Source organism: Rhodococcus coprophilus NBRC 100603 (assembly GCF_001895045.1).
Lineage (GTDB): Bacteria > Actinomycetota > Actinomycetes > Mycobacteriales > Mycobacteriaceae > Rhodococcus > Rhodococcus coprophilus.
The window spans coordinates 114,934-171,213 of record NZ_BDAM01000009.1 but is presented as its reverse complement, the minus strand read 5'-3'; the positions used below and the strand labels follow the sequence as shown (position 1 = coordinate 171,213).

The following is a 56,280-nucleotide window of genomic DNA, read 5'->3' as shown; positions in this document are numbered from 1 at the left end:
CCCTGGTCGGCGTTCCACAGCTTCGTCGTCAGAAAGATGTCCTCACGAGGAACGGACGCCGCGGCGATACCCCGGCCCACGCCCTCCTCGTTTCCGTACGCTGCCGCGGTGTCGATATGCCGGTATCCGGCCTCGTCGAGCGCGAACCGCACCGCATGCTCGGTTTCCTCGTCGGTGGCCTGCCACACTCCCAGGCCGAGCTGCGGGATGGTCGTTCCGGAATTCAGCGTGATGTCGGGAGTCGTCATCCATACAGGCTAACCACTGCCGCGAGACATGCAGCCCGACCGCAGCGCAGGGCCGGGCGCGGACATCCGCGCCCGGCCCCGCGGTGCGGCGAGACGCGACACCTGTAGCCGGTTCCGGTCAGCCGGCGATCGCCTGCAGGTAGGTGCGGGGCGGCCCGAACAACTGAGCGGTGCCGTGGGCACGCTTGAAGTACAGCTGTGCGTCGTGCTCCCACGTGATGGCGATACCGCCGTGCAGCTGGATCGTTTCCGCAGCGACCTGCTCGAAGGCTTCCGAGCAGTACACCTTCGCGGCGTACGCATCCTGCGGGTCCTGCGACAACGCAGCCGCCTGCGACATCGAGCGCGCGGTCTCGACCAGGGCGTACATGTCGGCCATCCGGTGCTTGAGAGCCTGGAACGACCCGATGACCCGCCCGAACTGCTTGCGGTTCTTCGCGTATTCGACGGTCAGATCGAGTGCGGCCTGCGCGGCGCCGACCTGCTCTGCGGACACCGCGATCACGGCGACGGTCCGCAGCCGGTCGACGAGATCGGCCGGAGACGACAACCGTGTTCCGCGCACTCCCTCGAACGACACTTCGGCGAGGGTGCGGGTGGGATCCATGGTCGGGACCCGTCGCCGCGACACACCCTCCGCCGCCGGATCCACCTCGAACAGCGACACGGAATCGCCGTCGGAGGCGAGTACGAGCAGGGCCTGCGCGACATCGCCGCCGAGCACGTAGTGGGCGGTGCCTGTCAGGATGTCACCGTCCGCGGCGACACCGGGCACGTCCCAGCCGGACTTCGATGCCCAGCACACGGCCACGATCTCGCCTGCCGCGATCCCCGGCAGCAACCTGCCGGCGGCGTCGGTGTCACCGGACAGCAACAGCGCCTGCGCGGCGAGGACCGCGGACCCGAGGAACGGCGACGGTGCGAGAGTGCGTCCCAGCTCCTCGAGTACGACGTGGGTTTCGGCGAGGGTGGCGCCGACACCGTCGTACTCTTCGGGAACCGCGAGTGCCGCGACGCCGATCTGCTCGACCAGCCGGTTCCACAGTTCGGCGTCGTACCCGTCGGGCGACGCCATCGCCTTACGCACCGCTGCGGAGTCGGAGTGCTTCGCGAGGAGAGTGCGGACGGACTCCCGGAGCGCGGCGCGGTCTTCGTTTTCGAACGTCACGATGCCACTCCTGCGATCTCTGCCTTCTCGAGCGCGTCGACGACGCGGGCACGGTGCACGTCCGGTGTGCCCCACGCGGTGACGAGAGCACGGACCTTGGTGATCCACAGTGACAGGTCGTATTCCTGGGTGTATCCGATGGCGCCGTGAACCTGGAGCGCGGTGCGAGCCGCACGGTATGCGGCGTCCCCGCAGGCCACCTTGGCGGCCGAGACGTCACGCGAGGCGGTCGGCAGTCCGTCGCGCACGGCGATGGCAGCCCCGTGCAGGAGGGGACGAGCCATCTCGAGACCCACGGCCACCTCTGCGCAATGGTGCTTGATGGCCTGGAAGGAACCGATCGCCTTGCCGAACTGCTTGCGCTGCTGGGCGTACTCGACAGTGGTGTCGAGCAGGGTCCGGCCGAGCCCCTGGAGCTGGGCGGCGGACGCGAGCACACCCACGTCGAACGCAGCGGCCGTGTCGGTCGTTCCGAGTGTCTCGGACGGGCTCACCTCGGACAGGCGGCGCGACCGGTCGACCGATTCGCGTACCCGGCCCACGGTGCCCACCGACACGGTGCCGTCGGCGACGTGGAGTACGAGATCGGCGACCCCGGTGTCCACCGCGTACGGGGCGTGCGGTGCGAAAGCGACGGTGGCGAGCGATCCGCCGGCCAGCGCGCCCAGTCGGTCCGGGGCGACCGCAGCGAGCAGCAGCGGCGCCACCGCGACTGTTTCGACGACAGGACCGGGAACGGCGTGACGTCCGAGTTGCTCGAGGGCGACCACGAGGTCGACCGCGTCGGCACCGAGACCGTCGTGTTCCTCGGGAACGAGCAATCCGTTGACGCCGGTGTCGGCCAGTCGCTGCCAGACAGCGGTACCGGCAGCGGTGTCACCGGTGTTCCATGCGCGGATCACCGCAGGCATGTCCGACTTGGTGAGCAGCGCGTCGATGCTGGACGCGAAGTCTTCGTGCGACTCGTCGAGTGCGAATCTCATCGGTCACCCCTCGGGAGGCCGAGCAGCCGCTCGGCAATGACGTTCTTCTGGATTTCGTTGGTGCCCGCGTAGATCGGACCCGACAGCGAGAACAGGTAACCGTCGGTCCACCCGTCGACGACCTCGGCGTCCGCGCCCTTCAGCTCGAGGGCGGTTTCGTGCGTCGCGATATCCCAGTCGGACCAGAACACCTTGTTGATCGACGATTCCGCGCCCAGTTGGCCACCGTTCTGCAACCGGGTGACCGTCGCCCACGTCGACAGTTCGTATGCGCGCGCACCGATCCACGCGTCGGCGACACGGTTGCGCGTCGCGGTGTCGCCGTGGAGGCCGGAGTCGCGGTAGCTGCGCAGCAACCGGTCGGTCGCCGCGAGGAACCGGCCGGGGGAGCGCAGCGACAGCCCACGCTCGTTGGAGGCGGTGCTCATCGCGACCCGCCAGCCTTCGTTCACGGCACCGATCACACCGGATTCTCCGGGGTTCGCGGGGTCGTCGGGAACGAAGACGTCCTCGAGGAAGATCTCGGCGAAGCCGGGCTCACCGTCGAGCTGCGGAATGGGACGGACGGTGACGCCCTCGGCCCGCAGGTCGAACATGTAGTACGTGATGCCCTTGTGGCGCTGCGCGTCGGGGTCGGACCGGAAGAGCCCGAAGCCCATGTCGGCGTACGACGCCCGCGAACTCCACGTCTTCTGTCCGTTGAGCAGCCAGCCGCCGTCCACCCGGGTCGCGGTGGACCGCAGAGACGCGAGGTCGCTGCCCGATTCCGGCTCGGACCAGGCCTGCGCCCAGATGTCGTCGGCCCGTGCCATGCGCGGCATGATCCGTGCGAGTTGCTCGGGGTGGGCGTGTTCGAAGAGCGTGGGCGCCAGCAGGAAGATGCCGTTCTGGCTGACGCGTCCGGGTGCGCCGGCGCGGTAGTACTCCTCTTCGAAGACGACCCACTGCTGGAGGTTCACGTCGCGGCCACCGAGTTCGGTCGGCCACGACACGACGGACATCCGCGCATCGGCGAGCGTGCGTTCCCACTGACGGTGTTCTTCGAAACCTTCCGCCGTGTCCATGGACTTCAGCGGAGTCGCGGGCACGTTCTCTTTCAGGAACGCGCGCACCTCGTCGCGGAACGCGACTGTGGCGTCGTCGAGTTCGAGGTCCACTACTTCGACCCTTCCTGGGCGGGCCGCGCGCTCGCGGCCATCGACTTGGCATTCATGCCGCCGAGGGAATCGGTTCCCACCTCGGCGTTGTGCGCGTGCGCGAAGTGATGCAGTCCGAATACGGAATCCATCCCGTTGCGCATGCCCATCTGGTCCTCGCACTGGTTCACCGCACGCTTGGTCAGAGCCAGGCCGAACCGCGGCATCTCGGCGATACGTGCTGCGAGAGCGAGGGTTTCGGACTCGAGGTTCTCGCGCGTGACCACGCGGCTGACCATGCCCACCTCGTATGCGCGCTGTGCGCTGAAACGGTCGCCGGTGTACAGGATCTCCTTGGCGAACCGCGTTCCCAGAATCCACGGGTGCGCGAAGTACTCGACGCCGGGAATGCCCATGCGCACGACCGGATCGGAGAAGAAGGCGTCTTCGGACGCGACGATCAGGTCGCACACCCATGCCAGCATGAGGCCACCGGCGATGCATGCGCCCTGGACGGAGGCGATGGTCGGCTTGGGGATCTCACGCCAGCGACGGCACATCCCCAGGTAGACCTCCATCTCGCGTGCGTAACGCTGGTCGCCGCCGACCTTGTCCACGTGGTCCCACCACATGACGGCCTTGTTGTCGTAGTGCACGTGGTGGTCGCGGCCGGGCGTGCCGAGATCGTGACCCGCGGAGAAGTGCTTGCCGTTGCCGGCGAGCACGATCACCTTCACCTCGTCGTCCTCGACCGCCTTCTCGAATGCGGCGTCGAGTGCGTACGTCATGACCGAGTTCTGCGCATTGCGGTAGTCGGGACGGTTGAGAGTGACGATCGCGACGCCGTCGCGCACCTCGTAGGTGACGACGTCGGGCTCGAACGGGACGGTCATGACTTCTCCTCACGCAAAACGTTTTTCAGTACTTTGCCGGACGGGTTTCGGGGCAGCGTGTCCACGAACCGGACCGACCGCGGAACCTTGAAATTGGCGAGCTTCTCTTTGGCATACGCGATGATGTCGCCCTCCGTGGGGCGATGACCGTCCAGTGGGACGACGAAGGCCCTTCCGACCTCGCCCATGCGCGTGTCGGGCACACCGATCACCGCGACCTCGTGCACACCCGGGACGCGCAGCAGAGCCGATTCGACCTCCGCGGGGTACACGTTGAATCCGCCGCTGATGTACATGTCCTTGAGCCGGTCGGTGATGGCGAGATAACCCCGGTCGTCCAGGGTTCCCACGTCACCGGTGTGGAGCCATCCGTCGGCGTCGATGGTGGCGGCGGTGGCCTCGGGGTCGTCGAGGTAGCCGAGCATCACGTTGGGTCCGCGGAGCAGGATCTCGTCCTTGTCGCCGATGCGCACCTCGAACCCGGCGGTGGCGCGGCCCGAGGAGTTGGAGACCGTGACGGGGTCGTCGTCGGTCCGGCACATCGTGGCGACCACGGCTTCGGTCTGCCCGTACGCGGTGAGCACGGCATCGAAGCTGAGTTCGCGCTGCATGCGCTCGACCAGTGCGACGGGCACCGGCGCCGCCCCGGTGATCGCGATGCGAAGCGTGGACATGTCGTACTCGTCGCGGCGGGGGTGATCGAGGATCGACTGGTAGATCGTCGGTGCGCCCGGGAGCACGCTGATGCTCTCCCGCGACACGATCTCCATGACCTTCTCGGTGTCGAACACCGCCATCGGCACCACCGTGGAGCCCTTGAGAAGGGCCGCGGCGAAACCGGCCTTGTATCCGAAGCTGTGGAAGAACGGATTGATGATCAGGTAGTTGTCGGCGGGCGACAACTCCGCACAGTCGCCCCAGGCGTCGGCGACCCCGATGGTCTGACGGTGGGCACTGAGCACGCCCTTGCTGCGGCCGGTGGTGCCGGAGGTGAAGAGGATGTCGGCCACGTCGTCGGGCTGCACCGCTGCTGCGCGTGCATCGGCCTCGGCGCGCAGGTCGTCCGTCGCCAGGGCGAGGAAATCCTCCCAGTCGAAGACGTCCGAGGACGGAGTGTCGTTCCCGCCCAGCGGGACCCGCACGACCGTGGGTACGGCGAGATCGGGTGCTGCCTGCTGCAACTGGGTGTACCGGTCGCTGCCGAGGAATTCCCCTGCGACGACGAGGGCCGCCGCATTCACGCGTTCGACGATGTCGGCGGCTTCGCTGCCCGTGTAGCGGGTGTTGACGGGAACGACGACGCCGCCCGCCCAGTGCACCCCCAGAGCAGCAATCTCCCAGTGGAATGTATTGGGGGACCAGATGGCGGCGCGGTCGCCCGGCCGGAATCCGCGGGCCACGAGTGCGGCAGCGAAGTCCCGGACGTACTCGTGTAGACGGGTGAAGGTCAGACGGGTATCGCCGTCGACGACGGCGAGTCCGTTCGCGTGCTCGCCGACGGCACGGATGAGGGCGGCCGGCGTGGTTCCGGGTGTTGTGTTCACGTAGCTCCCTACCTAGCAATTGCTTGGTAGGTTATCGTACAGACGTGCACGAGAGCGAGAGCCTGGACAATGCGGAATTCGCGGCCACCGTACGGCAGTGGCTCGAGGAGAATCTGACCGGCGAATTCGCCGAGCTCAGGGGCAAGGGCGGACCCGGTAGCGAACACGAATTCTTCGAACAACGACTTGCGTGGGACCGTCACCTCGCCGCGTCGGGATGGACCTGCATCGGCTGGCCCACCGAGTACGGCGGACGAGGCGCGACGATCGAACAGCGCGTCATCTTCCACGAGGAGTACGCGAAGGCGAATGCGCCCGCGCGGGTCAACCACCTCGGTGAAGAGCTGCTCGGCCCCACCCTCATCGCGTTCGGAACCGAGGAACAGAAGCAGCGATTCCTTCCCGGTATCCGCAACGTCACCGAACTGTGGGCGCAGGGCTACTCCGAGCCGGGTGCCGGCTCGGATCTGGCCAACGTCACCACCACCGCTCGCCTCGAGGGCGACAAGTGGGTGATCAACGGCCAGAAGGTGTGGACGTCGCTGGCGCACGTCGCGCAGTGGGCGTTCGTCGTCGCCCGCACCGAACCCGGTTCGTCGCGCCACCACGGCCTGAGCTTCCTGCTCGTGCCGCTGGACCAGCCCGGTGTGACGGTACGGCCCATCCAGCAGCTCACCGGCACGTCCGAATTCAACGAAGTCTTCTTCGACGATGCCGTGACCGACGCCGACCTCGTGGTCGGGAATCCCGGTGACGGGTGGAAGGTCGCCATGGGTCTGCTGACCTTCGAGCGCGGCGTCTCCACCCTGGGCCAGCAGATCGGCTTCGACCGCGAACTCCGGACGATCACCGACGTCGCCGCAGCGAACGGCGCGCTCGACGACCCCGCCGTTCGCGAGAAGATCGCCCGCGCCCGCATCGGACTGCGCGTCATGCGTGCGCACGCCGTGCGTACCCTGGACGACGCAGATCCGGGACAGGCGTCCGTCGCGAAACTGTTGTGGGCCAACTGGCATCGCGACCTCGGTGCCCTGGCCATGGACGTGGAGGGCGCGAGCTCGCTCGTGGGCCCCGACCACGACCATGCCGGCACGCCGTCCGTCATCACCGACCCCGAACACCTCGAACTCGCGGAGTGGCAGCGACTGTTCCTGTTCACCCGCGCCGACACCATCTACGGCGGATCCAACGAGATCCAGCGCAACATCATCGCCGAGCGCGTGCTCGGCCTTCCCCGGGAGGCACGTCCGTGACCACTTCGCCCAGCGCCATTTCACCGCTCGCCACCGCGCCCGTCGAAACCCCGGGCCACGGACTGCTCGCGGGAAAGAAGGTCGTCGTCACGGCCGCAGCCGGCACCGGGATCGGTTTCTCGTCCGCGCGGCGCGCCCTGCTCGAAGGCGCCGACGTGCTGGTCTCCGACTTCCACGAGCGCCGTCTCGGGGAAGCCGCCGACAAGCTCGCCGCTGAGTTCCCCGAGCAGCAGGTCGCGTCGATCGTCTGCGACGTCTCGTCCACCGAACAGGTCGACGCGCTCATCGCCGGTGCCGCCGATCGCCTCGGCCGCATCGACGTCCTGATCAACAACGCCGGTCTCGGCGGCGAGACCCCCGTCGTGGACATGACCGACGAACAGTGGGATCGCGTCCTCGACATCACGCTCACCAGCACCTTCCGCGCCACCCGTGCTGCGCTGCGCTACTTCCGCTCGGTCGATCACGGCGGCGTGCTCGTCAACAACGCGTCGGTGCTCGGCTGGCGTGCCCAGCATTCGCAGGCGCACTACGCCGCGGCGAAAGCCGGCGTCATGGCCCTGACCCGGTGCTCGGCGATCGAAGCCGCCGAATACGGCGTGCGGATCAACGCCGTCGCCCCGTCCATCGCGCGGCACGCGTTCCTCGCGAAGGTCACCAGCGAGGAACTGCTCGACCAGCTCGCCGCAGGCGAAGCGTTCGGTCGCGCCGCGGAGGTGTGGGAGGTCGCGGCAACCATCGCGATGCTCGCGAGCGACTACACCACGTACCTGACCGGCGAGGTCGTCTCCGTCTCCTCGCAGCGCGCCTGACTCGCCCGTGCGCGGCTCCCGTGACCGGGACCGCGCACGGCGGCTTGAAAGGATGTCTCCATGACTCCATCTCGCGACGACAGCAACGGCAAGTCCGGACGCCGCGCCGAACTGCTCGCCATTGCCGCCGATCTCTTCGCTTCGAGGGGCGTCCGCGCGACGACCGTGCGCGACATCGCCGACGCGGCAGGGATTCTCTCGGGAAGCCTCTACCACCACTTCGACTCCAAGGAATCGATGGTCGACGAGATCCTGCGTGGGTTCCTCGACTACCTGTTCGACCGCTATCGCAAGATCGTCGCGTCGGGACTCGATTCCCGCGCGACTCTCGAAGCGCTGGTGACCACGTCGTACGACTCGATCGACAGGTCGCATTCGGCGGTCGCCATCTACCAGGACGAGGCCAAGCACCTCGAGGGCGAGCGCTTCGCGTACATCGGCGAACGCAACACCGAATTCCGGGAACTGTGGGTCGGTGTACTCGAGCGCGGCGTCGCCGACGGTACGTTCCGTCCCGATATCGACGTCGAACTCGTCTTCCGGTTCGTCCGCGACACCGTGTGGGTCGCGGTGCGCTGGTATCGCCCGGGCGGCGCCCTCACCGCAGAACAAGTTGCACAGCAATACCTTTCCATCGTGCTCGACGGACTGTCGAACCCGGATCTGCATAAGGAGCAATCATGACCGAGGCCTACATCGTCGACGCGGTACGCACCCCGATCGGCAAGAAGAAGGGCGGCCTGTCCGGCGTGCATCCGGCCGATCTCGGCGCGCACGTCATCAAGGCCGTCGTCGAGCGCACCGGCATCGACCCCGGTGACGTCGACGACGTCGTGTTCGGCTGCGTCGACGCCATCGGTGGTCAGGCCGGCAACATCGCCCGCACCGCGTGGCTGGCCGCGGGCTACCCGCAGCACGTGCCCGGCGTGACCGTCGACCGCCAGTGCGGGTCGAGCCAGCAGGCCCTGCACTTCGGTGCTCAGGCGATCCTGAGCAACACCGCCGACCTCATCATCGCGGGCGGCGTCCAGAACATGTCGCAGATCCCGATCTCGTCGGCGATGACCGCGGGTCAGCAGTACGGGTTCGACACCCCGTTCGGTGGTTCGAAGGGCTGGACCGAGCGCTACGGCAGCGACGAGGTCTCCCAGTTCAAGGGCGCCGAGATGATCGCCGAGAAGTGGGACATCAGCCGTGAGGAACTCGAGCAGTGGGCGCTGCAGAGCCACGAGCGCGCCAAGGCCGCGATCGCTGCCGGTCGCTTCGACAACGAGACCGTGCCGCTCGGCGACGCCACCGTCGACGAGGGCCCGCGTGAGACGAGCCTCGAGAAGATGGCGTCGCTGCAGCCGCTCGTCGAGGGTGGGCGGATCACCGCGGCTGTCGCGAGCCAGATCTCCGACGGTGCGTCCGCCGTCCTCCTCGCGTCCGACGAGGCCGTGAAGAAGTACAACCTGAAGCCCCGTGCCCGGATCCACCACCTCAGTGCCCGCGGTGACGATCCGATCTACATGCTGACCGCGCCGATCCCGGCCACGCAGCACGCGCTCGAGAAGGCCGGTCTGACGATCGACGACATCGATCTGATCGAGATCAACGAGGCGTTCGCACCGGTCGTGCTGGCGTGGATCAAGGAGATCGGCGCCGATCCCGCCAAGGTCAACGTCAACGGTGGCGCCATCGCGCTCGGCCACCCCCTCGGCGCGACCGGCACCAAGCTGATGTCGACGCTGCTCAACGAACTCGAGCGTATCGGCGGCCGTTACGGCCTGCTCACCATCTGTGAAGGGGGCGGCACCGCCAACGTCACGATCATCGAGCGGCTCTGACGCTCGGTACCACCACGCAAGACCACCGTGCCCGCGGTGCGTTCCGTTCCGGTTACTGCCCGGACGATCGCGCCGCGGGCACGGTGGTGTCCGGGGCACTGCGGTGGTCGGGTAAGTCGCGTCCGGTGCGATGTCCGGCCCGCGGGTCTACCCTCGAATCATGTGCCGGAACATCACCGAGCTGCGCGGACTCGAACCGGCAGCGACCGCTGAGGAAATCGAGGCGGCCGCCCGGCAGTACGTCCGCAAGGTCACCGGAATCCAGTCTCTGTCCGACGCCACCCGGGAGCCGTTCGAGCAGGCCGTCGCCGAGGTCGCCGCGACGACCACCAGGTTGCTCGCGTCGCTGCCGGAGCGGAGACAACCACCCCGCACGGTCCCGCCGCTACGGCGCCCCGAGGTGCGTGCACGGATAGCCGCCCGCGGCTGACGCTCTTCGCGGCCACGACGACGCTCGGGCCGACCGCAAAACGGAACCTCTCATTCGGTCCATTTCCGAGGTCCCCACCGGGGTCGCGCGGGTACCGTGACCCAGGCCAGCACCGTGCGCGACGACGCGGACCACCGCAGCGGCGCGCGACGGTCCCGCGCCGATCCGGTGAGGAGCCGAAATGGCCGTCGAGCAGTCGTCGCCGCCCAATCGTGAGTACGTCGAGTACCTCCGTACGGATCCGGATCTGCCACCCGTAGGCGTCATCGACCGGACCCCGATGTCGCTCACCACCCGCATCGTGTTCGTGCTCCTGGCGGTCGTGGGTGCAGTCGCCTGGTCGATGATCGCGTTCGTGCGCGGGGAGAACATCAACGCGGTCTGGTTCGTCATCGCGGCGGTGTGCACCTATCTGATCGCATACCGGTTCTACGCCAAGTTCATCGAGCGAAAGATCGTGCAACCGCGCGACGATCGTGCCACCCCGGCGGAGATCCTCGAGAACGGCAAGGACTACATGCCGACGGACCGACGGGTCCTGTTCGGTCACCACTTCGCCGCGATAGCCGGCGCCGGGCCGCTCGTCGGGCCGGTCCTCGCCGCGCAGATGGGCTACCTGCCGGGCACGATCTGGATCATCGTGGGCGTGGTCTTCGCGGGCGCCGTCCAGGACTTCCTCGTGCTGTCGATCTCGACGCGTCGCCGCGGCCGCAGCCTGGGGCAGATGGCGCGGGAGGAACTGGGTGTGGTGGGCGGAACCGCCGCTCTCATCGCGGTTTTCGTCATCATGATCATCCTCATCGCGGTGCTGGCGCTGGTGGTGGTCAATGCTCTGGCCCAGAGCCCGTGGGGCTTGTTCTCCATCGCGATGACGATCCCGATCGCCCTGTTCATGGGTGTGTACCTGCGCTTCCTCAGGCCCGGCAAGGTCGCCGAGGTGTCGTTGATCGGTGTGGCGCTGTTGCTGCTGGCGATCATCGCCGGAGGATGGGTTGCCGAGACAAGTTGGGGCACAGAGTGGTTCACGCTCTCACCGGTGACGATCGCATGGCTGATGATCGCCTACGGGTTCGCTGCTTCGGTGCTCCCGGTGTGGTTGCTGCTGGCGCCCCGCGACTACCTCTCGACCTTCATGAAGGTCGGAACCATCGCGTTGCTCGCGATCGGCATCCTCGTCGCCCGCCCCGATATCCGGATGCCGGCCGTGTCCTCCTTCGCGATCGCCGGGAACGGCCCCGCCTTCGCCGGATCGCTGTTCCCGTTTCTGTTCATCACCATCGCGTGTGGCGCGCTGTCAGGCTTCCACGCCCTCATCTCGTCGGGAACGACGCCGAAGATGCTCGAGAAGGAGAAGCAGACCCGGCTGATCGGGTACGGCGGGATGCTCACCGAATCGTTCGTCGCGATCATGGCTCTGGTCACCGCGTGCATCATCGACCAGCACCTCTATTTCGCGCTCAACGCGCCGGCTGTTCTCACCGGGGGAACTCCGGAGACCGCCGCCGCGTACGTGAACGGACTCGGTCTGCCGGCACCGGACATCACCCCCGAACAGATATCCGGGGCTGCCGCCGCCGTGGGCGAGGACAGCATCATTTCGCGTACCGGTGGTGCCCCCACCCTCGCGTTCGGGATGTCCCAGGTACTCAGCGACCTGTTCGGTGGCGACGCCCTCAAGTCGTTCTGGTACCACTTCGCGATCATGTTCGAGGCGCTGTTCATCCTCACGACGGTCGACGCGGGTACGCGTGTCGCGCGCTTCATGCTCTCGGACTCGCTCGGCAACTTCGGCGGTCCGGCCCACCGGTTCAAGGATCCGTCGTGGCGGCCCGGTGCGTGGTTCTGCTCTCTCGTGGTTGTCGCTGCGTGGGGCGCGATCCTGCTCATGGGCGTCACCGACCCGCTCGGCGGCATCAATACCCTCTTCCCGCTCTTCGGCATCGCCAACCAGTTGCTGGCGGCGATCGCTCTTACGGTCGTCCTCGCCATCGTCGTGAAGAAGGGAATGTTCAAGTGGGCGTGGATTCCCGGCGTTCCGCTGCTATGGGACCTCATCGTGACGATGACCGCATCGTGGCAGAAGATCTTCTCCTCCGACCGCGCGGTGGGGTACTGGGCGCAGCACAGGGCCTTCGTCGATGCGAAGAACTCGGGTGCCACCGCGTTCGGATCGGCGGACGGCATCGACGAGATCGACGCCGTCATCCGAAACACGTTCATCCAGGGCACGTTGTCGATCGTGTTCGCGGGATTGGTGCTCGTGGTGGTCGCGGCCGGCCTCGTCGTCTGTGTTCGGGCGGTGCGCGCGGGTGGTCTTCCGACGACGGAATCTCCGGAGGTCCCGTCCCGGATCTTCGCTCCTGCAGGCTTCGTCCCGACTCCCGCCGAGCGTGAATTGCAGAAGGAATGGGACGAATTGATCGCGTCCGGCAAGGTCCGGGCTCCGGGTGCGGCGACCAGCAGGGACGACGCCGCCCGTCGGCAAACCCAAGAGAAGAGCGATGCGCCGTGACCGCCGCGCTGCGACGAGTGTGGTGGTGGGTCGGCGCCCTGATGGGAGACCACGACTACGCCCGATACGCCGAGTGGCACCGCAGAAACCACCCGGGTTGCCGCGTCCCGAGCGAACGCGAGTATTGGCGTGCTCGTCACGCCGACGCCGACGCGAACCCCGGTGCTCGGTGCTGCTGACGCCCGCTCACCCGGGAGAATCGTTGTCCGGGTTCGGAGTGCCGCCGGCCCGATCCGGCTGCGCGGCCGGGCCTTGCGGGGACCCCGGTTTGCCCTGGCGGAGCTGCTCGTTGATGCGTAACGCTTCGGTGAGTTGGTCTTCCAGAATGATGATCCGGCAGGCGGCGTCGAGCGCGGTCCCCTGATCGACGAGTTCCCTGGCCCGCGCTGCCATGCGGAGCTGGTAGCGGGAGTACCGCCGGTGGCCACCCTCCGATCGCATCGGGTTGACCAGGTTCGCGGTGTCGAGGCTTCGGAGGAAAGCTTGGGTGACACCGAGGATTTCGGCGGCGCGTCCCATGCTGTACGCAGGGAAGTTCTCGTCGTCGAACTTGTCCTCGGCGTCTTTGTTCCGTTTCACGGGGTGTGCGCGTCGCCCTTCGTATACATGGACGGGGACCCCGGCGCCTACGGCGCCGGGGTCCAGGGGCTTACGTTCTACTAACACGGGCCAACGCTTCGGTCGGCCTTTCTACCTTCGTCCCGCCTCGGTGGACGGAACTTGATCTCGACAACTGACCGCGCACCACCTCCCAGCCGGGTAACTACTGTGTCCGGGGGCCGCACCGTCTCCGGCCCCGATGGAGTCGAACACCTCGAGCATTTTCCGAATACTCAACTCACTCGCTCGACGGTGCCCTACTCCAAGCTTCTTCGATTCCTTCGTGGGCAGTTCGTCCCTGCCCGTTTCTTCGGTCTCGCTCTCACTTACAAGACATAATGTACAACCAAGAAAAACGATTGTCTACAGTCACCGCTAGAGATTTAAGTGTGATCACCGTCGCTTCACACGGTGCGGGGCGCACCGCTGCGGGGGTGCTTGACGAGAGTGAACTGCTGGAGATCGATCAACCCGCGGCGGAAGTTCTCGGCACAGCCGGTGAGGTACCGCATGTACCGCTGGAAGACTTCTTCCGACGCAAGTGCCACCGCCTCGTCGTGACGTGATTCCAAGGCGCGGGCCCACAGATCCAAGGTGTGGGCGTAATGCGGTTGCAGTGATTCGATGTTCTGGACCCAGAAGCCGTGACGCTGCGCGCCGGTGATGATCATGTCGCGCTCCGGCAACTGGCCGCCCGGGAAGATCTCCCGGAGGATGAACCGGAGGAACAGGGCGTCGTCGCGATTTACCTCGACCTGCATGTCCTCGAGCAGTTGCCGTGAATGGCCGACGATGGTGTGGAGCAACATCCGGCCGTCGGGCGGCAGCATCTGCGATGTCCGCTCGAAGAACGTGTCGTAGCGACGCCGGCGGAAATGCTCGAAGGCCCCGATGCTCACGATCCGGTCCACCGGTTGGTCGAAGTCCTCCCAGCCCTGCAAGCGAACCTCGGCGGACCGGCGTCCGAGAGCCAGCCCCGAGATCATCTCGGAGACGTGGTCGTACTGGTTGCGGCTCAGCGTCAGGCCGATGACGTTGACGTCGTACCGCTCGATCGCCCGCCGCATGGTGGACCCCCACCCGCACCCGATGTCGAGCAGGGTCATTCCGGGCCGGAGGTCGCATTTGCGGAGGGACAGGTCGATCTTTGCTTTCTGCGCCTCTTCGAGGGACATGTCGTCGCGCTCGAAATAGGCGCAACTGTAGGTCCGGGTCGAATCGAGGAACAGATCGAAGAACTCGTCGGACAGGTCGTAATGCGATTGGACGTTCTCATAGAACGGCGTCAATTTCGTCATCGAGGCACCCTTCGCAGTGGCGGCTGCACCTTTCCCAACGCGTCGGGGCGGTCCCACCAACGGGGTGGTGCTGACGATCAATTCTCCCAGGTGCGCCCGCGCACTGTCGGCAGAGTGACGAAACTCGGCGCAGACCTGTCCAATTCGAGGTGCTGCGGACGGAGACCGCTTTCGTTCAGCATCGGGCCCAGCGGGAGCGACCGCGGGACGTTGGCGGCGTACACGTCGATACGCAACCGGTGACCCGGAGCGAGTACCGCCTCCGTCGGCAGCGTGCTGATGTCCAGCAGTGTCGATTCCCCCGGCACGACCGGCTTCCTCGTCGCAAGGGTGAGAGTCGGGTGTGCACTGGCGTAATCGCCCTCGGCAGTGAACGAACTCAGAGAATCGTCGATAGTCCGGAGGGAGGACACCAGCGAGCCGGTCGACAGGACCGTGGAGCGTCCGTCGGGGCCGACGTCGTTGACCGTCACCGACCAGAATCCGTCCGTGGCGTCGAGGACGGTATTCAGGTGAACGTTGAAGGGCCCCGAGAACAGGGTCGGCTCGGAGAACGCCTCGCTCGTGAATGTCAGAGCCTCGGCCTCGTGAAATCGGGAGTCCTTGGTGCACGTCGAGCCGAGCAACACGGTGATGCCTGCCGTGCCTTGTGCGCCTTCCCTCGAACAGAACCCGCGCAACCCGGGGGAGACGGTGAGGCGACGCGCCTCGTCAGGGAGCGTGGGCACGAGTGTCCCGTCGTGTGCTGCGTGCGCGGCTGTCCCACTCGGCGCCGCCGCCAGGAAAAGCTTCTCGTGCCGAACTCCTTCGCGGGGAAACTGCCGGGTGGTGGTCCATCCACCGCCCTGCTGCAGCAACGTCACGGGTCCGTACTTCTCGATCCCGTTGTCGATGCCTCGCAGCCACCGGTCGAACCACGCGCGCTGCAGCGCCGCGATGTCGGGCGGAAATCCGGGCGTGCCGAAACCGGTTCCCGTCACTGCGTGGTATCCGTCGCCCATGACGAGTTGCTTGCGGCCCGGCTCCACCGGAATCCGGTTGTAGATGTCCGGCTCGCTGTTCGCGAAGATGTCGTGCCAATTCCCGAAAACGAAGGTCGGAACCTCGACAGACTCGAGGCGTGCCTGGCGGTCCTGATAGAAGGCGCCGTCCTGGGCAACCTCGAGAGCGCCCGGAGACACGGAGTCGACACTCGGTGCCGTGATGACTTCCAGCAACTCGGGGATCTTCGTGGAGGGATCGGCGAGTCGATCTCGCAACCATCGGGCGTCGAAGCGCCCCTCGAGCAAGGCTTGCACGTCGGGCAACCACTTGAGTCCGTTGACGAGACCGAGCCAGGCGGGCATGAAACCGATGCCCAGCGCGCCACCGGTCCCGACGATGTCGCGGAGGAGGTCGTTGCCGGGTTCGACTGCGAACACTGCTTCGAGAGCCTGGGGCCGTAGTCCCGCGGCCTGGATCTGGTTGATCGCCGAGTACGACACACCTGTCGTCCCCACACGGCCGTTCGACCACGGCTGGGATGCTGCCCAGTCGATCACCTCCACAGTGTCCTGTTGCTCGCGGGGGCCGAGCACCTGCCACTGTCCGTGTGAGAATCCGGTGCCGCGAACATCGACGACGACCTGGGTGTAACCGTTCTGCACCAGGTCGCGGTTGAGTCCGAACGCCTTACCGAGTTGTGATGCGGGGGAGGCGAGCTCGGTGATGCCGTCGAACGGGACCCCCAGGTTCAAGGTGGTGCCCAGATTCTCCACGACCGGCCCGAGTGACGGATCCTCCATCAGCAGCGATGCCAGCGTGGACAGCAGTTTGGTGTAGGGCGTGAGGTTGAGTATCACCGGTGTCGGCTCGGCGATGGGCGAGCCGTCGGCGTTCGCCGGCCGGAACACGTTCGCCCTCAGCAACGTACCGTCGCTGAGGGTGATCGGGACGTCCCACTCGACTGCTGTTCCGGGATAGGCGTCGGGAGCGTCCACGCTGGCTTGCCACGCCACCGCGTCGGAACCACCCGACGGGTCGGCCCCCGCCGGGACGGCGGACACCACAGCGATCGCCATGATTGCCACTGCGACCATTACCCGTGACATTGCTTTTCGCACGCGAGACCCCCCGACCTGCGTTGACAGCTTTCGGGCACGCTAACGCGCGGGGGAACCTCGGTCAATGAACTCGTTACCGGGTGAGCCAGATCTGATCGGGAATCAGCGAACCGAGGGCATACATGCGGATGCCGTGGATATCCGAGTTTCGTACAACCGACGGTGCGGCCCGGATGTACCAGACTCCGGGGTTCAGTTCGGCGAGTCGCTCCTGTACCACCGTGTACGAGGTGGAGCGTTCTTGCGTTGTCCCGCCCGCCCGGCCTTCGTCCAACGCACGGTCGAGTTCGGGATCGGCGACGCCGGTGACATTGCCCGAGGACCGGGAATGGAAGGCGTTCCACAAGGCCGAGTCGGGTTCCTGACTGTCCGCCGCCCAGACCGTCATGCCGAAGTCGCGGGCAGCAATTCGCGGCATGTATGCCGCGAAATCTAGGATTTCGACCTTCACGTCCACGTTGTCGAACGAACTCAGCTGGGCTTGAACGGTTTCGGCGACGGACTTGATCTCCACCAAAGAAGTGGCCGTGAACGTGAACTCGACCGGCTTGCCCTCATCGGCAAGTTCGTCGAAGAGTCGCTGCGCCTCGGCCGGATCATGTTGGGTCAGAGGAATGTCCGCATAGAACGGTGATGACTCGGGGAACAGAGTCGCCGGTACCTCACCCTGTCCTTCGAACACGGCTGTGTTGATTCCGTCGAGTTGAAGGGCGGAGGCAACGGCCTTCCGCGCTCGTGGATCATCGAAGGGCGCCGTGCGATGGTTCATGGCGAGATATTGCCCGCCACCGATGCGCACCACGTCCGCAACGAGTCCGGCCTGCTCGGCTCGGCTGAGTGCCGACCAGCTCGACTCCGAGCCGAGGTCGGCTCCACCCGTGGTGAGAAGGTTGATGCGCTGCTGGGCGTCGCTCACCGTGCGGAGAGTGATTCCGTCGAGATACGGCCGGGGCGCATCCCAATAGCCCGGGTTGCGCTCGAGTTCGATCGTGTCCTGACGTGCCCACTGGGTCAGCACGAAGGGGCCGGCGCCTACCGGATCGGAGTTGAAAGCATCCCGGCCCTTCTCCAGGGCAGCGGGCGAGGCGATCCAGTTGAGCGCACTCGACGTCACCGAGAACGGGAACATCGGGTTCGGGACCGCCATCGTGGCCTTCAGCGTGGTTTCGTCGACCACCTCGGTGGCGGCGACCTGAGATGCCTGGGGGAGTGAACTCGATCCCGTCGCCGTGTCACGCAGCCGATCCCAGTTGAATTTCACCGCCTCTGCATTCAACGGCGTGCCGTCGGTGAACGTCAGGTCCGGACGGAGCGTGAGAACAAAGGTGCTACCGCCGTCCGGAGTGGTGAAGTCCGTAGCGAGCGCGTAATCGATCTCGAAAGTATCGGGATTGTCGATCATCAACGTGCCGTACAGAGCGTTGCCGAGCAACCCTTGACCCACCCAGTTGTTGGCGAGTTGAGCCGGATCCAGCCCGACCGGTTCGCGGATCTGGATCGCTCGCGCGATACCTCCGCTCACCGGATCGCCGACAGGTCCGGACGACTTGGGGTCGGAATTCGCACTCGAGGCGCATGCGCTCACCACGAGCAGCGTCGAACACGCCACAACGAGTCCGGTCAGCGATCTTCTCCACCGCGTCATCTGGGTCCCTTCGAGCGCTCGAAAGAGAATGACATTCTCCCTTACAGAGAAGGTAGCAAGATCGACAGAATTGAAGAAGAGGCTCTGCCGAAGCAATCCTGTGGGCCGAATGCAAGCAGCACCCGGCCGTAGTGGCCGGGTGCTGCTGAGTTCGAACTTAGGGGTGCGGGTCAGGCGGCAGGCCGCCCGGCGTCGCGCAGTGCACCGAGCGCATCGATCCGCTCGACCGCCTCGGCGATGATGCGGTCGATGAGTTCTGCGCAGCTCGGCAGGTCGTCGACCATGCCCACGACCTGACCGGAGGCCAGAACGCCGGCGTCGGTATTACCCTCCACCAGACCTGCTTTGAGCAGCATCGGGGTATTGGCGGCCATGATGATCTGCTGCCACGTGCGGTCGCTCGCCTTCTTCATGGCGAGACCGTCGCGGACGAGAGTCGACCACTTCATCCCCGTCATGGATTTGAACTTCGTGGCGTTGCGGGCCGCGGCGATCAAACCCTTCGCGTAGCTGGACCGTTCGAGGCTGTTCACGAGTTCGGTGTTGAGCACGCGGTGCGGCATGCCGTCCACCTTGAGCGAGACCGTCGTGTCCTGAAGGCCGCGTGCAAGGTACTGCTGCTTGACCGAATCCGGCACGGCGCTGTCGCTGGTGAGAAGGAACCGCGTTCCCATCGCGACACCGGCCGCACCGTAGGAGAGTGCGGCGGCGAGTCCTCGTCCGTCGAAGAATCCGCCCGCGGCGATCACCGGGATATCGACTGCGTCGAGAACACTCGGCAGCAGAAGCGTCGTAGCGACCGGACCCGTGTGCCCGCCGCCTTCACCGCCCTGAACGATCACGGCGTCGGCGCCCCACGAGGCGACCTTGACCGCGTGCTTGGCGGCGCCGATCGACGGGATCACGACGATGCCGTGATCCTTGAGCTTCGCGATGAGCTCCTTCTTGGGAGCCAACGCGAACGACGCAACTTTGACGTTCTCGCGGATCAGCAGGTCGATGCGCTGCTCCGCGTCCGAGGCGTCGGCTCGCATGTTGACGCCGAACGGCTTGTCGGTGAGCGACTTGGTCTTGACGACCGCGGCCTCGAGTTCGGGGTACGTCATCGTGGCCGACGCGAGGATGCCGAGGCCGCCCGCGTTGGAGGTCGCGGCGGTCAGCCGGGGACCCGAGACCCAGCCCATGCCCGTCTGGACGATGGGATGTTCGATGCCCACCAGTTCCGTGAGGGGCGTGCGCAGGGTCGTCACAGCGAGACCTCGCGGTCGCGCAGGCTCTTCGGATCGAGTACCTCGCGGATGAGGCGCAGTTCTTCGGCGGTCGGTTCACGGGTGACGCCGGCCTCGTCGAGTCCGGCAACCTCGAACGAGGTGTTCTCCGCGACCGTCGAGGCTTCGACACCCGGGTGCAGCGACACCGCGCGGAACGTGTGGTCCGGTCCGCCGAAGTCGAAGACGCCGAGGTTCGTGACGACGCGAGGGATGTTCAGGAACCGGTAGGCCGGATTCTCGGGATCGACCTTGTCGTATCCGACACCCGAGACGATGTCGACCTTGTCGGTGAACACGCGGGTGGTGTGGCGCCCGACCCAGTAGCTGGTGGCGTGGTTGATGGTGTTGCCCGGGGCACCGCGCACGCCGAACATCTGGCGGGTGGGGTGCTGGAGCGGACCGAACGCCGAGAGGTTCTGGTTCCCGTGGCGATCGATCTGGTTGGCACCCATGACCACGTGGCGACGACCGGACGCGACCACGTCGAACACCTTCCGGAACGGCATCCATCCCTCGATCGGCGCCTTGCCGCCGAGCGGCGGAACCTCCGCGAGGATGAGCGCCTCACCGTCGGTGATCAGCAGGTCGGGTTCCGTTGTGAGCTTGGCGAGGCGCGCACCGATCTGCGGGAGGGTCGCCATCGGGCTGGCCATGATCTCGCCTGCGCCGGAGAAGATTTCCGCACATGCGATCGCGCAGTACTCGGCGCGGGTCACGGTTTCGGTGGTGGTCATGCCTTCTCCCCACTCTTGGATTCGGCTGCGAACTTCTGGACGGCGGCCTGGTAGTCGTCTTCGCTGCCCGACAGGAAGCGGTCGACGAACTTCTGCCAGGACTCGGGGTCCTTGGCCGACTCGGCATAGTGACGCTGGAACTTCTCGTCGCGTCCGTAACTGTCACCCGCCAGGGTGAAGTGTGCGCCGCCGGGAGCCTCGACGACTCCGTCGACCATCATCCGGTTGAGGATGATCGACTGCAACGGAACGGATTTGACGAGTTCTTCGGTCTCGACGATCCGCTCGACCGACGCGTAACGCTTTTCGGCGGCCATGCAGTAGAGGTCGTCGAAGTAGGGATCGACACCGGTGTATGCCGCGTTGCCGTGGGCGTCACCGATGTTGAGGTGCACGAGCGACGCGTCGAGTTCGAGCGCGGGCATCGCGATGAGGGTCTCGGTGCCGTCCGGTCCGGCGTACGGGGAGGTGACGGTCTTCAGTTCACCCTCCCAGAATTCGACGACGTCGGATCCCAGGCCGGCGCGGATGGGAAGGAACGGCAGACGCGCGGCGGCCGCTTCGAGGCCGCACTTGACCATGCCTTCGTCCATTTCGCGGGCGATGATCTCTCCGTTGGTGCGCGCTTTGGCGAACCACGGATCGTAGAACGGTGCCGAATCGAGGGAGACGAATCCGTAGTAGGCCTTCTTGACCTTTCCGGCCGAGCACAGCAGGCCGAGATCCGGACCGCCGTAGGTGACGACCGTCAGGTCGGTGATGTCCGATCGCAGGATCGCGCGGACCAGCGCCATCGGCTTGCGGCGCGAACCCCAGCCGCCGAGGCCGATGGTCATTCCGCTGCGCAGCTCGCCGACCACATCGTCGAGCGACATTCTCTTGTCACGCATGGGTTTCGAACTCCTGTGAGAGTGGGGACTTCAGCTGTTGGTCCGGGCTTTTCCGGTGGCGACGAACTCGTCGCGGTGTTCGTCGGCGACCCCGGCGAGGTTGAGCTCGAAGGTGAAGCCCTGCTCGATGCGGTAGCTGGTCTTGACGTCGACGGGGTCGATGCGGTTGATCGCTTCCTTTGCGCGGCGGATCACGCGGGTGTCTTTCACGGCGATCATCTCGGCGACCTCACGCGCGGCGGCGTCCAGTTCGTCACGCGGAACCACCTTGTAGACGGATCCGAAGTGCTCGAGTTGCTGCGCGGTCACGTTCTGCGCCGTGTAGTACAGCGTGCGCATGAGGTGCTGCGGGACGAGACGTGCAAGGTGGGTTGCGGCACCGAGCGCTCCGCGGTCGACCTCGGGGAGGCCGAAGATCGCGTCGTCGGAAGCGAGGATGACATCGGCGTTGCCGACGAGGCCGATGCCGCCGCCGACGCAGAAGCCGTTCACGGCGACGATCACCGGGACCTCGCAGTCGTACACCGCCGCGAAGGCTGCGGCACACCCGTGGTTGGCGGCGATGAGGGCCTCGTAACCCTCGGTGGCCTGCATTTCCTTGATGTCGACGCCCGCGTTGAAGCCGCGGCCTTCTGCTCGAAGGATGACGACGTGGGTTTTCGGGTCTTTTCCGGCGGTGAGGACCGCGTCGGCCAAGTCGAACCACGCCTGCGAGGGAAGGGCGTTCACGGGAGGGAAGTCGACGGTGACCGTGGTGATACCGGCGCTGTCGGAGGTCGAGGTGATGCCCATGGCATGTTCCTAACGTCTGTACCAAACCAAGCGATTGCTTGGTAAGTTAGCACACGAACCCTGCGAGGCACAGAAGCCCGAAGCGCTCGCCGAGCGGTCCGCTCTCGCGCAGAAACGCGATTTCTCCGAGAACTGGGGACGTACTACGTTCGGCCCCAACCTGTTACAAAACGAATACGAGGAGAGAAGATGACCGAAGCAGTGATCGTGTCGGCCGTGAGATCGCCCATCGGGCGTGCACGCAAGGGATCGCTCGCGTCGATCCGCCCCGACGACCTGGCAACCCAGATGGTCGCAGCGGCACTCGCGAAGATCCCCGAACTCGATCCCACCGAGATCGACGACATGATGGTCGGCTGCGGCCAGCCCGCGGGCCAGTCCGGCTTCAACATCGCCCGGGTGATCGCGGTGCAGCTGGGCTACGACTTCCTGTCCGGCGTGACCGTCAACCGCTACTGCTCGTCGTCGTTGCAGACCACGCGCATGGCGCTGCACGCGATCAAGGCCGGCGAGGGTGACGTGTTCATCTCCGCAGGTGTGGAGTCGGTGTCGAGCTTCGTGACCGGCAACGCAGACGGCCTGCCGAACACCAAGAACCCACTGTTCGACGACGCGCAGGCACGCAGTGCGACGCTCGCCGAGGGTGGCGTCGCATGGACCGACCCGCGCAAGGACGGGCTGCTCCCGGACGTGTACCTGGGAATGGGCCAGACTGCCGAGAACGTCGCCTCCTTCACCGGGATCTCCCGCGAAGACCAGGACCGGTGGGGCGTGCGGTCGCACAACCGGGCCGAGGAAGCGATCAAGTCGGGGTTCTTCGAGAAGGAGATCACCCCGGTCACGCTCGCCGACGGCACTGTCGTCTCCACCGATGACGGCCCGCGTCCCGGCACCACCTACGAGGCGGTCAGCCAGCTCAAGCCGGTGTTCCGTCCCGACGGTACGGTGACCGCGGGTAACGCGTGCCCGCTCAACGACGGTGCGGCGGCGCTGGTGATCATGTCCGACACCAAGGCGAAGGCTCTCGGGTTGACGCCGTTGGCGCGGATCGTCTCGACCGGGGTGTCGGGGCTGTCGCCGGAGATCATGGGTCTCGGTCCGATCGATGCCACCCGTAAGGCGCTGGCCAATGCCGGCATGGGAATTTCGGATATCGATCTGTTCGAGATCAACGAGGCGTTCGCGGTGCAGGTGCTCGGTTCGGCGCGTGAGCTGGGGATCGACGAGGACAAGCTCAATGTCTCCGGTGGTGCGATCGCGCTGGGTCATCCGTTCGGTATGACGGGTGCGCGGATCACGAACACGCTGCTGAACAATCTGCGTGAGCAGGACAAGCAGTTCGGTGTGGAGACGATGTGTGTCGGTGGTGGTCAGGGTATGGCGATGGTGCTCGAGCGCCTGAGCTGACCTCGTCCCGGAAGAGCGTCCGGGTGGTTCGCGCCGCGCGCAGCGCAGCAGGAACCACCCGGACGGTCACAGGTCCGGACGGTGCGTACCGCGCCAGCCCTTACGCACGATCTTGCCGGTGGAGTTGCGCGGCAGCAGATTATGGGTCAGGCGCCACTGGGTGGGCACCTTGAAGTAGGCGAGATGCTCCGCGGCGAACTTCGTCAGATCCTCTTCGGAGACCGTCGACCCTGGGACGAGCACGACCACGGCGACGACTTCTTGTCCCCAATCGGCGTGCGGAGTGCCCGTGACCAGGCACTCACGCACGGCAGGATGTTGCGAAAGAACCCGCTCGACTTCCGACGGGTAGATGTTCTCACCGTTCTGATGTATGAGATCCGCGCGTCGGCCGACCAGTCGCAGCCTCCCGTTTTCGACCACCCCGAAATCGCCGGTCCGAAGCCAGCGGTCGGGTGTGATCGCCTCGGCCGTGGCCTTCTCGTCGTCCCAGTACCCGAGCATGACGAAAGGACTTCGGACGCACACCTCGCCGATGTGGCCGTCGGGCAGCCATCCGCCGTACTGATCGCGGATCTCGAGGCTGACGGTGATGATCGGGACGCCGACGGTGCCCGGATGCTTCTCGAGTTCCTGTGCGCTGGCCACCGCGATCGACGTGCTGCATTCGGTGATGGAGTAACTGTCGACCATCGCGTGTAGTCCGAATGGGAGTTGCTTGCGCAGACGCTGTTTGAACTCCGGGGTGGACGGCTCCGAGGACAGGGTGAACCGGGTCAGCGATGTCAGATCGTACCGGTCCAGGTCTTCGTCTTCGAGCATGCGGGCTGCCATCGACGGCACGGCCATCCAATGCGTCACCTGTTCGCGTTCGATGAACTCCAGAACGCGGTGGACGTCGAACCATCCCTGGTTCATGACCACGGTGCTTCCCATCGCCAGCCTCGGCACGATCGTGTTGTGCAGGCTCGTGATGTGGAACATCGACGACGTCAGCAGGTAGCGGGCATCGGAGGGGGCATCGCGGTCGTACGTCTCGCCGGTCCAGATCGTCTGGATCGCTTCCGTATAACGCTGGTAGTCGACGACGGCCAGAAGGTTGCGCTGGGAGTGCAAGGCTCCCTTGGGATCACCGCTCGTGCCGGAGGTGTACAGCAGGACTGCCGGGTCGTCCTCGTCGATCCGCGGAGGCGGAGGCTGGCGCCGGTCGAACTCTGTGATCAGTTCGGGCAGATCCCTTTCGATCGACAGCACCACCGTGTCGCCCGAGACGATGCCGGCGACCGCCTCGGCACGCGGACTGTCGACGAAGACGATTCGCGGACGCGAGTTGCGGATACCGAACTCGAGTTCCGGTTGCACCCACCACGCGTTGAGCCCCACCGTGATGGCGCCGAGAGCCTGGGTCGCCCAGAACACCGTGACCCACTCGGGTCTGTTCGCGGACAGGATCGCAACCCGGTCGCCCGCCCGCACGCCGTACCGCTCGTGCAGCGCGGCGGCGAGGGCATAGGACTCCCGCGCGTTCTCCTCGAATGTGATGCGGCGGTCGGCCGTGACCAGATATTCGCGGTCACCCCACGCGAGCGACTGCGACAGCAGATCCGCCACCGCGCGGTTCCGTTTACGCATGACCGGCATCGAGGTACCGAGGACCTCGTCCATCACGATCTCGAATTCGCCACCTGGCCCCGTGAGCCGCGAGATGAGCTGGTCCAGGAACGGGAAGGGATCGGGCGGGATACTCATCGCGCACCGTCGGCCAGGGGTCGCCACCCACGACCCGGCCGGGTGGTCACCGACCGGCGAGCCCCCGGTGTTCCTGCACGCTGCACGATTTCCCCTCCTCCTGCCTGCGGATCGCAAGAATCTCTCACGCCCGTACACCCGACCCTCGAATGTACCGGTCAGTGGGATGCCTGGTGACCTCTGCCGACGCGGTGCCTAGCGTGCGAACAGCACGCCCGGGAAAGGACACGAAACGATGCCCACAGACGCCGTAACCACGACCGATACGACGACGCCGGCGACCTGGCGAGGTGCCGACCTCGGTACCCGTACGGTCGCCTACGACGAGCGCGACGCGATCCTGTACGCGCTGGCGGTCGGCGCCCGCGCCACAGACCTCGACCTCGTGTTCGAGGAGCGTCTGCGCGTCCTGCCGACGTTCGCTCTGACCCTGGCCCAGTGGGCGCCCGACGCCCTCGGTGCCCTCGGCGCGTTCGACACGAAGACCGCGCTCCACGGTTCCCAGAGCCTCGAGGTCCGGGCACCGCTGCCGCGTTCGGGCAGCATCACGATGAACGCCCGCGTCGGAGAAGTCTGGGACAAGGGCCGCGCCGCAGTGTTCGAGGTCGTCGTCGAGAGTGAGTTCTTCGTCGCCACCTGGTCGCTGTTCGCGCCCGGAGCGGGGGGATTCGGTGGGGAGCGAGGGCCTTCGGCGCCCGGCCACCCGGACGGTGAACCCGACTCGGCCGGCACTCTGGCCACCCACGCCGAGCAGGCCGTTCTCTACCGGCTCACCGGCGACCGGCACCACATCCACATCGACCCGGAGGCCGCCGCCCGCATCGGGCAGCCGCGGCCGATCCTGCACGGGCTCTGCACGCTCGCGGCGACCACCCTGCCGCTCGCGCGGATGCTCGGCGCACACCCGGCCGATCTGACCGCGTTGTCCGGCCGGTTCGCCGCTCCCGTCTTTCCCGGGGACGTTGCGGAAATCCGTGCGTGGGGCGGTGCCGGCGACGTCCGGTTCGACGTGGCCACCGACGCCGGTGCAGTTCTCTCGGGCGGCCACGCCGTGTTCGCCGAGCGATAGCAGGTCTCTTCGCTCCCGCTGGTCGGGAATGTGACTCGGCCGACCACAGTCGTCTGTTGTGATCGAACCGTCTGTGACGTCCTCATCTGGTCACTAACCGGCTGGTCACTATCTGGAGGTATGAGTTGGACACGTTCGCCGAAGTAGTGCGGGCTCGCCGCGGCGACGCCAAGGTTGGCCTGCGCTTCGAGAACCAGCAGTGGACCTGGGGCGAGGTCGTGCAGGAGAGCGCCGACCGTGCGGCAGCGCTCGTCTCGGCCGTGCCCCAGCCCGCCGACCGGCAACGCCACATCGGCGTTCTTCTCGAGAACGTTCCCGACTTCGTGTTCTGGATCGGCGCCGGTGCCCTCGCGGGCGCCGTCGTCGTGGGAATCAACGCCAGCCGCAGCGGACCGGAGATCGCACGGGACGTGCGGCACGCCGACGTGGACCTGATCATCACCGAGTCCCGTCTCGCGCACCTGGTGCAGGGCACCGACCACGGACTGGCCGCCGACAAGATTCTCGACATCGATGCCCCCGGTTACAGCGAGTTCCTGGAACCCTTCCGAGGGTCCGCGCTGCCCGACACGTCACCCTCCGCAGAGGACATCGCGCTCCTGCTCTTCAGTTCGGGATCCACCGGCGCACCCAAGGCCGTCATCGTCAGTCAGGGACGTCTGGCACGACTGTTCGGTCCGCTCGCGGAGCGGACGCGAATGCGCCGCGACTCGGTCGCCTACCTGTGCATGCCGCTGTTCCACGGCAACGCCCTCATGCTCAACCTCGGCACCGCGATGAGCGTCGGCGCGACCGTGAGCATGATCCGGAAGTTCTCCGCGAGCCGGTTCGCCGACGACATCCATCGGTACGGCGCGACCTTCGTCAACTACGTGGGACGGGCGCTCGCCTACGTCCTCAGTCGCCCCGAGGACCCACGTGACCGGACCGGGACGCTCGAGGTGGCGTTCGGCACCGAAGCGTCCGAGGTCGACGTCGCACGCTTCTCCGAGCGGTTCGGCTGCACGGTCATCGAGGGCTACGGCTCGAGCGAGGGAGTCTTCCGGATCAACCGCACGCCGGACACTCCGACCGGTTCACTCGGCGTCGCGGTGGGCGGTGTCGATGTGCGGATCCTCGACGAGACCACCGGCGAGGAATGCCCGCCGGCGCGGTTCGACGAGACCGGGCGCCTCGTCAACGGGGAGGCCGTCGGTGAGATCGTCGCGCGGAACACCGCCCACACCTTCGAGGGTTACTACAAGAACCCCGGGGCGATGGCGGACCGGATCAGAGGAAACGACTTCTGGTCGGGCGATCTCGGTTACCGCGACGCCGACGGGTTCTTCTACTTCGCCGGCCGGTCCTCCGACTGGCTGCGGGTCGACAGCGAGAACTTCTCGGCTGCCCCGGTCGAACGGGTGCTGCACCGCTGCCCCGGAATCCTTTCTGCACCGGTCTTCGCCGTGCCGGACCCCGCGACCGGGGACCAGGTGATGTGCACCGTGGAACTCGAGCCGGGTGCGACCTTCGATCCTGTTGCCTTCGGCGCATTTCTCGCCGAACAGCCGGACATGGGCGACAAGTGGTGGCCGCGCTTCGTCCGGCTGACCGAACGGATACCGCTGACCGGCAGCAACAAGGTCGACAAGGCCCCGTTGCGCGCCGCGGCCTGGAACACCGACGACACCGTGTACGTGCGTGTCGGGCGTACGCCCGAATACGTCCTGCTCGACGACGAAGCGCGTGCGCGCCTCGAGGCCGAGTTCGCAGCCCACGGCAGGGCCGCACTGCTTCCCGCTCCCGCTCCCGCAAAGATCGGCTGAACCCCACGATGAGCACTCCCACGCCCGACCGTATTCGCACGACCGTCACGGAATACCTGCGGCGGATCGAGGCGTCGTCGGCGGCCGGTATAGCGGACCTGTACACCGACACCGCAACCGTGGAGGATCCGGTCGGCAGCGACGTACGCAAAGGCCGCGAGGAGATCCTCCCGCTGTACGCAGCGCTCGAGAGCTCCCGCAACAAGACGGAACTGTTGACCCTGAAGATCGCGGGCAACGAGGCAGCCTTCCATTTCCGGGTCACCTCCGAGGTTGCCGGGACCGAGTACGTCTTCGAACCGATCGACGTCATGACCTTCGACGACGACGGCCGGATCACGTCGATGCGCGCGTTCTGGTCGGCACCCGACGCCTCTGATTCGTGAGTCTCGCCTAGTGAGACGACCGGGTTCGGCGTGACGGTGATCACCTAGCGTCAGGATCAACAGCGTGGCGAGATCCCGACCGGCACAAAGCCTGCCGATATTCCGCCGGTGAATCCTCCACTTCTCAATCCTCCCGAAAGGACGGACGACCGTGAGCCTGGGCACTTCCGACAACTCCGAGGTCCGCGAGATCGTCGCGGGTACCGCACCCACCCGTTTCGCGCGTGGCTGGCACTGCCTCGGCCTCGCAGAGTCCTTCAAGGACGGAAAACCGCACTCGGTCGAGGCCTTCGGCACCAAGCTCGTCGTCTGGGCGGACACGGCAGGCGACCTCAAGATCCTTGACGGCTACTGCCGCCACATGGGTGGCGATCTGAGCCAGGGCACCGTCAAGGGCGACGAGGTCGCGTGCCCGTTCCACGACTGGCGCTGGGGTGGCAACGGCCGCTGCACCAACATCCCGTACGCCCGCCGTGTGCCGCCCATCGCCAAGACTCGCGCATGGCACACGCTCCAGCAGGACGGTCTGCTGTTCGTGTGGAACGATCCGCAGGGCAACCCGCCGCCGGCGGACATCACGATCCCCCGGATCGAAGGTGCGCTGAGCGACGAGTGGACCGACTGGGTCTGGTATCGGACCGAAGTCGACACCAACTGCCGTGAACTCATCGACAACATCGTCGACATGGCGCACTTCTTCTACGTGCACTACTCCTTCCCGACGTACTTCAAGAACGTCTTCGAAGGACATGTGGCCAGCCAGTTCATGCGCGGCAGGGCCCGCGAGGACGCCCGTCCCCATGCGGAGGGCCAGCCGCGGATGCTCGGCAGCCGCTCGGATGCGAGCTACTTCGGCCCGTCGTTCATGATCGACGACCTGGTCTACGAGTACGAGGGCTACGACATCGAGTCGACGCTCATCAACTGCCACTACCCGGTCTCTCAGAACAAGTTCGTGCTGATGTACGGGATGATCGTCAAGAAGTCCGATCGTTTCGAGGGCGAGCAGGCGCTGCAGGTCGCGCAGCAGTTCGGCAACTTCATCGCCAAGGGCTTCGAGCAGGACATCGAGATCTGGCGCAACAAGACCCGCATCGACAATCCTCTGCTCTGCGAGGAGGACGGCCCGGTGTACCAGCTTCGCCGCTGGTACGAGCAGTTCTACGTCGACGTGGACGAGGTGAAGCCGGAGATGACCGACCGGTTCGAGTTCGAGATGGACACCGCCCGCCCGGTCGCAGCGTGGATGAAGGAAGTCGAAGCCAACATCGCGCGCAAGGCCCTCGAGGAACAACCCACCAGCGCGGGGTAGGAGTAGCGACGATGGAGAACCGGATGGAACCGCTGCGATGCGTCGAATGTTCGGCGCAGGTGCTGGTTCAGAAGAACAGCTGGGAGCACACCTCCATCCAGTGGAATGCCGACGCGCGCAGGCGCTGTCCTCAGGTGCAGGACGGCGCCGGCCGCGACGGGCGTCCGGGCGCGCCGCTCATGGCGTGCTCCCGGCTCGCGGAGACCATCACTCGTGCGGCGGCGTCGGGTGTGCTCGACGTGTACGACGACGCACCCGTCCCAGCACCGATTGTCCAATGAAGCTTCGAACCGACCCTCCGGAGGATCCGCGATGACCGAACCCCTCAACCTCGATCGTGCACAGTACGGCCCGTGGGCCGTGATCGCCGGAGGATCGGAGGGCGTCGGCGCAGCGTTTGCGGACGAATTGAGCCGTGCCGGATTCGATCTCGTGCTCATCGCCCGTAAGCCTGCTCCTTTGGAGGAGACTGCGGACCGTGCCAGGAGCAACGGCGTCGAGGTGCGCACCCTCGCGCTCGATCTGCTCGCGCCCGACGCGGTCGACGAGATCCGCGCCGCAACAGCAGATCTCGAGGTCGGGCTGTTCATCTTCAACGCCGGAGCGAACAGCTACGGCCACGAATTCGTCACCGGGGACCTGGACGGATTCCGCGGCGTGATCGACCTGAACGTGCACCGGCAGGTGGAACTTGCCCATCTGTTCGGCGCACCGATGAAGGAGCGGGGCCGCGGCGGCATCATGCTGCTCGGCTCGCTCGCCGGTTACATGGGCTCGGAACACCAGAGCATCTACTCGGCGTCGAAGGCGTTCAGCCGGGTGTTCGCCGAAAGCCTCTGGCTCGAGCTGAAGCCCTACGGCGTCCATGTGGTCGAACTCGTCCTCGGCGTCACCCGCACCCCGGCGATGGTGCGCGCCGGCCTCAACTTCGATGTGCCGGGCATGCGCGTCTCGGAGTCGGAAGATGTTGCGCGCGAGGGCCTCGAGCATCTGGAGGACGGCCCCGTGTGGATCGCGGGCGGTAACTACGACGCGGCGGTCAAGCGCAGCGGATTCCCTCGCCGCGAACTCGTCGAAGGCGCCGCGAAGGCGATGCGTGCCCTCCTGAACCGCTGACGGCGAGGGCACACGAGTAGTTGTCGAAAGAAGCCGTCCCGCAGTCGCACAGCGACTGCGGGACGGCTTCTCTCATGCTGTGATCGATATGCAGAACCTTCGGCGCGTCACACCCCCGCCCTGGCCGGGTATGCCAGGGCGGGGGTGTGCGCGTAAGTAGCCATCCGGTCCGGATCAGAAATCGATGCGCACGTGGGGGCTCTTCGGGCGCGCCTGGCACGCGAGTACGTACCCGTTCGCGACATCGTCGGCATCGAGGATTGCGGACGGCGGGCTGTCGACCTCACCCGAGACGACGGTGCACGCGCAGGAACCGCATTCGCCTTCGCGGCAGGAGAAGGGCACATCCAGGCCCCTCGACAACATGACGTCGACGAGCGTGGCGCTGCGCGGCCACGCGAAGTCGTGGGTCTCGCCGTCGAGTTCGACCGTGACGGCGGCAGCGTCGGCGTCGTCCTCGTCGATCTCGGGAACGGAAACCTCGGCGAACGGGTCGCCGGAGAGGGAGGTGAAGACTTCGGCGTGGATGCGGTCCTTGGGCACCCCCGCCGACGCGAGTCCGGCACGCACCACGTCCATGAACGGAGCCGGCCCGCACATGTACGCGCGGTGGCCGGTGTAGGCGGCCGACAACGTCGCCAGGCCGTGCGATGTCGGTAAGCCCTGAAGACTTTCCAGCCAGTGCACGACGGTGAGGGCGCCAGGGTGGCGCGCAGCCAGCTCGCGAAGCTCCTGCGCGAAGATCACCGACGATTCGGAGCGGTTCGCGTACACGAGGACCACGTTGCGATTACCTGCGGCGAGCGCCGACTTGACGATGGAGATCACCGGCGTGATGCCGCTTCCGGCCGCGAACAACAGAAGATTCTCGGTGAGGTCGACGGGCGTGAACACCCCGGCCGGCGGAAGAACTTCGAGCAGGTGCCCGGGCCGGATGTTGTCGCACAACCAGTTGGAGCCGTAACCGTCGGTGGTGCGCTTGACGGTGACCTTGAGGCGCTCGTCGGTGTGAGGCGAACTCGCCAGCGAATAGCACCGGGCGACCGAGCCGGTCCGGTCGCTCGGAATGCGCAGGGTCAGGAATTGTCCGGGCTTGTAGTCGAATTCGTGCCGTCGGTCCTGCGGTACGTCGAGCACCAGAGAACAGGCGTCGTCGGTTTCCTGAACCACTGCGCTGACCACCAGCGTTGTGGAGCGGGAAACGGCAGGTGTCTGAACGGCTGTCATCGAAGCAGGGCCCCTTCGGGTTCAGGATTACTCGCTCGCCCACGGTAGGTGTGACCCGTCACAGAAACCCGTCTCCTCCCGGTAGGCGGGACGCCGGGAGGAGACGAGTGGAGTGGGCTGGTCGCGCCGGTCAGTCGACGGTCGCCGCCGGAACGCCTCGTGGAATCATCACCGTGAGCGCGATCGCCACGAACGCCAGGACCAGGAACATGACGCCGATCATGTTCAGGCCGGCGACCGGAGTCACGGCGAATGCGAGCAACATCGTGGCGACCGACGTACCGACACCCTGGCCCGCGGTGCGCAGGACGGCGTTCGTTCCGGTGGCCTCGCTGGTGTTGCGCTCGGGAACAGCCTCGACGATGAGGTTGGGCAGAGCGGTGTAGGCGAACGCGGTGGCCACGGACACCACCACGACCATCGCGGTCATCGCGACCACCGAATTGTGGGCCGTCAGCATGGTCACCGTGCTGGCGACGAAGAGGATGCTGCCGATCAGCATCGACACGCGAGACCCGACGGCCGCCGAGATCCGGCCGCTGATGGGCGTGAAGGCGAAACCGAACATGGACCCGATGAACGACAGCCAGCCTGCGTGCGTTGCGCTGAGGCCCAGCCCGAAGCCGTCCGCCGTGGGTGTCTGCATGATGATCGGGATGATCATGGTGGCGACGCCCATCGGGCCGGCCGCGATCGCGATCGTGGCGAGCATCGTCAAGGAGAACTTGCGCTCGGCGAAGAGCCGCACATTGATGATGGGCGACGGCACGCGCAGTTCCCAGCGCACGAGCAGAACCAGTACGACGGCACCACCGAGGATCAGTCCGAGAGTCCGGCCGTCGGCCCAGCCCCAGGCCTGGGACTTGTTGACACCGAGAAGAATTGCCGCAACAGATGCTGCGAACGCGACAGCACCGACGTAGTCGATCTTCTCTTTCGTGCCGGTCGGCTTCCGCCACGGTAGGACGAACACCACCAGCGCCGCGGCGAAGACCGAGTACACGGCGGCGACGACGAAGATCATGTGCCAGCTTGCGTAGTCGATCAGCAGACCCGCGATGAGAAGCGATGCAGATCCTGCTGCCACGGCGGAACCGGAGATCAGCGCGACGGCCACGGGCACGCGTGCCGGAGGGAGATGCTCGCGAGCTAGCCCGATGCACAGCGGGAGGATCGCACCGGCCACACCCTGAATGGTGCGCCCGATGATGATGCTGGTGAGGCTGTCGCCGACGGCGCTGATGATCGATCCCAATGCCGCGACGGCCAGGAGGACGATCAGGACCCGTTCGCGTCCGTACATGTCGCCCAGACGCCCGCACACTGCAGCCGAGGCCGCCGCGACGAGCAGGAACGAGGTGACGGCCCAGCCGACGGTCGACGCGTCGCTGCCGAAATCCGCGATGAGCGTCGGAATGGCCGCGAACATCATCGACGTCTCGAATGCGCTGATGATCTCGACGGCGATCAGCACCGCTACGATCACCCACACCGGTTGTCGACGGTTGAACCGTCCCTTGGCCGTTACCTTTTCGGGTTCGTCGTGGGAAAGATCGTTCGCGTAAGACGTCACAGCGCATCCAGACTCTCGGCGGCCCCTCGTGGCCCGCAGGTTTCTTCACTCCAGTCGGGAGTGGTGCGCATCACTTTCTAGAGGAGGTGACGTGATACTCGGGTGACGGTCTCGCTCATCGGGACCCGTCACAAATTCCGGTGGGGGTCAGATCAAGGCTGCCTCGTGGATCGTGCGGTCGAATTCGGGCAGAGTCGCGCCGGACCGGAGGGTGGTGGCGAGGGCGGGATCCGCCAGGTGGAGCCGGCCGATCGCGATGAGATCGAATTCGTCGCTACCCAGACGACGTTCGAGTTCGGGGAGGTTGTCCCGCACGGGTGCGGCGCCCTGGGTCCGGCTCTCACGCAGGGTCGCTCCGATGCCGACGCTGCCGACAGCCATCGACAAGGCACCGGTGACCTCCTTCGCCCATCCTGCGAGCGTGAGGTCGCTGCCGTCGAATGCGGGCAGGTCGAAACGGCGGATGCTGGCGTCGAACACGTCGACTCCGGCCTCGGCCAGCGGAGAGAGAACGGCCTTCAACTCGTCCGGCGTGTTCGCGATCTTCGCCTCGTAATCCTGCTGCTTGTGCTGCGAGAACCGGTAGAAGATCGGCAGGTCCTCGCCGACGGCCGTGCGGACGGCCGCCACGACCGTCGCGGGGAAGCGGGTGCGGCTTGCGATGTCGCCGCCCCAGCGGTCGTCGCGCTGGTTGGTGCCCTCCCAGAGGAAGGCGTCGAGCAGGTAGCCGTGGCCGCCGTGCAGGGCGACGCCGTCGAACCCGACTGCCTTGGCGTTCGCTGCGGCACCGGCGTACGCGTCGACGACCTGCTCGATGTCCTCTTCGGTCATCGCCGGCGTCGGAAGCGACGCGCGCGCGACGTAGTCGTCGCCGTACGAGGTGACGCCGGGCTTCCCCCAGACTCCGGACGGCCGCATCGGAACCAGGTCGGGGTCGACGTCCGCGCTCATCGCGCCCCAGAGCGGCCCGACGTGCCACAACTGCGGGATGATCCGGCCACCTTCGGCGTGGACCGCGTCGACGACGCGACGCCATCCTTCGAGCGCGGCGTGGCCGTGCATGTGGGGGACGCGGGGATTGTCGACCGCTGTGGGATGGTCGATCGCGACGCCCTCGGTGACGATGAGTGCCGTGCCGCCGGCGGCACGCCGCCGGTAGTACTCGACCACGTCCGGCCCCGGCACCCCGCCCGGCGAGTGCGACCGCGTCATCGGGGACATGACGATGCGGTTGCGCAACTGGAGGGAACGCACAGCGAGTGGTCGGAAGAGGGCGGCGTGAGCTTCGGTCATGACTGTTCGGCACTTTCGTCGTGGTCACGGGGTTGCCGCGACCTCTGCAGGTTCGATCGGGCACCTTGCTCTCCGGTTGTACCGGGGGCGCGTATCGCCCGACAGGCCCCTCCTGTTGAGTGGGATGCAGGCCGGTATGTGTACTTGGTCACGCTCCGTAGTACGCTTGCCGCAGCCCACAAGAATGAATTTCAGTTTGCTGGTTCTGTGGGTTCTGTACTGGGTGAACGAAAGGGTGCCGATGTCAGAGTCCGACTTCGCGAAACCGGCCGAGACGGCGAAGCGCGAACTTCCCGCATCCATGGTCGAGCGCATGACCCTGATCCTCGACGCCTTCGACGACCGGTCCTCGCGGCTGACGCTCGAAGAGGTCGCCTGCCGCACACAGCTGCCGCGCTCGACGGTGCACCGCATCCTCGACCAGATGGTCCGGCTCGACTGGATCGACCACGCGTCGTTCGGTTACTGCCTCGGCCGTCGCGCCAAGGCGATGAGCGAAGGCGACAACGGCCACATCCGGATTCGCGAAGCTGCGGCCCCGTTGCTCCACGACCTCCACATGACCACTGGCATGGTTGCACATCTCGCGGTGCTCGACGGCGGCGACTGCGTCTACCTCGACAAGATCGGCGGCCAGCTCGCCGCGAGCCTGCCGTCCCGCGTCGGTGGCCGCGTCCCGGCGTACGCGAGTGCGTGTGGGAAAGCGCTGCTCGCCGGTCTCGAGCCCGAACAGGTCGACGCTCTCTACGGCGACCGGCTGGTGCGCCGCACCGAACGCACGATCCACGAACTGTCGACGCTGCATCTCGAACTCAACCGCATCCGCTCCCGGCGCGGCCTCGCGTTCGAGACCGGTGAGTCTGCGGTCGGGATGGCATGTGTCGGTGCCGCGATCCGTGGCCCGGAGGGCCCGGTCGCCTCGATTTCCCTGTGCGGTCCCGTCCGCGCGGGCCTTCTCGAGCGGACCGCACCGCTCGTCGCCGCCGCGGCCCGTGACGTCTCGCGCACCCTGTATCCCGAGCTGAGCGCCCCTCGGCGTGGCGCCCGCACGTCACGGGTTCCCGTCGAATCGTGGTCGCCTCACGCCATGGAGCGCCTGCTCGCAACGCAATCCGGAGAGTGGATGTAACCGGGTCCCGCCGGGGAGTGCCGGGCACGTCCCGGTGACCGGGAGACCGTGCGCACAGTGAGGGGGGTCACTGGGAACGTCTTGGGTATGACGACCGAATTGAATCACGACGAGACGGCCCGGGAACTCGCGACGGACCGGGGTACCCTCCGCTACCACGAGGCTGGTACCGGCGAGCCCCTCCTCCTGCTGCACGGATCGGGCCCCGGCGTGACCGGATGGCGCAACTATCGCGGTGTGCTCGCCGAACTCTCCGAGCACTTCCGGTGCCTCGTCCTCGAGTTCCCCGGATTCGGAGTCAGCGATCCCTGCGAGGGTCACCCGATGGCGATGGCGTCGGTAGCGGTCGCCGATTTCCTCGATGGACTGGGGCTCGATCGGACAGCGATCATCGGTAACTCGATGGGCGGCATCGTCGCGACCCAGTTCGCGATCGCACAGCCCGACCGGGTGAGCAAGCTCGTCACCATCGGCGGCGCAGGGCGTTCGGTCTTCGCGCCGGCACCGGGCGAAGGCATCAAGCTTCTGATGGAGTTCACGGACGATCCGACACGCGAAAAGCTCATCCGCTGGCTGCATTCCATGGTCTACGACCCGGCGATCATCACCGAAGAGCTGATCGAGGAACGGTGGGCACTGGCCACCGAGCCGAAGACCCTGGAAATCGCGCGTCGCATGTACAGCAGTGCCGCTTTCGCCGCGGCCGGGAAGGCGGCGCTCGCCTCCGACGTGACCCCGTACTGGGCGCAACTCGGCAAGATCACCGCGCCGACCCTGCTCACCTGGGGACGCGACGACCGTGTCAGCCCCGTCGACATGGCGATGCTCCCGATGCGGGATCTGCGCCGCGGCGAGCTGCACGTGTTCCCCAACTGCGGGCACTGGACGATGATCGAGGCCCGCGAGGCCTGGCTCGCGACCGTCCTCGCGTTCCTGAAGCGGGACGACGCTCGGGTGTCGTGACCGCGTGAATGCCGTCTGATCTCGATCGATCCCGCTCAGTGGAACTTTTCCGGAGCGTGGCTGCGAACTATTGAGACCGTAGCCATCACCGGAACTTCGACGCCGCCGGCAGCACATTCGCACGGTGACCGGGCGTCGCCATCAGAGAGCTGGAGAGATCATGGGACAAGTCCTCGACTCCCTCGTCAAGTACGCAGACGAAATCCGCGCGGACGGCGCCGAGGGGGACGCGCTCATGCGTCTGACCGACCGCAGCGCCGGACGACTCCGCGACGCGGGAGTCATCCGGATGTTGCAGCCCAAGGAATTCGGCGGTCTGGAGGCACACCCGCGGGAGTTCGCAGAAACGGCCATGGCGCTCGGCGCCATGGACGGCGCGACCGGATGGGTCAGCGGCATCGTGGGTGTGCACCCCTGGGAGATGGCGTTCTTCGATCCGAAGGCGCAGCAGGAGGTGTGGGGCGAGAATCCCGACACGTGGATCGCCTCGCCCTACGCCCCCATGGGCGTCGCGACTCCCGTCGACGGCGGCTACATCCTCAACGGGCGGTGGTCGTTCTCCTCGGGAACCGACCATTGCGACTGGGTGATGATCGGCGCTGCGGTGGGGGACAAGGACGGAAAACGGCTTTCGCCGCCGAAGAGCCTGCACGTGCTCGTGCCGCGGTCCGATTACCGGATCGACCACGAGAGCTGGAACGTCGTCGGCCTGCGTGGCACCGGTTCCAAGGACCTCATCGTGGAGAACGCCTTCCTCCCCGAGTACCGCACCCTGGCCGCCGAACGGGTGATGGGCGGGGTGGCATGGCAGGACGCGGGACGGGACGAGACGCTCTACAAGTTCCCGTTCTCGTGCATCTTCCCCCTTGGCATCACGTCGTCACTCATCGGCATCGCCGAGGGTGCGCTGAACTGCTACATCGAATCCCAGCGTGAGCGGGTCACCGTGTCGGGCACCGCGATCAAGCAGGACCCGTACGTGCTCTCTGCCCTCGGCAAGGCTGCGGCGGAGATCGCCGCCTCGCGTGCCGCCATCCTCGAAACCGTCGACCGGTTCTGGGATCTCACCGAGCGGGGCAAGGAGGTCACGTTCGAGATGCGCGCCGTCGGCCGGAGGACGCAGACCGCCGCCGCGTGGCGTGCCGTGGGTGCCGTCGACGAGATCTTCGGCCGCGCCGGCGGAGGCGCCCTGCAGCTGAGCAACCCGCTGCAGCGTTTCTGGCGCGACGCCCATGCCGGTCTGAGCCACGCCATCCACGTGCCCGGATCGATCTTCCACGCGGCGACACTCACCCAGCTGGGCGAAGAACCGCAGGGCATGATGCGCTCGATGATCTAGCTCACCTGCACCACACACGCCGGCACGCGAGCACGCCGGCACGACGAACGGCACGGCACGACGGACGGAAGGACGGACATGACGGATATCCGAGGACTCGGCTACCTGAGGATTCAGACCCGCGACGTCCCTCGCTGGCGTGAACTCGTCGTCGACGGGCTCGGTATGGCCGTCGGCACCGGACCCGAGCCGGACGGACTGTACCTGCGGCTCGACGAACGTCGTGCTCGGCTGATCGTGCTTCCGGGCGAGCACGACCGCGCTCTGGCGGTGGGCTGGGAGGTGCGCGACGAGTTCGCGCTGCGGCGCGTCCGGGAGGCCGTCGAGAAGGCCGGGATTCGGGTGGACGTGCTGAGCGAAGAGGAGTCCTCCTACCGCGACGCGGAGCAGGTCATCGCTTTCGACGATCCGGGCGGCACCCGCACCGAAGTGTTCTTCGGCCCGGTCCTCGACCACAGCCCGCTCGTGACACCCTTCGGCGCCGGTTTCCACACCGGGCCGGAGGGGCTCGGGCACGTCGTACTTCCCTCCGCGGCCTTCGCGGAATCGTACGAGTTCTACACAGAGGTACTCGGTTTCCTGCCCCGCGGGGCGACGCGGATCGGCGGTCCGTCGTCGCCGCCCCCGATCCGGCGGGTGCGCTTCCTCGGCGTGAACCGCAGGCACCACAGTCTCGCCCTGTGCCCCGCACCGCCCGTGAGCGATCCGGGGCTGGTCCATCTGATGGTCGAGGTGGACACCATCGACGCGGTGGGCCGGGCACTCGACCGGATCGGCAAGCTGGGCTTCTCGATCTCCTCGACCCTCGGCCGGCACACGAACGACAAGATGGTCTCGTTCTACGTGCGGGCACCGGGCGGCTGGGATATCGAATTCGGTACCGAAGGCATGCTCGTCGACGAAACGTATTACACGGCAGAGGAAATCACGGCGGACAGCTACTGGGGCCACGACTGGTCGGCGTCGGAACCCTTGGCGGCGTTCGCTCCGCCGTCCCGATGACTCCGGCACCGATGGTGGCGGGACAGGACAACATTCGATGACGCCTTGTCACGTACTCGACGCGGTGCGGGAACTCGCACCCCGACTGGCGGACCGCGCCGCGCACATCGACGAGTCGCGCCGGATTCCCGACGACACGATCCGCGAACTGGTTGCCACCGGTGTGTTCCGGATGCTCCAGCCACGGCGCTACGGCGGAGCCGAAACCGACCCCATGCGGTTCTACGAGGTAGTGCGGACGCTGTCCGCGGCCTGTGGGTCGACGGGCTGGATCGCATCGGTCGTCGGCGTGCATCCCTGGCACCTCGCGCTCTTCGACGACCGCGCCCAAGCCGATGTCTGGGGCGCGGACGCGTCCACTCTCGTTTCCTCTGCGTATGCGCCGGTAGGCAGGCTCCGGCCGACGCGCGGCGGCTACAGGTTGTCGGGGAAGTGGATGTTCTCGTCCGGCTGCGAGTACGCGTCGTGGGCGCTGCTCGGTGGGATGGTCGTCGGTGCGGAAGGCCGGCCGGTCGACTTCGTCACCGCCCTCGTTCCCCGGGACGACTACACCATTCGCGACGTGTGGAACGTCGTGGGCATGCGTGGAACGAGCAGTAACGAGATCACCGTCGAGGACGTGTTCGTCCCCGACTACCGGGTCGTGCGCAACTTCGACACCGCGAATCTGCGGGGACCCGGCCAGAAGGTCAACACCGGGCCGCTCTATCGCCTCCCGTTCGCGTCGCTCTTCGCGACCACCGTTGCCGTGCCCGTCGTGGGCGTAGTCGAGGGCTGTTACGGCGAGTACCTGGCGGCGATGCGGGAGCGGGTGCGACTGAGCCTGGGTGGCGGACGCTTCGTCGACGATCCCTTCGCACAGGTTGCGGTGGGGCGCGCGTCGTCGGAGATCGACGCGGCAAACCTCCAGTTGGAGCGCAACATGCGTGACCTGTGGGCACTTGCGAAGGCGGGAGAGGACATCCCGTTGTCGCTGCGCCTGCGAACGAGGCGCGATCAGGTGCGTGCCACCGAACGCGCGGTCGAAGCGATCGACCTGCTGTTCAAAACTGCCGGGGGCGCGTCGTTGTTCCTCGGAAACGTCGTGGAGCGCGCGTGGCGCGACGCGCATGCGGGGAGCATGCACGTCGCCAACGAGCCGGAACGCGCCTTCGCCCTCTACGGCAAGAACGCCTTCGGGTTGCCCGTCGAGGACAACCTCGTCTAGCTCTCACCCACGGCAGAATCGGTGAGCTTCGAATCGGTCTTCGCGTAGTACCCGCGCACCCACGCAAGCGCGAGGGGTGCTTTGCGGGTCGATGATCCCGACCAGCGGGATGTTCGCGGTCGATCGGCCGGAGTCGGCTTACGGTCCGGGGGAGACCACTGGGCCGTGACGCGGAAGGGGCTGTGCCCATGAGTAGTTCACCGATTCGTCCGATATCCGCCGATGCCGTCGACACCTGGGACTTCGAGGCGGATGTCGTGATCGCGGGCTTCGGCATCGCCGGGGTGTCCGCGGCCATCGGTGCTGCCGAGAGCGGCGCCGACGTCCTGGTACTCGAACGCACCAGCGGTGGCGGCGGAGCCGCCGCATTGTCCGGGGGCATCGTCTACCTCGGTGGCGGCACCCGCGTGCAGAAGGCATGCGGATTCGACGACACCCCCGAGAACATGAAGACCTTTCTCGCCGAGGCGCTCGGGCCGGGCGTCGACGAGGACAAGCTGGACGTCTACTGCGAGGGCAGCGTGCAGCACTTCGAGTGGCTCGAAGCGTGCGGCGTGCAGTACAAGGAGAGCTTCTGGTCCCAGCCCGGATGGGAATGCCCCGTCGACGACTCGCTCATGTACAGCGGGGGAGAGAACGCCGCACCGTTCCACACGCTCGTGCCGCCGGCACCGCGCGGCCACCTCGCGCAGGTCCCGATGCCGCGTAACGGCGAGCAGGGAGCCGGGCACGTACTGATGACCACGCTCCTCGCGAAGGCGGACGACCTCGGTGTCCGCGTCGAGTCCGACATCCGCGTGCAGCGTCTGGTCACCGACCACACCGGACGTGTCGTCGGCGTGTCGGCCACCCGGTTCGGCAAGGAGATCACCGTCCGTGCCCGCGGCGGCGTGGTGCTCGCGACAGGTTCGTTCGCCTACAACGACGAGATGATGCAGGCATACGCGCCGCGTCTCTACAAGCGGCCAGCCGCGACGGTCGAGGAACACGACGGCCGCGCAATCCTCATGGCGCAGGCGCTCGGTGCGGGACTGGCGCACATGGATGCGTGCGAGGTGGCGTTCTTCTGCGACCCGCAACTGATCGCGCGCGGCATCCTCGTCAACGGACGCGGCCAGCGGTACGTCCCCGAGGACACCTACCCCGGCCGGATCGGCCACCTCACGATGTACCAGAACGACAACCAGGCGTTCCTCGTCCTCGACGAGGACGCCTACGAGGAGGGGATGGCCGCGCCGAGCTCGAGCCCGCAGCTGCGCAGGCAGCCCACGTGGGTGTGCGAGAGCGTCGCCGAACTCGAAGCGGAGATGGGTCTACCCGAGGGAAGCCTGACCTCGACGGTGGAGCTCTACAACCGGCACGCCGCCGACGGCGCCGATCCCGTACTCGGTAAGAAGTCCGAATGGGTGAAACCGATCGGGTCGCCGATCGCTGCGATCGATCTGCGCGGAATGACGGGTGGTTTCACGTTGGGCGGCCTGCGGACGTCGGTGCACTCCGAGGTCCTCCACGTCGACGGCGACCCGATTCCGGGCCTGTACGCGGCGGGCCGATGCACGTCCGGGTTGTCCGCGGGCGGTTACTGCAGCGGGATCTCGCTCGGAGACGGGAGCTTCTTCGGACGCCGGGCGGGAATACGCGCCGCTGCCGGCTGACCGGCAGCGGCAGGTCTCGACGGCAGATCAGCCGTCGAGACCGAAAGCGCCGCGGTAGAAGACCATCGGACGGTCCTCGGCGGGGCACTCCAGTTCGGCGACGCGCCCGACGACGATGTCGTGGTCACCAGCGACATGCACGTCGTGGATCTCGGCGTGGACCCGCATGAGCACGCCCGGCAAGGTGGGTGTTCCCCACCGGGACAATTCCCAGTCGAGTCCGTCGAACTTCAGGCCCCTGCTCGAACCGAACCGTCCGCAGAGGTCGGTCTGCTCCGCACCGAGAACGTTCACGGTGAACCAGCCGGCACGGCGGATCCGGGGCCAGGCCCGCCCACGATGATCCGCACAGAACAGCACCAGCGGCGGCTCGAGCGATACCGACGCGAACGACTGGCATGCGAAACCGACAGGGCCGTCGTCGTCGAGTCCGGTCACCACGGTGACTCCCGACGCGAAACGTCCCATCGCCCTGCGCATCTCGTCCGGAGTGGGCTGTTCGGCGGGTGAGATACCAAGTTCCTGGGGCAGTGACTGAATCTGCATGTGCCTCACTCCGATTCGAAATACCGGGTCGCCTCCTGTCCGGGCGACGTCCACGAATCCGAGCGTATGGGTGACCTCCGCCACGCCCGAACGGATTCTCGCTCAGCGGACGTTCCCGCCTGATTGCGCCGACTACCTTCGCGACGTCGCACTACTCCCACTGATCGAGACGACGCCCTCGCTCCGGGCGATCCTGATGCGGCCGCCCTGAAGCGGGTCGGGCGTGGTGGGACAATTCGCACGTCGAATTGCACGAAGGGGGCCGGAATGCCGAGGATCGCCAAGGCGCGGGAGGGCGCCGAACCGACGTCGGAAGGGCAGCGCGAACGGCAGGAGCGCATTCTTGCCGCTGCCGCGCGCCTCGGGTCCGAACACGAACTCGCCAGGGTCCAGATGGCGGAGGTCGCAAAGGATGCGGGCGTCGCTATCGGCACGCTGTACCGATACTTCCCGTCGAAGACGCATCTTTTCGTCGCGTTGCTGCTGAACCAGCTCGTCCGGGCGTCGGACCGGCTGCCTCGCCGGGAGCCGGGCACGAGCCCGACACAGGCGATCTGCGACGCGCTCGTCGTCATGACCCGCAGGATCGTCGCGCGGCCGCGACTCGCTGCCGCCATGCTGGTGTCCAACAGCACGGCGTCCGCCGCGGCGGTACCCGATTCGGTCGAGGTCGACCGCCACTTCCACCGGATGCTCTTCGCTCAGGGCGGCATCGACCGTCCCACGGACAGAGACCGCGATGCGGTGCGTCTCCTGTCGATGGTCTGGTTCGGGCTGATCCTGGTGTTCCTGAACGGCAGGGCCTCGCTCGAGGAGACCGAGGCCGACATCCTGCGCGCCTGCGACCTGCTCCTCGCGCACATGAACGAAGCCCCGCCCGCCGCACGGAGGCGGTGAGCGGGGCTTCGAGTCTGCCGGTGACCCCTATCCTGCGGCCCCGATCGGGGGCGCGGTGTCGAGGAGGTCGCCGAGAGCGGCGGCGCTTGCGTCCGCGCCGCCGAGCGTGAACGACAACTGGCGGCCCCACAGGAAGTAACGGTGGATGGGGTAGTCGATGTCGGCGCCGATACCGCCGTGCAGGTGCTGCGCGGTGAGCCCGACACGGATGCCACCGCGGGCCGCCCACCACTTCGCGACGAGCACTGCGGCGTCCGCTTCGTCTTCGCGTCCGTTGTCGATCAGCCACGCTGCCCGGCGCATCGTGAGCCGGATCGCTTCGGTGTCGATGTAGGCGTCTGCCGCGCGTACCGCGACGGCCTGGTTCGTCGACAGCGGTCGCCCGAACTGCATGCGCTCGGAGGTGTACGCCGCGGTCATCCGCAGCGATTCCTCACAGACGCCGAGTTGGAGTGCTGCGACGGCCAGACGGAGCCGACGGCGGGTCCATGCGGCGATCTCGGCGCCGTCACCGGGGAGCACGTCCGCGGCGGCGATCACGACGTCCTCGAAGCGAACCGCCGCGTCGGCACCCTGCCCGGTCACGGACACGGGTGTCACCGTCACGCCGGCAGCGTTCGCCGATGCGACGACCACGGCGACGGACTCGTCGTCGCACAGCACGGGGACAAGTACTCCGGCCGCGTCGGGGGCCCACGGCACGGAGGGGATCTCGCCGCTGACCACCAGGTCGTCGCCCTTGCGGATCGCCGTCAACGCGGCGCTCTCACCGGGGTGGCTGTCGAAGGCGCCGGTGAGAACGAGCGATCCCTCGACGATGCCGGCGACGTAACGCTCCACCTGGTCGGGGGAGCCGAACTGTGCGAGCGGAAGGGCCGCTCCGGCGACGACGGACCACACCGGTACCGGGGCGACGCGACGGCCCTGCTGCTGCAGGATCGTCGTGAGGCCGAGCATGCCCATTCCCGCACCACCGGCGGATTCGGGCAGGGAGAGGCCGAGCAGACCGGAGTCACCGAGTGCCTTCCAGAGAGTGGCGTCGAAGCCGCCCTCGGTCCGTTCGACCGCCACGACCCGCTCGACCGTCGCCAGTGCGCCGAAGACCTGCGCAGCGAGGTCCTCGACTGCGATCAGGTCGTCATCGAGCTCGAATTCCATGTCAGCTCCTCGTCTCTGACGGCTTCGCGGCCGTTGTTGCTGCCGGCTCCGGCGCTTTCGCGTCGGGGCGCCTCCGGGCGCCGAGGGTCATACCGAGTGTCTTCGCCGCGACGATCTCGCGGAGAACCTCGTTGGTGCCTCCGCCGAAGGTGTTGTTCTGTGCGCGGCGAGCGAGCGATTCGACGCGGCCTTCGATCACCGCACCGTGGCTGCCCGGGCGCAGCAGTCCGCGAGCACCGAGCACTTCCTGCAACATGCCGTATGCGGTGACGACGCCTTCGGTCCCGAAGATCTTCGCTGCCGCGGAGTCGCCGCCGCCGAGAGTGTTGGCGGCGATGTCCGACACGAGACGCAGGTTCACGAGATCTGCGGCGGACAACAGTGCGTAGACCTCCGCCAGGGTCTTGCGGACCCACGGCACGTCGTACAGCACGCCGGGTCCGACGGGCTCCTGCTTGGTCCATGCGAGCACTTCGTCGTACATCTGGTTGGCGATACCGCCGCGTGCTGCCAGGGCGACCCGCTCGTGATTGAGCTGGCTGGTGATCAGCGTCCAGCCCTGGTTCAGTCCGCCGACGACGTTGCTCTGCGGCACCCGGATGTCTTCGTAGTACGTGACTGCGGTGCTGATGCCGCCGACGGTCTTGATCTCGGTGGCCGAGAAACCGGGAGAAGTCGTGGGTACCAGCACGACCGAGATCCCCTTGTGACGGGGCGCCTCGGTGTCGGTGCGGACGGCGAGCCAGATCCAGTCGGCGAAGATCGCGGAACTGGTGAACAGCTTGTTGCCGTTGATCACGAGTTCGTCGCCGTCGATGCGTGCGCGGGTCTGGAGCGCGGCAAGGTCGGTCCCGGCACCGGGCTCGGTGTATCCGATCGCGAACTTCAGTTCACCGGTGAGGATCTTCGGAAGGAAGAAGTCCTTCTGCTCCTGCGTCCCGTACTTCATCAGGGCAGGCGCCACGGTGTTGAGCGTGACGAGAGAGACCGGGGCTCCGGCGCGGATCGTCTCGTCGTAGAAGACGTAGAGAGCCTCGGGGTCCTCTCCGCGGCCGCCGTACTCCTCCGGCCAGCCCAGACCCAGCCAGCCGTCGCTGCCCATCTGACGGTAGATCCGGTCGAAGACCGGACCGCCTTCCGTCTGGTCTACCAGGGCACGGCGATCCTCGTCGTTGATGATGCGGGCGAAGTACTCCCGCAGTTCGGTGCGTAGCCGCCGTGACTTGTCGGACAGCTCGGGATGCATGTGGTCTCCTGAGAAGTGGTCGGGTGGCGTGGACGGATCAGCGATCCGCGGACAGCACGATCGCGCTGTGCGGAACCGGTGAACCGCCCGTGACGAGGACGTTGTCCAGCGTCTTGGCGGGCTGGTTCACCGAGGTGCCGCGCACGAGCCGGACGCCTTCGGCGATTCCGTTGACGCCGTGGATGTAACCTTCGCCGAGCTGACCGCCGTGGGTGTTGACCGGCAGGCGGCCGTCCACCTCGAGGTTGCCTTCGGCGACGAAGTCTTTTGCTTCGCCCCGGCCACAGAAGCCGTACTCCTCCAACTGGAGCAGCACCATGGGAGTGAACGCGTCGTAGAGAATCGCTGCGTCGATTCCTTCCGGCCCGAAGCCGGTCTGCGCCCACATCTGCTTGGCGACGAGTTCGACCTCTGGCATCACGTCGATGTCGTCACGGTAGTAACTGCTCATCGAGATCTGCTGCGGTCCCACACCCTGTGCGGCGCCGGTGATGACGGCCGGGGGATGCGGAAGGGTGCGTGCGCGTTCGGTGCTCACGATCACCAGGGCCTGCCCGCCGTCGCTCTCCTGGCAGCAGTCCAGCAGACGCAGCGGGTCGGCGAGCATCCGCGAGTTCTGATGGTCGTCGAGGGTGATGGGCCGCTCGTAGAACCACGCCTTGGGGTTGGTGGCGGCGTGCTTGCGCGACAGCACCGATACGCGGCCGAAGTCGGCGCTGGTGGCGCCGTACTGCTGCATGTAACGGCGGGCCAGGAACGCTTCCTGCTGCGCAGGAGTGAGCAACCCGTAGGGGTTGATCCAGTTGCGGTACTCCTGGTCGGTGCTCGAGTTGTAGGCGAAAGGCGGTGGGCCGGAACCGAAGCGATGACCGGAGCGTTCGTTGAAGGCGCGGTAGACGACGACGACGTCGGCGACACCGGTCGCGACGGCCATCGCGGCCTGCTGCACGGGCGCGCAGGCGCCGCCGCCGCCGTGGGGGATGCGGCTGAAGAACTTCAGTTCGGGGATGCCGAGCGCGCGGGCGACGGCGATCTCCGGGTTGGTCTCCATGGTGAAGAGCGCGAAGCCGTCGACTTCTTCGACGCCGATCTGCGCGTCGGCGAGTGCGGCCAGTACGGCTTCACATGCGAGTTGCCACTCGCTGCGGCCGGAGTTCTTCGAGAATTCCGTGGCTCCGATGCCGGCGATCGCCGCGGCTCCGGAGAAGCCCTTCACGGTCATGGAGTGTTCCTCTCGTACGGCTCCACGACGACCTCGGCGGTGACGTGGACGCCTTTGCTGTTGCGGCCCTGCACCTTCACGGTGACGGTGCTGTTCTCGACCGCGGTCACCTCACCGCTCATCTGCAGCGGGTCGCCGGGGAAGGCGGGCACGCCGAGGCGCAGCGACGCGCGGCGAATGCGCGCGGCGGGTCCGGTCCAGTCGGTGATGTAGCGGTCGACGAAACCGTTCGTCGCGTTGATACTCATGAACACGTCGGGGGTTCCGCGCTGCTGGGCGGCACCGAGATCGTGATGCACGTCCTCGAAGTCCTGCGAGGCGATGGCAGTGGCTGCGATCGTGGAGCGGTCCAGGGGCAGTTCGAGACCGGGAAGCGATTGGCCGACAGTGCATTCGGACAGGTTCACGATGCGTCTCCCACCTTGCGAAGCTGCGGAAGGATCTCACCGTGAGCGTGTTCGGCGAATCCCACTTCCAATTCCATGCCCAGTTCGAGGCTCTCGTGGTCCACGCCCGCGATGTCGGCGACGATACGGATGCCCTCGTCGAGGTCGATCAGCCCGACCGCGAGCGGATACTCGAAGGCGGGATCCTTCGGGTGATGGATGATCGTCCAGCTGTGAAGAGTTCCGCGGCGGGACGATTCGACGGTGTCCCATTCGAACGAGCGGCACGCGGGACATGCCGGACCCGGAGGGTGCCGGAGGGTGCCGCAGTCGCTGCACCGCTGGATTTCGAGTCGGCCTTCGCGGACCGCCGTGAACCAGAACTCGTTGTCCTGAGTGATGGTGAGCCGGGGGACGGTGGTCATCACGCCTCCTTCGGGGTGTTCGGGTTGAACCGGAGCATCCGGAAACGTTCCTCGGCGACGAGTTCGCCGCGCTGGTCCTCGTAGCGCTTGTACAGCGTGAAGAAGCGGCCCTCGCCAAGGCCGGTTCGCTTGACCGGCGAGACGGACTCGATGGTCAGGTGGGCGGTGATGCGGTCTCCGGGGACGAGTTCGCGGTGGTAGTCCTGCTCGACGTTGGTGGCGACTACGGAGGTCAGCCCTTCGCTGTCGAGTTCGGCGAGCATCCGGGAGTATGCGAAATCTTCCACGGTGCCGGCGGCACGCATGCGGTGGACTTCGCGCCACCGCCGGTAACCGGCCATGACCCAGGTGGAGATCATCGCGGGCGGGCACACCACGGAGTCGCGGCCGGTGGCGCGGGCTGCGTCGGCGTCGACATAGATCGGGTTGAAGTCGTCGTGGGCTTCGGCCCAGTTGCGGATCATCGCCTCGTTGACCTCGTACCGGGCCACCCTGGGTGGCTCGGCCACCTGGCCGACGTATTTCTCGTAATCACGCTCGACGGTCTGCATGGCCCCAATCACCTTCTCTTCGGCACGCACTCGAATCGTCACGCTAGGGGTGGCCCGGGGGCGGTATCGCCCGATTCCCACTGAGCAGGAGCCAGCGGGTTCGGCGACTCGGCGTATACCGAACCAAGCGATTGCTTGGTAAGTTGGGAGCGACCCGCTCGCGGGTCGGACGAATCCACCTCGGTCGCCGTCGGCGGCCGCACCGACGCGGAGGCAGGGAATGGATCTGGGACTGGACGGCACGGTCGTGCTGGTGACCGGAGGTGTGCGCGGCGTCGGCGCGGGTATCAGCAGGACGTTTCTCCGTGCGGGGGCGACAGTGGTGACCTGCGCGCGCAACGAGGGCGACCGCCCGGTCGAAGCCGACGGCCGGACCGCGGAGTTCCTTCCCTGCGACGTACGCGACCCCGAGCGTGTCCAGGACCTGGTCGACCGGATCGTCGCACGACACGGCAGGCTCGACACCCTGGTCAACAACGCGGGCGGATCACCGTTCGCGCTCGCCGCCGACGCGAGCCCGAAGTTTCACACCAAGATCGTCGAACTCAATCTGCTGGCACCACTGCTGGTCTCGCAGGCCGCGAACGCTGTGATGCAGACCCAGGACACCGGGGGCTCGATCGTCAACATCTCCAGCGTGAGCGGGTCGCGGCCGTCACCGGGCACGGCGGCCTACGGTGCCGCCAAGGCCGGGATCGACAGCCTGGGACAGTCCCTCGCGGTGGAATGGGCACCGAAGGTCCGCGTGAATTCGGTGGTGGTCGGGTTGGTCGACACCGAGCAGTCGCACCTGTTCTACGGTGACGACGAGGGCGTCGCCGCCGTGGGTGCGACGGTGCCGCTCGGGCGCCTGTCCAGTCCCGACGACGTCGGCAACTGCGCAGCATTTCTGGCATCGCCGCTGGCGGCCTACGTCAGCGGATCGACACTGACCGTCCACGGCGGCGGCGAACGCCCTGCCTACATGGCAGCGGCCCGAACGAAGGAGACAAAGTGAGTGGACTGCTGGACGGACGTGTCGCGATCGTGACCGGCGCAGGCCGGGGGATCGGCCGCGCTCATGCGCTCGCCCTCGCCGCAGAGGGTGCGAAGGTGGTCGTCAACGACATCGGCGCCGGAATCGACGGCGCAGCGACCGGAGAATCGCCTGCCGAGCAGGTCGTCGAGGAGATCCGCGCTCTCGGTGGCGAAGCCGTCGTCAACGGTGACGACGTGGCGGACTGGGCCGGCGCGGAGAACCTGGTCGCGACGGCTCTGAACAACTTCGGCCGCCTCGACGTGCTGGTCAACAACGCAGGGTTCCTGCGCGACCGCATGCTCGCCAACATGAGCGAGGAGGAGTGGGACGCGGTGATCCGCGTGCACCTCAAGGGCCATTTCGCTCCGATGCGTCATGCCATGTCGTACTGGCGTGCCGAGTCCAAGGCCGGTAACCCGGTGGACGCACGCATCATCAACACGAGTTCGGGCGCCGGCCTGATGGGCAGCATCGGCCAGGGCAACTACGCCGCCGCCAAGGCGGGCATCGCCGCGCTCACGATCCAGGCCGCCGCCGAGTTCGGTCGTTACGGCGTCACCGTCAACGCGATCGCCCCGTCCGCGCGTACCCGCATGACCGTAGGCGCCGGCGGCGCGATGGCGGAGATGATGGCAGCGCCCGAAGAGGGATTCGACGCCATGGCAGCGGAGAACATCTCTCCGATCGTCGTGTGGCTGGGCAGCGCCGAGGCGAAGGACGTCACCGGCCGCGTGTTCGAGGTCGAAGGCGGCAAGGTCTCGATTGCCGACGGATGGCGCCACGGCGAGGTCGTCGACAAGGGCGATCGCTGGGATCCGAAGGAACTCGGTCCCGTGGTGGAGAAGCTTCTCGCGTCGGGCGAGGCACCCACGCCCGTTTACGGAGCCTGACGACAATGCGCGCTTCCGGTAGCGGGGCTACCGGAAGCGCGCATCGGCGGGGCGGCGCGGCTCAGGCCGGAGTGCGCACCGTCAGGGTCGAACCGGGGAAGTATGCGGCCAGTTCGGTGCGTGCCTGCTTGAGGGTGGCTGTGCCGTAACCCTGCTTGCGCAGCTCGGGACGAACCCAGATGCGCACTTCCACGTCGTTGCCCTCGAGTTCCCCGAATGCGAATCCGACCGGGGTGGGCTCGTCGCCGGACAGATCTTCGGCGACGAGCCACATCCCGGATTCATCGCTCATCAACGCGTTTCCGCGTGCCTGCTCCGCGGCGACGCGTTCCTTGCTGCCGTCGCCCAGCTGGTCGGCGCATCGTGCTTCGAGCAACTGCAGATCCGCCGCCGTCTCGGTTATAGGCCGCACCCGGAAGTGCGCGCCCGTCGCGTACGGCCGAGCCGCGGTCGTCCAGTGCAGCACGGCGTCGAGATCTTCGAGTTCCTCACGGATCTTCTTGCGTTCCGCCTTGGTCAAGCGGCGGAACGGCAGATTCAGCACCGCCTCCGCGCAGAACTCGGTCGTGTCGAGCAACGCGGCGATCGCGGCCACCGCTTCGGCTCGATCGGCGCTCTCGACGATGGCATCGAGTACCTCGTGACGCTGTTCCAGAGCGCGCAGCAGCGCTGCTGCGATCTCCCGCCGGTCGAGGACCTGGTCATGGTTCGTTTGTGCCATCGCGATATCCCTTCTCAAAAGCCTGTGACTACCGCTTCGAGTATTCCCGCATTCCGGGGACCCCGGGGGCCGTAGTCCTACTCACAGACAGCAGTCCTACTCACAGACAACCACCGGGATGACTCGGTCCGTCCACGACTGGTAGTTGTCGAAATCCGGGTACATCGCGACGAGTCGCGGCCAGTACTCCGCACGCTCGGCGTCCGTCGCGACCCTCGCGCGCATCTTGCGCACCCGCGACTTGATCTGGACGGTCACCTCCGGATTCGCCTGGATGTTGCGGAACCACATGGGGTGCTTGGGCAATCCGCCCTGCGAGGCGACGAGCAGCACCTTGTCGCCGTCCTCGAGGAACAACAGGGGAGCGGTTCGGGGCTGTCCCGTCTTCCGTCCGATCGTGGTGACCAGACATACCGGGATCCCCCACGGGAAGGCACTGCCGACGCGCCACTTTCCCCCGATACGTCCACCCGTGGAGCGGTATGCGGCGACGTTGACCCGCGACATCCACTTGATGATCGGGACGGTCGCCTTCGAGTTCAGCCCGTTGGGCGCGGTCGCCCTTCCCACGTCAGATCCGCTCGATGACGGTGCCGGTCGCCAGCGCGCCACCCGCACACATCGTGATCAACGCGGTCGAGCCGTCACGGCGCTCGAGTTCGTGCAGCGCGGTGGTGATCAGGCGCGAACCCGTGGACCCGACCGGGTGCCCGAGCGCGATGGCTCCGCCGTTCACGTTGACCTTGTCCATGTCGGGGCCGTGCACGTTCGCCCACGACAGCAGGACCGACGCGAATGCCTCGTTGACCTCGAACAGGTCGAGATCGCCGATGCTCATGCCCGACTTCTCGAGCACCTTCGCGGTGGCTTGCACCGGGCCGTCGAGGTGGAATTCGGGTTCGGCGCCGACCAGTGCCTGCGCGACGATGCGGGCGCGTGGCTTCAGGCCGAGTGCCTTCGCTCGGTCCTCGTCCATCAGCAGGACGGCGGCTGCGCCGTCGGAGATCTGCGAGGAGGTGCCGGCGGTGTGGATCCCGCCTTCCAGCACGGGCTTCAGCTTCGCCAGCGACTCGGGCGAAGTGTCGCGAAGTCCCTGGTCTCGGGTGACGGTCTGCTTCTCCCCGGTGGGATTCCCCTGCTTGTCGACGACGGGAGCGACGACGTGCAGCACCTCGCGGTCGAAGCGGCCCTCGTCCCATGCCTGCTTGGCGAGGATCTGCGACCGGACGCCGAGGGCATCGACGTCCTCACGGGTGATGCCGCGCCTGCGGGCGATACGCTCGGCAGCCTCGAACTGGTTGGGCATGTCGATGTTCCACGACTCCGGGCGTCGCGGACCGGCCTGATCGCCGACGTTGGCGCCGAGCGGGACCTGACTCATCGCCTCGATACCGCACGCGATTCCGGCGTCGATCGCGCCGGTGGCGATGAGACCCGCGATGAGGTGGTTGGCCTGCTGCGCGGAACCGCACTGGCAGTCGATGGTCGTGGCGCCCACCTGCCAGGGGAGGCCGGCGTTCAGCCAGGCGGTGCGCGTGATGTTGTTCGACTGCGCGCCGGCCTGGGTGACACAGCCGCCGATGACCTGCTCGACGAGAGCCGGATCGATGCCGGCGCGCTCCACGAGTCCGCTCTGGGCGGCACCGAGGATTTCAGCAGCGTGCAGGCCCGCGAGCCATCCACCCCGCTTTCCGATCGGGGTGCGGACGGCCTCGACGATGACTGGGGTGCCCACGGCGGGCTCCTTTCTCTGCGTTCACTGCACTCTAATGTCCTCCGCAAAGTAGAACAGGTTGCCGTCGATGGCGACAAGGGTGCGAATCGGTCGGGACGTGCTGCTCTCTTGGTCACGAGCCGAGCCTGTGTTTGAATGGTTTTAGAACGTGTTACACATCACGCGAGCGGTACTCGCCAGGCAGGAGAGATAAGTGGCGCAGCCGAACATCCCCGAAGGCATCGACTTCACCGATCCCGACTTGTATGCAGACCGCATGCCGTTCGAAGAGTTCGCCGAACTCCGGAAGACGGCACCGGTGTGGTGGAACAAGAAGTCGCCTGAGAAGGGGGGATTCCACGACGACGGGTTCTGGGTGGTTTCCCGGCACGAGGAGGTCCGTGAGGTCTCCCGCCGGAGCGATGTGTTCTCCAACTGGGAGAACACCGCGATTCCGCGGTTCAACGACGACATGCCCCGAGAGGCGATCGAACTCCAGCGCCACGTCCTGCTGAACAAGGACGCGCCCGAGCACACCAAGCTTCGCAAGCTCGTCGCCCGCGGCTTCACCCCGCGCGCCATCAACGGACTGCGCGACGAACTCGATCGCCGGGCGCGCGCCATCGTCCAGGATGCGTGCACCGCCGGTCAGGGCGACTTCGTCACCCAGATCGCCGCCGAGTTGCCCCTACAGGCGATTGCCGACCTCATCGGTGTGCCGCAGGAGGACCGCTCGAAGATCTTCGAATGGTCCAACCAGATGACCGGCTACGACGATCCCGACAACACCGCAGACCCGGCGGCGGCGTCGATGGAGGTGCTCGGCTACGCCTACCAGATGGCGGCCGACCGCAAGGCGAATCCGGCGGACGACATCGTCACCACCCTGATCGAGGCCGATATCGACGGCGACGAACTCGCTCCCGAGGAATTCGGCTTCTTCTTCATCGTGCTTGCTGTTGCCGGCAACGAGACCACTCGCAACGCGATCACGCACGGCATGGCGGCCTTCCTCGATCATCCCGAGCAGTGGGAGATCTTCAAGCGCGACCGCCCGAAGACCGCTGCCGACGAGATCATCCGCTGGGCCACACCGGTGACCTCCTTCCAGCGCACCGCGCTCGAGGACACCGAACTCGGCGGGCAGACGATCCGCAAGGGCGACCGCGTCGTCATGCTGTATGCGTCGGCGAACAACGACGAAGAGGTCTTCGAGAATCCGCGCGAGTTCGACATCCTCCGCGACCCGAACCCGCACCTCGCGTTCGGTGGCACGGGCGCCCATTACTGCCTCGGGGCCAACCTGGCGCGCATGGAGGTCGATCTGATCTTCGGTGCGATCGCCGACCACATCCCCGACATCACCAAGATCGGTGACCCGCGTCGTCTGCGTTCCGGTTGGCTCAACGGAATCAAGGAATTCGACGTCGATTACAAGACGTCGGGTGGCTGCCCCGTGCAGCACTGACACACGGCAGTAGCGCGGACCCCTGCACCTCCGGGTGCGGGGGTCCGCGTCGTTCGGGGCACTTGCCGGACAGTCAGGACGGGGTGGTCAGTTCACGCGCCGGTATTCTTGCCGGTCGTCGATGTCGCGGACGACGACCCCGTGTTTCTGCAGCTGATCATGCAGAGCTGCGGCGACATGAATCCTTCTGTCCTCGAGCGCGGCTCGACGCTTCCGAAGCAATTCGTGGGCGCGTTCGCCGAGATCGCGACGGCCGTCCACCCAGAGCGTGAAGTTGTCGTGGGGGTTCGTGTCCGCCCAGGGATATCCGTGGTCGCGGAACGCGGCACCGACCGCATCGGTGTCCAGATCATCGTCTACGTGGCGCGCGAGTTCCCGGCCCGACGAGTCCGTCAGGACGAGGTGCTTGCCGTCCAGATACACGGCGCTCACGTCGGTGCGGGCCACGTACTTTTCGGCATCCTTCTGTGTGAGACGGACGCCGGTGGAGTCGACTGTGACGGTGGGTGATCTGCGGAGGGCAACCACGCCCAGCACCGCACCGGCGATCAGCACGGCACCGCTGAGGATCGGCACCGGCCACCTTGTGATCGTCTCGGCGACGATTGCGAACGGGCCGGGCACGACGGGAAGCATCTCCACTGTCCATCGGCCGACCGGTGTTGCGGTGAAACCGAGGCCGGCACCCACGAGCACACCGGCGAGGACCAGGTACCAGAACAACCGGCGGGGCATCGAGACTCGGGCGGGGTCGGACTCTGTCACAGCAAGGACTCCTCAGGGCTCGAGCCGGCGCAGATCGCCGACGGTGTCGATGTCTCCCGCATCCGCCAGGGCGGTGCAGTCCAGTCGCCGAACCCGGTCGCGTTGGCGCGCAAGGTAAGTGCGTGCACCTTCGTCCGCCGTCGCCTGCTGTGCCGCCGCGACGGCGTCGGCGTGGTCGAACACCACCGGATGACCGGGCCGATCGCCGAACACCGGAAGCGTCACCGTCCCGCGGCGGTGCTCGGTCAGAACGTGCCGGACGAGTTCGGCGGTGATACCGGGGAAATCCACGACCGTGAGCGCGACCGTGCCGTGACCTCCGGCAGCACCGACGCCACGGCGCAACGACGTCGACATCCCAGCGCTCCACTCCGGATTGACCACCACGGTGACGTCCGGCGGACACGCTGCGGCGACCTCGTCTGCGTAGGCGCCGAGCACCACGATCACCTCGTCGCACCCGCCGTCGGCGAGTGCGGTGGTCACGGTGTGCAGCAGGGGACGGCCGCGGTGGGGGAGGAGCGCTTTCGCGCGCCCACCCAATCGCGAGCCGTCCCCTGCAGCGAGAACGATGCCGGCAGTGCTCATCCCCCGACTCTACGAGGGATCGGCGCTACGCAGCGGGCCGTACCGTCTTCATCGCTCGGTCCATCTCCCAGAACGCCCGCAGCGACACGATCTTGCCGTCGCCGTCGACCCGGTACACGAAGACGCCCTCGGCATCGATGATGTTTCCGGCCATCGTGGTGCGAATGGTGCCGACGTTGACGCACTCGTCACCACACACCAGCACATCGTCGATGAGGAACTCGAGCTTGTCGGTGTTGGCGATCGTCATGTCGTAGAAGGCGGCGATGGCGTCGCGGCCGGTGTGACCCTTGCCTTCCGGGTCGAATCCCGA

55 protein-coding genes (2 of these 55 cut by a window edge) are annotated in these 56,280 nt (G+C 66.7%); 24 read left to right on the top strand and 31 right to left on the bottom strand.

The features are described from left to right. From RDCOP1_RS16035 to RDCOP1_RS16010, 6 genes are all read right to left on the bottom strand, one after another. Positions 1-248, bottom strand: partial view of an aldo/keto reductase gene (locus RDCOP1_RS16035; protein WP_072702394.1) — the beginning only. 628 nt of this gene lie to the left of the window's left edge; the window shows 248 of its 876 coding nt (coding positions 1-248); the start codon lies at positions 246-248; the stop codon falls past the left edge of the window. Positions 249-366: 118 nt separating this feature from the next. After that, positions 367-1,416 carry an acyl-CoA dehydrogenase family protein gene (locus RDCOP1_RS16030; RefSeq protein WP_072702391.1) on the bottom strand — a complete coding sequence of 350 codons (1,050 nt, stop codon included), beginning with the start codon at positions 1,414-1,416 and terminating at the stop codon, positions 367-369. Next, a complete protein-coding gene (locus RDCOP1_RS16025; protein WP_072702388.1) occupies positions 1,413-2,399 on the bottom strand; it encodes an acyl-CoA dehydrogenase family protein in 987 nt (328 codons plus the stop codon). The genes RDCOP1_RS16030 and RDCOP1_RS16025 overlap by 4 nt, the downstream gene beginning before the upstream one ends. Beyond that, the gene (locus RDCOP1_RS16020; RefSeq protein WP_072702385.1) at positions 2,396-3,556 is read right to left on the bottom strand and encodes an acyl-CoA dehydrogenase family protein; all 1,161 of its coding nucleotides are present in this window, start codon (positions 3,554-3,556) and stop codon (positions 2,396-2,398) included. Before RDCOP1_RS16020 ends, RDCOP1_RS16025 begins: the two co-directional genes overlap by 4 nt. Continuing rightward, positions 3,556-4,428 carry an enoyl-CoA hydratase gene (locus RDCOP1_RS16015; protein WP_072702382.1) on the bottom strand — a complete coding sequence of 291 codons (873 nt, stop codon included), beginning with the start codon at positions 4,426-4,428 and terminating at the stop codon, positions 3,556-3,558. The genes RDCOP1_RS16020 and RDCOP1_RS16015 overlap by 1 nt, the downstream gene beginning before the upstream one ends. Next, positions 4,425-5,972, bottom strand: a complete 1,548-nt coding sequence (locus tag RDCOP1_RS16010; RefSeq protein ID WP_072702379.1) for a FadD3 family acyl-CoA ligase — start codon at positions 5,970-5,972, stop codon at positions 4,425-4,427. Before RDCOP1_RS16010 ends, RDCOP1_RS16015 begins: the two co-directional genes overlap by 4 nt. 44 nt (positions 5,973-6,016) lie before the next feature. On the opposite strand from RDCOP1_RS16010, the gene RDCOP1_RS16005 reads away from it, so the two are divergent. The 7 genes from RDCOP1_RS16005 to RDCOP1_RS21865 all read left to right on the top strand — a co-directional run bounded on the left by RDCOP1_RS16005 (position 6,017) and on the right by RDCOP1_RS21865 (position 12,987). Continuing rightward, on the top strand, positions 6,017-7,225 hold the full coding sequence (locus RDCOP1_RS16005) for an acyl-CoA dehydrogenase family protein (protein ID WP_072702376.1): 1,209 nt from the start codon (positions 6,017-6,019) through the stop codon (positions 7,223-7,225). Further along, positions 7,222-8,037 (top strand): SDR family oxidoreductase, encoded by an 816-nt coding sequence (locus RDCOP1_RS16000; protein ID WP_072702374.1) that lies wholly within the window; start codon positions 7,222-7,224, stop codon positions 8,035-8,037. The genes RDCOP1_RS16005 and RDCOP1_RS16000 overlap by 4 nt, the downstream gene beginning before the upstream one ends. A 60-nt stretch (positions 8,038-8,097) precedes the next feature. Beyond that, complete coding sequence (locus RDCOP1_RS15995) at positions 8,098-8,721, top strand: TetR/AcrR family transcriptional regulator (protein ID WP_072702371.1); 624 nt, start codon at positions 8,098-8,100, stop codon at positions 8,719-8,721. Further along, positions 8,718-9,866, top strand: a complete 1,149-nt coding sequence (locus RDCOP1_RS15990) for an acetyl-CoA C-acetyltransferase (protein WP_072702368.1) — start codon at positions 8,718-8,720, stop codon at positions 9,864-9,866. The genes RDCOP1_RS15995 and RDCOP1_RS15990 overlap by 4 nt, the downstream gene beginning before the upstream one ends. 160 nt (positions 9,867-10,026) lie before the next feature. After that, positions 10,027-10,296, top strand: a complete 270-nt coding sequence (locus RDCOP1_RS15985; protein WP_072702365.1) for a DUF2277 domain-containing protein — start codon at positions 10,027-10,029, stop codon at positions 10,294-10,296. Between the two features lie 181 nt (positions 10,297-10,477). Further along, entirely contained in the window at positions 10,478-12,808 is a 2,331-nt protein-coding gene (locus RDCOP1_RS15980; protein WP_072702362.1) for a carbon starvation CstA family protein, read from the top strand. A 41-nt stretch (positions 12,809-12,849) separates the two neighbouring features. After that, positions 12,850-12,987 (top strand): CstA-like transporter-associated (seleno)protein, encoded by a 138-nt coding sequence (locus RDCOP1_RS21865; RefSeq protein ID WP_231923053.1) that lies wholly within the window; start codon positions 12,850-12,852, stop codon positions 12,985-12,987. Positions 12,988-12,994: 7 nt separating this feature from the next. On the opposite strand, the gene RDCOP1_RS15970 is transcribed toward RDCOP1_RS21865, so the two are convergent. From RDCOP1_RS15970 to echA20, 8 genes are all read right to left on the bottom strand, one after another. After that, entirely contained in the window at positions 12,995-13,387 is a 393-nt protein-coding gene (locus RDCOP1_RS15970; protein ID WP_231922843.1) for a helix-turn-helix domain-containing protein, read from the bottom strand. Positions 13,388-13,812: 425 nt separating this feature from the next. Beyond that, positions 13,813-14,706, bottom strand: coding sequence for a cyclopropane mycolic acid synthase family methyltransferase (locus tag RDCOP1_RS15965; protein WP_072702742.1), 894 nt, complete (start codon positions 14,704-14,706; stop codon positions 13,813-13,815). A gap of 77 nt (positions 14,707-14,783) precedes the next feature. Continuing rightward, positions 14,784-16,784 (bottom strand): CocE/NonD family hydrolase, encoded by a 2,001-nt coding sequence (locus RDCOP1_RS15960; protein ID WP_174555822.1) that lies wholly within the window; start codon positions 16,782-16,784, stop codon positions 14,784-14,786. Positions 16,785-16,881: 97 nt separating this feature from the next. After that, positions 16,882-18,453 (bottom strand): ABC transporter substrate-binding protein, encoded by a 1,572-nt coding sequence (locus tag RDCOP1_RS15955; RefSeq protein WP_072702353.1) that lies wholly within the window; start codon positions 18,451-18,453, stop codon positions 16,882-16,884. Positions 18,454-18,623: 170 nt separating this feature from the next. Continuing rightward, the gene (locus RDCOP1_RS15950; protein ID WP_072702350.1) at positions 18,624-19,703 is read right to left on the bottom strand and encodes an NAD(P)H-dependent flavin oxidoreductase; all 1,080 of its coding nucleotides are present in this window, start codon (positions 19,701-19,703) and stop codon (positions 18,624-18,626) included. After that, complete coding sequence (gene ipdB, locus RDCOP1_RS15945) at positions 19,700-20,458, bottom strand: cholesterol ring-cleaving hydrolase subunit IpdB (protein WP_072702347.1); 759 nt, start codon at positions 20,456-20,458, stop codon at positions 19,700-19,702. Before ipdB ends, RDCOP1_RS15950 begins: the two co-directional genes overlap by 4 nt. Further along, positions 20,455-21,348 (bottom strand): cholesterol ring-cleaving hydrolase subunit IpdA, encoded by an 894-nt coding sequence (gene ipdA, locus RDCOP1_RS15940; RefSeq protein ID WP_197713465.1) that lies wholly within the window; start codon positions 21,346-21,348, stop codon positions 20,455-20,457. The genes ipdB and ipdA overlap by 4 nt, the downstream gene beginning before the upstream one ends. Positions 21,349-21,378: 30 nt before the next feature. Next, positions 21,379-22,140: a (7aS)-7a-methyl-1,5-dioxo-2,3,5,6,7,7a-hexahydro-1H-indene-carboxyl-CoA hydrolase gene (echA20, locus tag RDCOP1_RS15935; RefSeq protein WP_072702341.1), complete on the bottom strand. Its 762-nt coding sequence runs from the start codon at positions 22,138-22,140 to the stop codon at positions 21,379-21,381. A 189-nt stretch (positions 22,141-22,329) separates the two neighbouring features. Between echA20 and RDCOP1_RS15930 the strand changes: the two genes are divergently transcribed. Continuing rightward, the gene (locus RDCOP1_RS15930) at positions 22,330-23,547 is read left to right on the top strand and encodes an acetyl-CoA C-acetyltransferase (RefSeq protein ID WP_072702338.1); all 1,218 of its coding nucleotides are present in this window, start codon (positions 22,330-22,332) and stop codon (positions 23,545-23,547) included. 66 nt (positions 23,548-23,613) lie between these two features. On the opposite strand, the gene casG is transcribed toward RDCOP1_RS15930, so the two are convergent. Next, entirely contained in the window at positions 23,614-25,296 is a 1,683-nt protein-coding gene (gene casG / locus RDCOP1_RS15925) for a steroid-24-oyl-CoA synthetase (RefSeq protein ID WP_072702336.1), read from the bottom strand. A gap of 235 nt (positions 25,297-25,531) precedes the next feature. Between casG and RDCOP1_RS15920 the strand changes: the two genes are divergently transcribed. From RDCOP1_RS15920 to RDCOP1_RS15895, 6 genes are all read left to right on the top strand, one after another. Further along, positions 25,532-26,365, top strand: coding sequence for a MaoC/PaaZ C-terminal domain-containing protein (locus tag RDCOP1_RS15920; RefSeq protein WP_072702333.1), 834 nt, complete (start codon positions 25,532-25,534; stop codon positions 26,363-26,365). 125 nt (positions 26,366-26,490) lie between these two features. Continuing rightward, complete coding sequence (locus RDCOP1_RS15915) at positions 26,491-28,170, top strand: AMP-binding protein (RefSeq protein WP_072702330.1); 1,680 nt, start codon at positions 26,491-26,493, stop codon at positions 28,168-28,170. 8 nt (positions 28,171-28,178) lie between these two features. Continuing rightward, positions 28,179-28,556 (top strand): nuclear transport factor 2 family protein, encoded by a 378-nt coding sequence (locus tag RDCOP1_RS15910; RefSeq protein ID WP_072702327.1) that lies wholly within the window; start codon positions 28,179-28,181, stop codon positions 28,554-28,556. Between the two features lie 151 nt (positions 28,557-28,707). Further along, complete coding sequence (locus RDCOP1_RS15905) at positions 28,708-29,868, top strand: 3-ketosteroid-9-alpha-monooxygenase, oxygenase component (protein ID WP_072702324.1); 1,161 nt, start codon at positions 28,708-28,710, stop codon at positions 29,866-29,868. A gap of 23 nt (positions 29,869-29,891) precedes the next feature. Continuing rightward, positions 29,892-30,149 carry a hypothetical protein gene (locus RDCOP1_RS15900; protein WP_072702739.1) on the top strand — a complete coding sequence of 86 codons (258 nt, stop codon included), beginning with the start codon at positions 29,892-29,894 and terminating at the stop codon, positions 30,147-30,149. Between the two features lie 31 nt (positions 30,150-30,180). Then, positions 30,181-30,984 carry an SDR family NAD(P)-dependent oxidoreductase gene (locus RDCOP1_RS15895; RefSeq protein ID WP_072702321.1) on the top strand — a complete coding sequence of 268 codons (804 nt, stop codon included), beginning with the start codon at positions 30,181-30,183 and terminating at the stop codon, positions 30,982-30,984. Positions 30,985-31,158: 174 nt separating this feature from the next. Here the strand turns inward: RDCOP1_RS15895 and RDCOP1_RS15890 are convergent, their stop codons facing one another. From RDCOP1_RS15890 to RDCOP1_RS15880, 3 genes are all read right to left on the bottom strand, one after another. Then, the gene (locus RDCOP1_RS15890; protein WP_072702318.1) at positions 31,159-32,211 is read right to left on the bottom strand and encodes a ferredoxin--NADP reductase; all 1,053 of its coding nucleotides are present in this window, start codon (positions 32,209-32,211) and stop codon (positions 31,159-31,161) included. Between the two features lie 130 nt (positions 32,212-32,341). Further along, positions 32,342-33,697 (bottom strand): MFS transporter, encoded by a 1,356-nt coding sequence (locus RDCOP1_RS15885; RefSeq protein ID WP_072702736.1) that lies wholly within the window; start codon positions 33,695-33,697, stop codon positions 32,342-32,344. A 234-nt stretch (positions 33,698-33,931) separates the two neighbouring features. Then, positions 33,932-35,077: an oxidoreductase gene (locus RDCOP1_RS15880; RefSeq protein WP_072702315.1), complete on the bottom strand. Its 1,146-nt coding sequence runs from the start codon at positions 35,075-35,077 to the stop codon at positions 33,932-33,934. Between the two features lie 241 nt (positions 35,078-35,318). On the opposite strand from RDCOP1_RS15880, the gene RDCOP1_RS15875 reads away from it, so the two are divergent. From RDCOP1_RS15875 to RDCOP1_RS15850, 6 genes are all read left to right on the top strand, one after another. Further along, positions 35,319-36,206 carry an IclR family transcriptional regulator gene (locus RDCOP1_RS15875; RefSeq protein WP_072702733.1) on the top strand — a complete coding sequence of 296 codons (888 nt, stop codon included), beginning with the start codon at positions 35,319-35,321 and terminating at the stop codon, positions 36,204-36,206. An 87-nt stretch (positions 36,207-36,293) separates the two neighbouring features. Beyond that, positions 36,294-37,169: an alpha/beta fold hydrolase gene (locus RDCOP1_RS15870; RefSeq protein ID WP_072702313.1), complete on the top strand. Its 876-nt coding sequence runs from the start codon at positions 36,294-36,296 to the stop codon at positions 37,167-37,169. A gap of 160 nt (positions 37,170-37,329) precedes the next feature. Beyond that, positions 37,330-38,508 carry an acyl-CoA dehydrogenase family protein gene (locus RDCOP1_RS15865; RefSeq protein WP_072702310.1) on the top strand — a complete coding sequence of 393 codons (1,179 nt, stop codon included), beginning with the start codon at positions 37,330-37,332 and terminating at the stop codon, positions 38,506-38,508. Positions 38,509-38,586: 78 nt separating this feature from the next. Then, the gene (locus tag RDCOP1_RS15860) at positions 38,587-39,510 is read left to right on the top strand and encodes a VOC family protein (RefSeq protein WP_072702307.1); all 924 of its coding nucleotides are present in this window, start codon (positions 38,587-38,589) and stop codon (positions 39,508-39,510) included. Between the two features lie 37 nt (positions 39,511-39,547). Then, entirely contained in the window at positions 39,548-40,717 is a 1,170-nt protein-coding gene (hsaA, locus tag RDCOP1_RS15855; protein WP_072702304.1) for a 3-hydroxy-9,10-secoandrosta-1,3,5(10)-triene-9,17-dione monooxygenase oxygenase subunit, read from the top strand. Between the two features lie 188 nt (positions 40,718-40,905). Then, positions 40,906-42,372, top strand: a complete 1,467-nt coding sequence (locus RDCOP1_RS15850) for an FAD-dependent oxidoreductase (protein ID WP_072702301.1) — start codon at positions 40,906-40,908, stop codon at positions 42,370-42,372. Positions 42,373-42,399: 27 nt separating this feature from the next. On the opposite strand, the gene RDCOP1_RS15845 is transcribed toward RDCOP1_RS15850, so the two are convergent. Beyond that, positions 42,400-42,918, bottom strand: a complete 519-nt coding sequence (locus tag RDCOP1_RS15845; protein WP_072702298.1) for a flavin reductase family protein — start codon at positions 42,916-42,918, stop codon at positions 42,400-42,402. Positions 42,919-43,185: 267 nt separating this feature from the next. Between RDCOP1_RS15845 and RDCOP1_RS15840 the strand changes: the two genes are divergently transcribed. Continuing rightward, a complete protein-coding gene (locus RDCOP1_RS15840) occupies positions 43,186-43,815 on the top strand; it encodes a TetR/AcrR family transcriptional regulator (protein ID WP_072702295.1) in 630 nt (209 codons plus the stop codon). Positions 43,816-43,842: 27 nt separating this feature from the next. On the opposite strand, the gene RDCOP1_RS15835 is transcribed toward RDCOP1_RS15840, so the two are convergent. The 6 genes from RDCOP1_RS15835 to RDCOP1_RS15810 are packed head-to-tail and all read right to left on the bottom strand — an operon-like array spanning position 43,843 to position 48,803. Beyond that, a complete protein-coding gene (locus RDCOP1_RS15835) occupies positions 43,843-44,973 on the bottom strand; it encodes an acyl-CoA dehydrogenase family protein (RefSeq protein WP_072702292.1) in 1,131 nt (376 codons plus the stop codon). Between the two features lies 1 nt (position 44,974). Beyond that, positions 44,975-46,219 (bottom strand): acyl-CoA dehydrogenase family protein, encoded by a 1,245-nt coding sequence (locus RDCOP1_RS15830; protein ID WP_072702289.1) that lies wholly within the window; start codon positions 46,217-46,219, stop codon positions 44,975-44,977. Between the two features lie 37 nt (positions 46,220-46,256). Next, a complete protein-coding gene (locus RDCOP1_RS15825) occupies positions 46,257-47,441 on the bottom strand; it encodes a lipid-transfer protein (protein WP_072702286.1) in 1,185 nt (394 codons plus the stop codon). Next, on the bottom strand, positions 47,438-47,848 hold the full coding sequence (locus RDCOP1_RS15820) for a MaoC/PaaZ C-terminal domain-containing protein (RefSeq protein WP_072702283.1): 411 nt from the start codon (positions 47,846-47,848) through the stop codon (positions 47,438-47,440). Before RDCOP1_RS15820 ends, RDCOP1_RS15825 begins: the two co-directional genes overlap by 4 nt. Beyond that, the gene (locus tag RDCOP1_RS15815; RefSeq protein ID WP_072702280.1) at positions 47,845-48,252 is read right to left on the bottom strand and encodes a Zn-ribbon domain-containing OB-fold protein; all 408 of its coding nucleotides are present in this window, start codon (positions 48,250-48,252) and stop codon (positions 47,845-47,847) included. Before RDCOP1_RS15815 ends, RDCOP1_RS15820 begins: the two co-directional genes overlap by 4 nt. Next, positions 48,252-48,803 (bottom strand): MaoC family dehydratase, encoded by a 552-nt coding sequence (locus tag RDCOP1_RS15810; protein WP_072702730.1) that lies wholly within the window; start codon positions 48,801-48,803, stop codon positions 48,252-48,254. Before RDCOP1_RS15810 ends, RDCOP1_RS15815 begins: the two co-directional genes overlap by 1 nt. Before the next feature lie 220 nt (positions 48,804-49,023). On the opposite strand from RDCOP1_RS15810, the gene RDCOP1_RS15805 reads away from it, so the two are divergent. After that, positions 49,024-49,800 (top strand): SDR family oxidoreductase, encoded by a 777-nt coding sequence (locus RDCOP1_RS15805; protein WP_072702277.1) that lies wholly within the window; start codon positions 49,024-49,026, stop codon positions 49,798-49,800. Beyond that, positions 49,797-50,711: an SDR family oxidoreductase gene (locus RDCOP1_RS15800; protein ID WP_072702274.1), complete on the top strand. Its 915-nt coding sequence runs from the start codon at positions 49,797-49,799 to the stop codon at positions 50,709-50,711. Before RDCOP1_RS15805 ends, RDCOP1_RS15800 begins: the two co-directional genes overlap by 4 nt. Before the next feature lie 61 nt (positions 50,712-50,772). Here RDCOP1_RS15800 and RDCOP1_RS15795 read toward each other — a convergent pair whose 3' ends face one another. From RDCOP1_RS15795 to RDCOP1_RS15785, 3 genes are all read right to left on the bottom strand, one after another. Further along, positions 50,773-51,432, bottom strand: coding sequence for a GNAT family N-acetyltransferase (locus RDCOP1_RS15795; RefSeq protein WP_072702271.1), 660 nt, complete (start codon positions 51,430-51,432; stop codon positions 50,773-50,775). A 96-nt stretch (positions 51,433-51,528) separates the two neighbouring features. Further along, positions 51,529-52,002 (bottom strand): nitroreductase family deazaflavin-dependent oxidoreductase, encoded by a 474-nt coding sequence (locus RDCOP1_RS15790; RefSeq protein WP_072702268.1) that lies wholly within the window; start codon positions 52,000-52,002, stop codon positions 51,529-51,531. Between the two features lies 1 nt (position 52,003). Beyond that, on the bottom strand, positions 52,004-53,167 hold the full coding sequence (locus RDCOP1_RS15785) for a steroid 3-ketoacyl-CoA thiolase (RefSeq protein ID WP_072702265.1): 1,164 nt from the start codon (positions 53,165-53,167) through the stop codon (positions 52,004-52,006). A 193-nt stretch (positions 53,168-53,360) separates the two neighbouring features. Between RDCOP1_RS15785 and RDCOP1_RS15780 the strand changes: the two genes are divergently transcribed. Beyond that, positions 53,361-54,614, top strand: a complete 1,254-nt coding sequence (locus RDCOP1_RS15780; RefSeq protein WP_072702262.1) for a cytochrome P450 — start codon at positions 53,361-53,363, stop codon at positions 54,612-54,614. An 87-nt stretch (positions 54,615-54,701) separates the two neighbouring features. On the opposite strand, the gene RDCOP1_RS15775 is transcribed toward RDCOP1_RS15780, so the two are convergent. The 3 genes in view from RDCOP1_RS15775 to RDCOP1_RS15765 are tightly spaced (at most 25 nt apart) and all read right to left on the bottom strand, a layout consistent with a single transcriptional unit that may run on beyond the window. Beyond that, positions 54,702-55,379 (bottom strand): YqeB family protein, encoded by a 678-nt coding sequence (locus tag RDCOP1_RS15775; protein ID WP_072702259.1) that lies wholly within the window; start codon positions 55,377-55,379, stop codon positions 54,702-54,704. Between the two features lie 12 nt (positions 55,380-55,391). Then, entirely contained in the window at positions 55,392-55,967 is a 576-nt protein-coding gene (locus tag RDCOP1_RS15770) for a nucleotidyltransferase family protein (protein ID WP_072702256.1), read from the bottom strand. Positions 55,968-55,992: 25 nt separating this feature from the next. Continuing rightward, a protein-coding gene (locus tag RDCOP1_RS15765; protein WP_072702253.1) for a nuclear transport factor 2 family protein crosses the window boundary here: on the bottom strand, positions 55,993-56,280 show its 3' portion. Its footprint extends 126 nt past the window's final position; 288 of the gene's 414 nt are visible here — the last part of the coding sequence; its start codon lies beyond the right edge, outside the window — the gene reads right to left on this strand; its stop codon occupies positions 55,993-55,995.

What these genes read in the sequence shown, in the direction of transcription:
- RDCOP1_RS16025 (WP_072702388.1), bottom strand. Translation starts at nt 2,399, where the DNA reads ATGAGATTCGCACTCGACGAGTCGCACGAAGACTTCGCGTCCAGCATC.
- RDCOP1_RS16015 (WP_072702382.1), bottom strand. Translation starts at nt 4,428, where the DNA reads ATGACCGTCCCGTTCGAGCCCGACGTCGTCACCTACGAGGTGCGCGAC.
- RDCOP1_RS15995 (WP_072702371.1), top strand. Translation starts at nt 8,098, where the DNA reads ATGACTCCATCTCGCGACGACAGCAACGGCAAGTCCGGACGCCGCGCC.
- RDCOP1_RS15990 (WP_072702368.1), top strand. Translation starts at nt 8,718, where the DNA reads ATGACCGAGGCCTACATCGTCGACGCGGTACGCACCCCGATCGGCAAG.
- RDCOP1_RS15985 (WP_072702365.1), top strand. Translation starts at nt 10,027, where the DNA reads ATGTGCCGGAACATCACCGAGCTGCGCGGACTCGAACCGGCAGCGACC.
- RDCOP1_RS15980 (WP_072702362.1), top strand. Translation starts at nt 10,478, where the DNA reads ATGGCCGTCGAGCAGTCGTCGCCGCCCAATCGTGAGTACGTCGAGTAC.
- RDCOP1_RS21865 (WP_231923053.1), top strand. Translation starts at nt 12,850, where the DNA reads ATGGGAGACCACGACTACGCCCGATACGCCGAGTGGCACCGCAGAAAC.
- RDCOP1_RS15965 (WP_072702742.1), bottom strand. Translation starts at nt 14,706, where the DNA reads ATGACGAAATTGACGCCGTTCTATGAGAACGTCCAATCGCATTACGAC.
- RDCOP1_RS15960 (WP_174555822.1), bottom strand. Translation starts at nt 16,784, where the DNA reads ATGGTCGCAGTGGCAATCATGGCGATCGCTGTGGTGTCCGCCGTCCCG.
- RDCOP1_RS15955 (WP_072702353.1), bottom strand. Translation starts at nt 18,453, where the DNA reads ATGACGCGGTGGAGAAGATCGCTGACCGGACTCGTTGTGGCGTGTTCG.
- ipdB (WP_072702347.1), bottom strand. Translation starts at nt 20,458, where the DNA reads ATGACCACCACCGAAACCGTGACCCGCGCCGAGTACTGCGCGATCGCA.
- ipdA (WP_197713465.1), bottom strand. Translation starts at nt 21,348, where the DNA reads ATGCGTGACAAGAGAATGTCGCTCGACGATGTGGTCGGCGAGCTGCGC.
- echA20 (WP_072702341.1), bottom strand. Translation starts at nt 22,140, where the DNA reads ATGGGCATCACCTCGACCTCCGACAGCGCCGGTATCACCACGGTCACC.
- RDCOP1_RS15930 (WP_072702338.1), top strand. Translation starts at nt 22,330, where the DNA reads ATGACCGAAGCAGTGATCGTGTCGGCCGTGAGATCGCCCATCGGGCGT.
- casG (WP_072702336.1), bottom strand. Translation starts at nt 25,296, where the DNA reads ATGAGTATCCCGCCCGATCCCTTCCCGTTCCTGGACCAGCTCATCTCG.
- RDCOP1_RS15920 (WP_072702333.1), top strand. Translation starts at nt 25,532, where the DNA reads ATGCCCACAGACGCCGTAACCACGACCGATACGACGACGCCGGCGACC.
- RDCOP1_RS15910 (WP_072702327.1), top strand. Translation starts at nt 28,179, where the DNA reads ATGAGCACTCCCACGCCCGACCGTATTCGCACGACCGTCACGGAATAC.
- RDCOP1_RS15900 (WP_072702739.1), top strand. Translation starts at nt 29,892, where the DNA reads ATGGAACCGCTGCGATGCGTCGAATGTTCGGCGCAGGTGCTGGTTCAG.
- RDCOP1_RS15895 (WP_072702321.1), top strand. Translation starts at nt 30,181, where the DNA reads ATGACCGAACCCCTCAACCTCGATCGTGCACAGTACGGCCCGTGGGCC.
- RDCOP1_RS15890 (WP_072702318.1), bottom strand. Translation starts at nt 32,211, where the DNA reads ATGACAGCCGTTCAGACACCTGCCGTTTCCCGCTCCACAACGCTGGTG.
- RDCOP1_RS15880 (WP_072702315.1), bottom strand. Translation starts at nt 35,077, where the DNA reads ATGACCGAAGCTCACGCCGCCCTCTTCCGACCACTCGCTGTGCGTTCC.
- RDCOP1_RS15875 (WP_072702733.1), top strand. Translation starts at nt 35,319, where the DNA reads ATGTCAGAGTCCGACTTCGCGAAACCGGCCGAGACGGCGAAGCGCGAA.
- RDCOP1_RS15870 (WP_072702313.1), top strand. Translation starts at nt 36,294, where the DNA reads ATGACGACCGAATTGAATCACGACGAGACGGCCCGGGAACTCGCGACG.
- RDCOP1_RS15865 (WP_072702310.1), top strand. Translation starts at nt 37,330, where the DNA reads ATGGGACAAGTCCTCGACTCCCTCGTCAAGTACGCAGACGAAATCCGC.
- RDCOP1_RS15860 (WP_072702307.1), top strand. Translation starts at nt 38,587, where the DNA reads ATGACGGATATCCGAGGACTCGGCTACCTGAGGATTCAGACCCGCGAC.
- hsaA (WP_072702304.1), top strand. Translation starts at nt 39,548, where the DNA reads ATGACGCCTTGTCACGTACTCGACGCGGTGCGGGAACTCGCACCCCGA.
- RDCOP1_RS15850 (WP_072702301.1), top strand. Translation starts at nt 40,906, where the DNA reads ATGAGTAGTTCACCGATTCGTCCGATATCCGCCGATGCCGTCGACACC.
- RDCOP1_RS15845 (WP_072702298.1), bottom strand. Translation starts at nt 42,918, where the DNA reads ATGCAGATTCAGTCACTGCCCCAGGAACTTGGTATCTCACCCGCCGAA.
- RDCOP1_RS15840 (WP_072702295.1), top strand. Translation starts at nt 43,186, where the DNA reads ATGCCGAGGATCGCCAAGGCGCGGGAGGGCGCCGAACCGACGTCGGAA.
- RDCOP1_RS15835 (WP_072702292.1), bottom strand. Translation starts at nt 44,973, where the DNA reads ATGGAATTCGAGCTCGATGACGACCTGATCGCAGTCGAGGACCTCGCT.
- RDCOP1_RS15830 (WP_072702289.1), bottom strand. Translation starts at nt 46,219, where the DNA reads ATGCATCCCGAGCTGTCCGACAAGTCACGGCGGCTACGCACCGAACTG.
- RDCOP1_RS15825 (WP_072702286.1), bottom strand. Translation starts at nt 47,441, where the DNA reads ATGACCGTGAAGGGCTTCTCCGGAGCCGCGGCGATCGCCGGCATCGGA.
- RDCOP1_RS15815 (WP_072702280.1), bottom strand. Translation starts at nt 48,252, where the DNA reads ATGACCACCGTCCCCCGGCTCACCATCACTCAGGACAACGAGTTCTGG.
- RDCOP1_RS15810 (WP_072702730.1), bottom strand. Translation starts at nt 48,803, where the DNA reads ATGCAGACCGTCGAGCGTGATTACGAGAAATACGTCGGCCAGGTGGCC.
- RDCOP1_RS15805 (WP_072702277.1), top strand. Translation starts at nt 49,024, where the DNA reads ATGGATCTGGGACTGGACGGCACGGTCGTGCTGGTGACCGGAGGTGTG.
- RDCOP1_RS15795 (WP_072702271.1), bottom strand. Translation starts at nt 51,432, where the DNA reads ATGGCACAAACGAACCATGACCAGGTCCTCGACCGGCGGGAGATCGCA.
- RDCOP1_RS15770 (WP_072702256.1), bottom strand. Translation starts at nt 55,967, where the DNA reads ATGAGCACTGCCGGCATCGTTCTCGCTGCAGGGGACGGCTCGCGATTG.